Raw genomic sequence first — 57,671 nt, 5'->3', positions numbered from 1 at the left:
GGATCTCCCAACTGTTCGTCTATCCATAGTCCTAAAGCTTCTAACAGTGCATCTCGATTGGGGAAATAACGATAAATTGTCCGGGGAGATACTCCTGCACGTTGAGCTGCATCAGCAATCGCAAAATCTTGAATACCTTTAGTAGCTAGTTGTTCTGCTAATGCTTTTAAAATTAGTTGGCGCGTTTGGGAGGCTTGCTTTTTGCGGAGTTGGCTGTTGTAAGTGCGTGTCGAACGAGGCGATCGTTCTTGACGGTTCGTGTCAGCATTCATGAAATCAATTCTAAAATGAATTTCATCTCATTGTCGCATTTGTCTTTTCTTAAAATCAAAATGCCCTCACTCTAGAAGAGTGGGGCTAAACAAACAAAGGCTGCCTCCGCAGCCTATAAGACTTTTAGCCCACGTAGGTGGTGAGACAGCGCTGCGGGAGGGTTTCCCTCCGCAGGCGACTGCGTAGACGCCTGAAAGGCGGCTTCTCGTAGAGTACCCGAAGGGGCTTTGTATGTATAGCCCCAGACTTCTAGTCTGCGGAGCTTTTTATACGGATGTTGCTGCCAGTACAAGCTTTTCCCAGTTCTCAGGTGTGGAGAAAGCAACATACCGTGCTGCCATTTCTGGGGTTAACAGTTCAAGCAGGATGCTGTTTTCTACCCACAGTTCAACCACTTGGAAAAATGGCCCGCGATCGCCTAGTTGGGCTTGCCAACCTTCACGTTGGGCAATTTGCTCAATTTGTTGTTGATTCAAAGGTACGGAAATAGCGGCATGAGTAGCGCTAAACTTGGAGCCAGACTGATTTAATTGCAAATCTGGTAAGTCTGGTCTACCAGGCATAAGTTCGCTACCAATGGGATAGACTTCAATTGCAGTACCATGAGCATCCCCTGCAAAAGCAATGTAGCTGTTGGGGTAAATGGGAAAGGGATAGGCACAACCACCCCACAATTCTGCTAATACTTCGGCTACGTGTTGCGGATTTTCAACGGCAATGGAAATGTGGTGAAGCATAAGACTTTACCTATTGGTATTTATATTCATGTCAATATACATGACATGAATATGGAGAGATTGCCAATAAATGTTATGAAATTGATACAGTGAACTACTACTCCACCACATTGATTTTGACAAGTCGCAGGTGTTCAGATCCCCGACTTCTTTAAAGAAGTCGGAGATCTATAATCGGCGAACCACTACAAGCCTGTGTCGAAATACAGGCTTGTTAGTGTATGTTAGACAAAGAAGCGGTGCGTTACGCCACTACAAAAATAGAGATATCAACTGATAAAACTCCTTAAAAACAAAAGCTTCAAGCACTCACCAACTGAGTCAGACGCTTGAGAATGCGAAGCACATCGTACAATTCATTTCCAGGGTTCCGGATCAAAAACCCCTTTGATAAGGCATAACGCGGTGGATTTTCTTTAACTAATTTAACGAAGATAAACTCGCTACCTGTAGCAATCATGCCAAAACTGGGTTTCTCAGGATACGGATTTCCTAACATATAGGCAAGAATTTGTGCGAGTCCTGCTTCTATCGAGAACGAAGGTTTTTTAGACTCAATAATCATTACCCAAAATTGGTCTTTCAAAACTAATGTGCCTATTCTTCCTTTGATGATTGTATCGTCATCTGGTTCAGCAATATCTATAGGTTCTTCTGATTTTACATAAAACGGAGCCAGATAAAAATCTCCAATAAAAAGTATTGGATCGACAATTGCCATTCTGACAACATCTTCTAGTAAAGGTGGATAATTAATCAGATTAAAATAGCCTGCTTTTACCTTATCTAAAAGTAATTTATCTAAATCAGTAATTTCTGGTAAATTTTCTTGCCATTCGTGGAAAAATTGGCTATCCAAAACTAAATTAAGACCAAAGTTATCGATTAAGTAGCGTAAGTCAATATCTTTTGCTTGGATAGTTTGTGTCATAGTTTGGAGGAATGGGGAATAGGGAATGTCCGACACCCTATAAGGGTGCGGCTATGAGAACAAAGCCTGCCGCCCCAATCTTGATTATGGGCATATTTATAGAGAAATAGTATCCTAAATTTTTTTATATATCTCCCTCCAATATCTCTAATAATTGAGCTTCACTCAACTGCTTAATTCCCAAAGCTTGAGCTTTTTCTAACTTAGATCCTGCTTCTTCTCCCACAACTAAATAATCTGTTTTTTTGCTGACAGAATCAGTAACTTTGCCACCAGCTTTTTGAATCAATGCTTTTGCTTCATCTCTTTTCAAAGTTGGCAAAGTACCTGTAATGACAAAAGTTTTGCCAGCTAATTTTTGATTGCCATTCTTCACTTTTGCATCGTCTTCTTTAGTGGCAAATTGCAATCCAGCTACTTGCAAGCGTTCTATCAAAGTTAGATTTGCATCAATGTGGAACCATTGATAGACAGACTCGGCTATTTCGGCACCAATACCGTAAATACCTTCAATATCAGAAATTCGTGCTACCTTTAATTGTTCGACACTTTTAAACTTTTCTGTCAATGTTTGAGCAGTGACACTACCAACATGACGAATGCCTAAACCATACAATACCCTTGCCCAAGATTGACTTTTTGATTGAGCGATCGCATCCACCAATTTTTCTGCCAACTTTTTGCCCATTCGTTCCAAATCACACAATTGTTCGGCGCTCAAGTCATACAAATCGGCAACGGAATGCACTAAACCTTTATCCACAAGCTGATGCACTAATTTTTCGCCAATACCGCGAATATCCAAAGCATCACGGCTCACCCAATGTTCAATTGCTCCCTTGAGAATAGCAGCACAGGAAGCATTAACACAGCGAGTTACCGCTTCACCCATTTCCCGCACTACAGGTTGCCCGCACACGGGGCAATGGCTGGGCATGACAAAGGGTTTGGTGTCTGGGGGGCGCAATTCTGTAAGTACGCGCACGACTTCTGGGATAATTTCCCCAGCTTTGCGAACAATAACTGTATCACCAATGCGGATATCTAACTGAGCAATGCGATCGGCATTGTGTAAAGTAGCGCGGGAAACGGTTGTTCCTGCCAGTTGCACGGGGCGCATTTCTGCTAGAGGGGTAAGCGCTCCTGTTCTTCCCACATTCACTGCAATATTTTCTACGCGGGTGGGTGCTTCTTCCGCAGCATATTTTAGCGCCACTGCCCAACGGGGAAACTTCTGTGTAAATCCCAACTGTTCTTGGAGCTTAAAGGAATTTATCTTCACTACAACCCCATCAGTCATGTAGGGTAAATTCAGCCGCTCTGTATCCCAGTATTGGTAATATTGGGCAACTTCTTCTACAGAAGAACACAAACGCTGGTTAGGATTAACCTTAAAACCCATCTTTTGTAACAACTCTAGAGCTTCCCACTGGGTATTGGCGATACTTGCATCATCCATACCGGGAATGTGCAGCGTGTAGGCAAAAAAATCTAGTCTTCTTTGTGCCACAATCCGAGAGTCTAACTGTCTGAGTGTGCCAGCAGCAGCATTGCGAGGATTGGCAAAGGGAGATTCTCCCGCTTTTTGTCTTTCTTCGTTAATTTGTTTAAACACATCTAGGGGTAAAAATGCTTCGCCGCGCACTTCTACCCGTTCAAAATTTTCTAGCCCTTCTAAATTTAACCGTAAAGGAATGGAACGAATTGTCCGCACATTCTGAGTGATATCTTCACCCATCACCCCGTCACCCCTGGTTGCACCTCTGGTTAAAACGCCATTTTCGTAAGTTAAAGCCAGGGCATTGCCATCAATTTTCAGTTCGCAGACATATTCTGCCTCTGTTTGAGCAGGTAGCTGTCGCCGCCAGCGTTGATCCCAAGTCCTTAATTCATCAACACTAAAGGCATTTTCTAAACTGTAGAGTGGGATATTGTGACGCACCGAAGTAAACTGTGTTGCTGGTTTTTCGCCCACTCGTTGAGTAGGGCTATCCGGTGTCACCAATTCTGGATACTTGGTTTCTAGATCCTGCAATTCTCGATACAGGCGATCGTAAACAGTGTCCTCCATAATTGGAGAATCAAGGACATAGTAGGCGTAGCTTGCCTTCTGCAATAGTTGTCTGAGTTCCTGGATTCGCTGTTTGACTTCCAATGCGATCAGTTCCACCAAAATCTATCTCCTCCATCAACAATCAATATCAGCAAACAGGTGCGTTACACCACGTTAACGCACCCTAATGCATAGTGACTTCCAGCTAATAGCTTAATCAAATTTACCGATGCCAGTCCTCTACTTCATAGAGGAAACGTGTTTTGCCCATCAATTTACGATTAGCAGAGGTGCTTTGGACAAAAACAGCATATTTTTCCAAGTTGCTGGGTTTGATCCGAACTGTTCCTCCAACAGGTAGCCCTAACATTTCTCGCGCTGCTTCCCCTTCAAATAAATCACCCGTCGTCCTCTCCATTAAAATTATTTCTTTATAACCTTGGATAGTTTCAGTTTTCGTGAATTCATAGAAACCGCGCCCGACTTTAAAATTTAAACCATTTTCTAAAACAAAAACTTTAATTGAAATATCTTTGTCAACTTCTAAAATCTGGAAACGCCCTGGAGAAACTGCCCGTAAATCTGCCGCTTCGTAATAAGATGTTCCTTCTCGCTTCATCATGGAATTAAATATCTGATTTAATCCACGACTCATACGTCCTTGATTAATTACTTCTTGTTCGTAGGCTTGTAGTTGTTCATCAGAAGATTGTTGATAACAAACTGCTAAAAATAAGTCAGTAATGTAAGAAAATTGGTCAAGATTAACATGAAAACCACCTGATTTTTCAGCTAGTTCTTTATAAAAAGGAGTGGCGTGGGAACGATTAAGAGCTTGTACTCCATAAACCATAATTCCTTGCTTGGCTAACTTATCAATCTCCTCCCGCCAATTCAATTTTTTGGGATTATGCGCTGGCGGATGAGGAATATCATCCCCAATTAAAACTAGGGATTTTGAGGATGTATCTGACCAATTTAAATCTTGTGCTTCATGTAATACTAGTTCGTAACATTCTGGTGCATCACCACCACCAGTTGGTTCTACATTTTGGACAAAATCGCAAATAGCATCTACATCACTAGAAAGGTCAAAATTTTTAATTACATAAGTAGAGCCTTGATCGCAATAATCTCCGTGGGCGATGATCCCAATTTTTATATGGGGAATTTCGCCTATCAGTCGTGTAACTGTTTCTTTAATTTTTCTTCTTACCTGAGTTAGGCAAGGATACATACTGCCAGTGGTATCAAAGCTGAAAACTACTTCAATTTTGGTGTTCATAAAATTTAATTCAAGTTAGAAATGTTTAGAGCTTATAAACTAGAGACAAAAAATTCCCGAAATAAACTTGCAAAATCTCTTGATGTTGCAATCAAAAACAGTATTTACAATCAAAGATGCATACAGATGATTCAGCATTACCGAATGTAGAGACGCGATATATCGCGTCTCTACAAAAGTTTTAGCATTACGCAAAACTTTTTCATAGATGAAATCAGCAAAATCGATGATTCAAAATTGATGATTCAAAAAGTTTCTGTTCATAACACCCGCTAAAATAGATGTCAATTCAATAGCTTAATCAGTGCATCCTTGATTATTGTAAAAAAATCAGATTAAGTGAAAATAATATAAATTTTACACAGCTAAAAAATATACTGTCTCAGCATATTTAGTTAATTCATTCTGTATTAATTATTTAGCAAAAATTCAGAAAAAATACCCTTATTATCTTCTGCCTTCTTGTACTAACCCCCAAAAATACTTAATCCCAAACCGCTAGATAAAGCCTTAACAAAAGCGATCGCTCCTGGAGAATTTCCGGCATTATCCAAGGGAGGGCTGTAGCAAGCGACTCCCCCTTGATGAGGTACTATAGCCAGAAGTGTCCCACTAATACCAGATTTCATCGGTAATCCAATCTCTAGGGCGTATTGAAAAGAAGCTTCATACATCCCGCAGGTAAACATGAGTGCATTGACGATGCGGCGGTGCTGTGGTGCAATTAATTTACTTTCACACGCCAAAAGCTTTCCTAGCAGCGCTAAATCTGCAACATTTCCAGATAAACAGCATATTTGCTCGTAAGTATCAAGTGCTATTTCTGGATTCTTCACATACCCAGCTTGGGCAAGATTTTCGGTAATTGCTTGATTAATTTGAGAAGGTGCTGAACGTACAGAAGCAAGCATCACCTCATCTAACTTGAATTGACAACCTGCAAGTTGATTTAGCCAATCGCATAAACGCTGAGTGCGATCGCAGGCATTATCTCCAGGTAATTTATCAGCAAGAGTAATTGCACCACTATTAATCATCGGATTGCGAGGGCGTCTGTCATCAGCAAGTAGCTGTTCAAGAGAATTAAATCTTAAAAGCGATGGCTCAACTCCAACCCACTCAAAAACCGTCTTTGCCCCCAAATGCTCTAACAAGTACAGTAGCGAAAACGGCTTAATTGCACTCATCAGTGGAAATAAGCAAGCCGTATCCCCTGCCGAGAAATCTTCCCCCGATGCAGAGCAAATGGAAACAGCAAACCAATCAGAATTAGCTACAGCCAACTGGGGGATGCGTTCAGTCACTTGTCCTTGATATGCTTGCAATTTGGCTTGTTGTATCCAAGCTGATAACTCGATGGTGGTGAGTGTTTCTATTTTTCTCAAAGCTGCTATAGCGATCGGAGTATTTATAGTTAATGTAAAAGATGTACCGTAAAGAGTAAGCGATCGCCTACCCCAAAATTTTTTAATTTTTAATCTTTAATTTTTAATTGTTATGCCTCCCCGTGTCAGAGCGCCAGAATTACCACAAAATTACCCTTGGCTCAACACAGAAAAACCCTTATCTGTGAAACAACTCCGGGGCAGAATCGTTATTTTAGACTTTTGGACATACTGTTGTATCAACTGTTTGCACATCCTACCAGAACTGAAATATTTAGAACAGAAATACAAAGACAGCCTCACAGTTATCGGTGTACACAGCGCCAAATTTGATCACGAAAAGGAAACCGAGAACATCCGCCAAGCTATCTTACGCTACGACATCGAACACCCAGTATTAATAGACAGTGGTTTTAAAGTCTGGCAAGATTATACTGTGCGTGCTTGGCCTACCTTGATAGTCATCGATCCAGAAGGATACGTAGTAGGCTCGTTATCTGGGGAAGGAAATCTTGATATTTTAGATGAACTGGTAGAAAAGTTAATTCACCAACACCAAGAAAAAGGCACTATCAATTTTCAAGAACTCCAACTTACTCTAGAAAAACAGCAAAAACCCCTAATTACACCGTTAGCTTTTCCCGGTAAAGTCTTAGCAACAACAGCAGGATTATTTATTGCCGATTCTGGGCATCACCGTTTGGTTCTGAGTACCTTAGACGGAGAAATTCTGCATATAATCGGCACTGGAAAACCTGGTTTAGTCGATGGTTCCTTTCATGAAGCACAATTTTTTGCACCCCAGGGAATGACATTTGATGTAGAAAATCAAATTTTGTATGTTGCCGATACAGAAAATCATGCCTTACGTCGCGTAGATTTGCAGCGCCAGAGAGTAGAAACAATTGCTGGAACAGGTAAACAAAGCCGTAATATTTATCCTCACGGTGGTGCTGCTTTGGAAATAGCGCTAAATTCTCCTTGGGATTTACAAAAGGTGGAAAATAGCCTATTTATAGCTATGGCAGGGCCGCATCAAATTTGGGAAATGAACTTAGAAAGCGGCACTGTGAAAACCTATGCTGGTACAGGTGCAGAAGCTTGTGTAGATGGTTTGCTTCACGAATCTGCCTTTGCTCAACCTAGTGGCATCACTGCTGATGGAAAAGAATTATATATTGCTGACAGTGAAGTTAGTTCGATTCGAGGTGTAAAACTTGTAGAACCAAAAATAGTACGAACTATTTGTGGTAGCGGGGCGTTATTTGGCTTTGGTGATGTAGATGGGCAAGGTTTTGAAGCTCGGTTGCAACACTGCTTAGGAGTAGAATATGCTCAGAATTTCCTATGGGTTGCCGATACCTACAATCACAAAATTAAATTAGTTAGTCCCAATACAGGTAATTGTCAAACTATATTGGGAGATGGTGTGGCTGGTTTGCAAGATGGGCAAGGTAAAAATAGCCACTTTTATGAACCTTCAGGATTGAGTGTAATTGATTCTTCACTATATATTGCTGATACAAATAATCATGTTATTCGACGTGTAGATTTAAATACGCTGATGGTGACAACTTTAGAATTTACGGGATTGTGCGCTCCAGATGTATGTATTCCCTAGTAGCAAAAAGGAGCTGATGGATATTTATAGTGAACTGGCAGAGGGCAGCCTAGTCTTGCAATAATGTCGCGCAATGTCCTAAATGGAAATTAACCCACCTAGTGAACCAATAATACTATCCGTGCCAAAGTTGGAACTTCAATAAGGCGATCGCTACGATCATCTCAAAGGGATGTGCCATTTTTAGTTGGGCACACCCTCATATAGAAATAGTAAAACCTTTACTTTCTACCTATATGTACAACCATCATACTGAGTTCTGTTGAGAGAATTTGTATAAAAATAATAATGAACTTGTTTAATTATGAGGTTCTTTTATAAATATTTTAACTAAGTTGATGTCAACTAAATGGCAGATTATGCTAGTAAATTAGTTTAAATTATGATGAATATTGTTCATCATCAATTTTCTGTGCTTGAAACTATTATGACTGATAAATTTATACCACTAGATTGTGATGATGTTGTACTTTTGGGAAAAGATACATTTCAAGTTAGTAGATTCAAAGATTTAATCGAGCAACACATTAGACAAAGATTACAGCGATGCGTTTATGAACCTAGCAGCCTGGAGCCTGGTGTTTCTATAAGTGAGTTATTTAGCCTAATATCTTTAGGTGAACATAAAATTCAGCTAAATGACATTCAATACAACTATAGTATTAATAGCTATGTACTAAGAATTGGTAGCCAAGGTTGGCAGAAAGGAAAACTAAAAATTGAGGTATGTATATCAAGTATTGATCCAAATCTAAATCAAGTTTATTTAGAGTTTCATCCTGAGGAAATAATAGAACAAGATCCACTGTTAGATGATATTTATAAAATATTATCTGAAAACTAGTAGTAATCTTGCAAAATATTGAATTTTTCATATATTATCAAAAGCTAGGGAGTCTACTGAACTTATAAATGCTTATCATAGATACCATTCTCCACATTACGAAACGAAAACAGTGGGAGCAAGCAAAATTTGCTGGCATCTACCAAAGCGAAAGCTTTGAATCTGAAGGCTTTATTCATTGTTCTACACCACAGCAAATTACTAGAGTTGCTAACTACCTTTTCGCGAATCAAACAGGATTGGTACTTCTTGTTATTGATGCTGAAAAGGTGACAGCAGAAATTCGTTATGAAACTGCTGAAGTAGACGGTGAACTATTTCCTCATATTTATGGTGCTTTGAATATTGATGCTGTGTTCAAAGTCATCGATTTTGAGCCAAATCAAGATGGATTGTTTCAACTACCAAAAGAAGTATAAAAATAAATTTAATACAATCAGTTATGGGCGAATATAATTCGCTGCTATACAAGCAAAGTTCGCCTACGCGGACTAAAGAATGAAAGAGGGTAATTTAACCGCATTTGGTATTGATGTATGCTCAAGAAATTCCCATTGACTGCAAGATTCGCTCTCTCTTCTTACGTGCAATCTCTCGTAAATCAATATTTTTATCAGTTTCATCAACGATTTCACCAGTTATCACCTCAAGCACATCTTCCAAGGTAACTACACCAGCAACATTTCCGTATTCATCTACTACTACGGCTAAATGTTCATGGGCTTCAATAAAATCTTTTAGTAGTAAATCTGCTCGAATTAATTCCGGAACGAAGCGGACTTTCCGAGTTAGAGTCACAATTTGCTGGTCATTTTTACCTTCAACAATTGCTGCTAGCAATTCTTGTTTTAAAGCAAATCCAATCACTTCATCGATGGAGTTATCAATTACAATAATTCGCGTATGTTGTGAATTGATAATATCTTTTTTTGCTTCATCCAAAGTCAAATTTCCGCATAAATGTGTCAGAATAATGCGGGGTGTCATCAAATCAGATGCAGTTAAATCGTTTAAGCGAAACACCCTTTGGATCATTTCTGCTTCATCCCTTTCAATTATCCCTTCCTGTTGACCGATATTTGCTAAAAGTTTGATTTCAGCCTCATTCGTGGTTGGCGGCTTTTTACCTTTCGTAAAAGGTGCAGTCACAGTTTCTAGAATCCAAACAAGAGGTGTAAAAGCAATAGATAGTGCAGTTACAGGCAATGCGACAAGTAAGGCGATTCTTTCTGCGTAACGTTCACCAACTGTCTTGGGGATGATTTCACCAAAGACGATAATTAGGAAAGTCAAAACTCCAGAAAATACACCTAGCCAAACATCTCCCAATACTTTAGTTGCAATATTACCTGTAAGAATACTGCCAATGATATTAAAAGTATTATTTAAGATGACAATAGTAGCGATCGGACGATTCATATTTTCACGAATCGCCAATAGTGCGATCGCCGAAGGATGATTTGATTGAGCTAATTGTCTGACTCTGAGTATAGAAACAGAAAACAGCGCCGTTTCTGAACTAGAACAAAGCGCTGAACCGAAAAGAACACAAAATATAACAAAAACCAGCTGTAGCATAATTTTTCCCAGAAATGGGAAGAGAAAATTGAGGTAAACAGACAGTAACGATCCGATTTGTATATTGAACGCTATAAGCGTTATGTAGAGTAGAAGTTTAGCTCAAATCTTGCACCTCGCCCTAAATATGCCTAGAACTGAAGTCTCACATTAGTAGCTTAAGTCCATTTTAATGGACTAAAAACCTTCGTGATTGAGTATTTAGTCCTCTTGAGAGGATTTACGCTGTGAGCCAGGAAATAAATTTCCTGGCATTTATTTCGGGTAGCAAAAAGAACTCAGCTGCAGAATTCTGTACGACTGATGATGAAACGACATACTAAAGTAGTTGTTTTCAGGCGATATCTTTAGTTTGATAAAAATTTTTATTAAGAATTTACTGCAATACTATTTACAAATATTTTCAATAGCATCAAGCTAAAATAAGGTTTTTACAGTAATTAAATGATTATTATAACTGAGTGAGAAAGAAAGCCATCTCCTGATAAAATAAATTTTTGGCAATAAAAGCCTCGTGTTTGATAAGAATAATATTCGATTATTTTTTTAGCAGCTTTTTCAAAGCTAAGTTTGAACTGGAGGTTACATTTGATGAAGCGGCGGCAGTTTGTCTATTTAACTGGATTAGCCACTGTTAGTGGTGGATTAGCGATCGCTTGTGATGGGAATCAGACTCCTACGGCTGGTGACGAGACAGCATCCCCACAAGCTACCCCGGCAGGAAACACAGGTGGTGCATTAGAAAAAGAGTTAGTAATTTACTCAGGGCGCAACGAAAAACTCATTGGCGAACTAGTTAAACAGTTTGAACAGCAAACCAACGCTAAGTTGCAAGTTCGTTACGGCGATACAGCTGAGTTAGCAGCAGCAATTTTAGAAGAAGGAGCAAATAGCCCAGCAGATGTGTTTTTTGCTCAAGACGCTGGTGCATTGGGAGCTATTCAAAAAGCTGGTAAAGCTATAGAGTTACCATCCTCAATTCTGAATCAAGTCGCCCAATCTTACCGTTCACCACAAGGTAGATGGGTAGGTGTCAGCGGCAGAGTACGTGTTGTAGACTATAACACTAATTTAGTGAAGCCCGCAGAATTGCCAACATCTATCTTTGGCTTTAGCGAACCGAAGTGGAAAAATCGAATTGGCTGGGCACCCACAAATGGCTCGTTTCAATCTTTCGTTACTGCCTTACGGATTTCTGAAGGAGAGGAACGAGCTAGGAAATGGTTAGAAGGTATTAAAGCGAATAATGCCAAAGTATATCCCAACAATCTTGCGATCGTAGAAGCTCTCAGTCGTGGTGAAGTTGCTGTCGGTTTTGTCAATCATTACTATTTAGAGCAATTCAAACAAAAAAATGCTCAAGTTCCTGTACAGCATCATTTTACGAATGATGTAGGTTCCTTAGTGAATGTGGCAGGAGTAGCAATTTTAAACACAGCCAAACATCCTAACATTGCCCAAAGATTTGTCGAATTTCTGCTCAGTAAAAATGGGCAAGACTACTTTGCAAATAAAACTTTTGAATACCCACTCGCTTCAGGAGTTGCTCCCAAAGGAAACTTAAAATCGCTCGATCAACTTCCCAAGCAAGCTAAAGCAATTGATTTGAGTAACCTCAGCGATCTAGATGCCACACTTAAACTCTTGCAGCAAGTACAAGTCATTTAAATGGTTTAAAAAATTATCTGATTTAGAAACAACTCTGAAATTAATACAGCAGGCAGGAGTTTTGTAGGAGTTGAAAGCGGTTCGCCCTCCATTATTTCTCACATTAGCGGCAGCGGTAGTGGCAGTTGCCATTGCCTTGCCATTAGTTTACCTGGTCATTCGCACCGCAGGTATTGGTGGAGAAGAATTGTGGCAATTGATTTCTCGCCCTCGCAATCTGATGATTTTTGTCAACAGTGCAGCGATGGCAGCAGTTGTAACATTTTTTTCTGCCCTAATTTCCGTACCACTGGCATTTTTAACTGTGCGGACAGATTTACCAGGACGGCGCTTGTGGTTAGTATTGACTACGTTGCCCCTAGCAGTACCTAGCTATGTGGGAAGTTTTACATTAATTGCAACTTTAGCGCCACGCGGCAGTTTTTTGCAGATATTACTCGAACCTTTAGGCGTCAAAGAATTGCCTTCTATTTATGGTTGGCCGGGAGTAATATTAGCAATTACATTGTTTACCTATCCTTATATGCTGCTGAGTGTGCGTTCTGGTTTACAAGGTTTAGATCCCTCCTTGGAAGAAGCTGCTCGCAGCATGGGTTACAACGGCAGAGAAACCTTTTTTCGGGTGATTTTACCGCAGTTGAATCCATCGGCGATCGCCGGCGGATTATTGGTAGCATTGTATGCCTTGCGAGACTTTGGCACACCTTCTCTGATGCGGTTTGATGCCTTTACGAGGGCGATTTTTGTGCAATACAAAGCCAGTTTTAACCGTAACTCAGCAGCTGCTTTGTCTTTGATGTTGGTAGCACTGGTACTGTTAATTTTATGGTTAGAGTATCGAGTGCGATCGCGTGCTGCTTACTACAGTCGTGGCTCTGCATCTGGGCGTCTGCCAAAAATTGTCAAACTGGGAATCTGGAAATGGCCTGCTTTTGCTTTTTGTCTTTTAATATGTGGTTTGGGTGTAGCGCTACCAGTCGGTATCACCATATTTTGGCTGATGCGGGGATTAAATAGTGGCTATACTTTTCCCAATTTGTTACCAGCAGTTCTCAATTCAGTTTTGGCAGCAGGACTCGCAGCCGCAGCTACAATTATATTTGCCTTACCAATCGCCATTCTCTCAGTTCGCTTTCCCAGTCGCATCACTGCGATAATTGAACGCTGTTCCTATATTGGGTTTGGCGTACCGGGAATCGTAGTTGCCTTATCGCTGGTATTTTTTGGTGCCAATTACTTACCAGTGCTGTACCAAACTTTACCAATGTTGATATTTGCATATTTAGTATTATTTTTACCGCAGTCAGTAGGTACTGTTCGCAGTTCGCTATTACAAGTCAATCCCCAAATTGAAGAATCAGCACGCAGCTTAGGCAGATCGGCTTGGCAAACACTAACAGAAGTTACTCTACCTTTAGTCCGCCCAGGAGTTTTAAGTGGAGCAGTACTGGTGTTTATAACGGCAATTAAAGAGCTACCCGCAACTATGCTATTGGCACCAATTGGCTTTAATACCTTAGCAGTACAAATTTGGCAAGCAACAGAAAACGTTGATTTTGCCGATGCTGCTGCTGCCTCACTAGCAATGCTTTTAGTTTCATTCGGTTCTACTCTATTAGTGTTATCGCAAGAAAAACTCAGTAGTAAAACTTAAATTTTAAGATACAGAAAAAAATCAGGCAGAAGTCGCTGCGCGCAAGAGCGCAGGTAGGCAGACAGCAGGTGGCAGAAGGAAAGAAATATTGACTTGTTTACTTCATTCGTAGCGGATGGTATGTCGCCAGTGCAGCTGCTTTTAAGAAAATTTCTTATCTTTAATCATAGTGTGTTTGCTTTTTTGACATTAATTTAACTATGCAAAAAGTAATTCTACGTTTACAGGACGCAACCAAGCAATTTTCAGAAAATACAACTCCTGCTGTCAAGAACGTATCTTTGACATTACAAACAGGAAACATCTTGGGATTGCTCGGCCCATCTGGTTGTGGTAAAACTACACTACTGCGAATCATTGGTGGTTTTGAACGTCCACAAACGGGAATAGTAGAAATAGACGGGCAAATAGTTGGCGATCGCACTACTTGGATACCGCCAGAAAAACGTGACATTGGCATTGTTTTTCAAGATTATGCCTTGTTTCCCCATTTGACAGTTACAGAAAATGTTGCCTTTGGGTTGAAAGGCTATGGTAAACAACAAATACAAAAACGTGTAGCACAAGCCCTTACCCTTGTCAGACTTGAAGGCTTTGAAAAACGCTACCCTTACGAACTTTCTGGCGGACAGCAACAACGCGTTGCCCTCGCCCGCGCTTTAGCACCCCAACCAAAACTCATGCTCTTGGATGAACCCTTGAGCAATCTTGATATCCAAGTTAGGTTACAGCTGCGAGAAGAAATACGAGATATTCTCAAAGCTGCGGGAACTTCGGCTATTTTTGTTACCCACGATCAAGAAGAAGCACTGGCTGTGTCTGATATTGTGGGTGTGATGCGGCAGGGGCATTTAGAACAAATTGGTACACCAGAAGAAATTTATACTCATCCCGCCTCCCGATTTGTTGCTGAATTTGTCACTCAAGCTAATTTTTTGCCTGCCCGCCGTCAAGGTAATTTATGGGAAACAGAAATTGGTTGTTTCGCCGTTAAAGCTAGTCATAGCCATGAAATTGGCGAAATGATGATTCGCCAAGAAGACTTTATCTTAAAGCCAGCTACAGATGCTCCCGTAGTAATCCGCACGCGGCGATTTTTAGGACGTGAGTATCGCTATTGTTTGCAAACTCCTTCAGGGAAAGAACTACACGCTCGAACAATGATTAATACAGCCATACCCGAAGGAACACGGGTACAATTATCGATTGCAGATGATGCGGTGCGAATTTTTCCAAGTAAATAATGGAACAAATGAAATATACCAGTCCGCGATCGCTTGAGCAGTACTAAATAAATCGAGTCATGAATTTGGACAAACTCCAGCAAATGATTGGATTGGGATACGTTCGAGTAGCAAATTTGAGTACAATCCGTAGTGCTAGTAATGAACCACAAATAACCTAAAGGACGCAAAGATGGAAAAGAAAGAGTTTAATGTAGGTGAATATGTTGATCAGATAGTATGCTTATTGGATTTGGATCTTAGGGATGAATATAGAGATGGGGTGGTAGCGAATTTTGAGAGAATTAGTGCGATCGCTCAACTTGTAAATTCCTTTCCCTTACCCGAAGAAATTGAAGCAGCAACTGTATTTGAACCATGAATCTCAACTCAGCCGATGCAATCACAATCGCCAATGCTGTGCATGAAGGCAAAGTGAGCGCCACAGAAGTTACGCAAGCTGCCCTCAAACGTATTGCAGCGCGAGATAATGAATTGAACTGTTTTACGGCTGTAACTGCTGAGACTGCTTTAACAGATGCACAAAAGATAGACAGGGAAATTGCCCAAGGAAAAAACCCCGGTTTACTTGCTGGTGTTCCCTTTGCGGTGAAAAATCTTTTTGATATTGCTGGTTTGACAACGCTAGCAGGTGCAAAAATAAATGCTGAAAATCCTCCAGCTACCCAAGACGCAACGGCGGTGGCGCGGTTGAAACAAGCGGGAGCAGTACTCGTAGGTGCGTTGAATATGGATGAGTACGCCTACGGGTTCGTCACGGAAAATGCCCATTACGGTGCAACTCACAACCCCCACGATTTAAAACGAGTCGCTGGTGGTTCATCGGGTGGTTCGGCAGCGGCGGTGGCAGCTGGATTGGTTCCCTTGACGCTGGGTTCTGATACTAATGGTTCAATTCGCGTACCCGCTGCTTTGTGTGGCGTTTTTGGTTTTAAACCCACTTATGGAAGGTTATCCCGTGCTGGTGTAGCTTTATTTTCCAGCAGTTTTGACCACATTGGCCCCTTTGCGCGTTCTGTACGAGACATCGCCACAGCTTTTGATGTACTTCAAGGAGAAGATGAACGCGATCCAGTTTGTACTCAACGCCCTCCCGAATATTGTTTGTTACAAATAAATCAAGGTATTGATGGCTTGCGAATTGCCATTGCAGGTGATTATTTCTGCAAAGGGGCAAATCCAGAAGCACTAGAAACAGTGCAAAAAGTAGCTGATGCTTTAAATATTACTGAATACGTCACTATACCCGAAGCTCATCGCGCTCGTGCCGCAGCTTTTGTAATTACAGCCTGCGAAGGAGCAAATCTGCATTTAGAAAAATTGCGTCAACGTCCTCAAGATTTCGATCCAGCCACACGCGATCGCTTTCTTGCAGGTGCCTTAATTCCTAGTAATTGGTACATTCAAGCCCAACGATTTAGAAGGTGGTATCGAGATCGAGTCCGTGAAGTTTTTCAAACAGTAGATGTAATTCTTGCCCCCACAACCCCCATTTCTGCACCGTTAATAGGGCAACAAACCATGATTTTAGATGGAGAAGAAATTCTTGTCCGCCCTCATTTAGGATTATTCACTCAACCGTTATCATTCATTGGCTTACCCGTTTTATCAGTGCCAATTCAACGTCCAAATGCTTTACCTTTAGGAGTGCAATTAATAGCTGCACCATACAACGAAGCGCTGATTTTACGGGTTGCAGCGGTACTAGAGGCGGAGGGTGTGATAAGTACCTAAACTGGCGATTTTAGCGATTCTGATTATCTCTAATGAAAAGATTTTTTCATCGTTTTTTTCTACTATTTTTGTCGGAAATTTTGATATTTTTGGCTTTATCTTGTGGTATTGATAACGGGAAAGAATTTACAAATTCCCATTCTCAAGGAGCAAATCAAGATTGCAGAATAGTGCAACACGTCAAAGGTGAAACTTGTATTCCTCTTAATCCCCAACGAATAGTTACTTTGGATTTTAACAGTCTTGCTGTCAGTTCGGCTTTGGACATAAAACCGATCGCCACTTGGATAGTTACTGAGGTAGAAGACAATTTTCGTTATTTTCAAGGTAAGATGAACGGAATCTATGTATTGCGTGATTCGGTAGGTCAAATTAATTTAGAAAAGCTGTTATCTCTAAAACCTGATTTAATTCTTTGTATTTCTATTCCAGAATTTCAAAGAGTCTATAAACAGTTGTCTATGATTGCTCCTACAGTTATTTTGCCTTGGAGGGAAACTAGAGGTAATTGGAGACAACATCTTCAGGATGCTGGAAGGGTTTTTGACAAAACGGAAATGGCTAATCAACTAATGGATGAATATGATCACCGTATTCAAGAATTGAAAACCTTAATGGGCGATCGTCCACCCCCGAAAATCTCATTTATTTTCGTAGCCGATGGACGCATTGTTATTACTAGGGGTAAAAAATCCTTTGCTGGTGGTATTTTAGAAGAGTTAGGATTTTTGAATCCTCTATTTACCGAATCAGGTGATGATGAATTGCCCATTTCTGAGGAAATATTACCAACGATTGATAGTGATATTCTCTTTGTCGCACCATTGAAAAAAGATGATCAATCGGTGATTCAAAAACTACAACAAAAGCCTTTATGGTCAAAACTCAAGGCAGTACAAAATAATCAAGTATATCTTGTAGATTTTTCCGTTTGGCGTGGGCTTAACATTTTCGCCGCCCATGAAATACTCAATGATATCGAAAAATATTTAATAAATACTCCCTAAACCTATGCCCAAACACACATTATTCGTCTGCAAATCCTGCCACCGCTCATCTGAAACACGACCAGACAATCCCCCTTTTGATGGCAAGATTTTACTCGACCAACTCAACACTTTATGCACTGAACAATTCCCAGATAATGAAGTGGAAATCCAGCCTATTGGCTGTTTATGGGCGTGTAATCATGGCTGTGTTGTATCTGTTGTCAGTCCAGATCAACCCACCTATCTCTTCGTCAATCTCATCCCAGAAGAAAGCGCCGCAGCTTTACTAGAATTTATGCAACTGTATATCAAAAGTGAAAAAGGAAATGTAGTGTGGAAACAGCTTCCTGAACTGTTAAAATCTGCTATTTTCGCCCAAATCCCACCACAAAATAATTCGTAATTACCCACTACCTACTAATTGCTAAATTTGATTACAAAACATCTCGCAATTCTTCAATTGTATTTGCGACAACAATACTACGTAAAATTTCCTGCAACCGCTCTAAATCAGAAATCTGGGCTATTTGGGGCATTAATTCTAAGCCCTCACTCCCAAATCTCACCTCTAAAATCGTTGCAATATTGGCTAAAAAATTTTCTCTCCTTCCGCGTTCTTCACCAATACGTATACCACGCTGCTCAATTTCTTGATACCAAGGCGACTCCCGTAAAACAGCCATATCCCACCTCATAATCTCTTGAACTAATGTACTCTCCAGCACAAAGGTCGCAAAAAATGCCAGTACTGTTTCCAGTTGATCTAACTGTTCATCAGCACGCAAAATCTGTAGTGCTTCTCTAATTGTAGACTCGTTCTCACCTCCTTGAAGAATCGGCACAAAGGGCAGTAACGAGGGTAACGGTTGATTAAAGACAATATTGACATCAACCTCCCACAAATTAATCACTCGATAATCTTGCCTTGCTTGCAACCCGGCAATATTTGAGGCGAATCTATCCGGTATTTGCTCATCATTGATTTTCAAGATATTAATTAATACTGGATAAGTCGGTAAATTATATTTTTCTTCTGCTAAGGCTGCATAGGCACGCATCCGACGTGCCATTTGGGATGAAGGACGCAGTTGTAATTCATTGAGAACTAGAAACTCACCATACTGTTGACTTTCAACACGGATTAAAACATCACTTTCTCTACTAATCCATTGAAATTCAGAATCAAGAATTTCCCCAACTTTGATATCAGGTATTTGTGTTACCCATTTCACCCAGTTATCGGGTGCGAGGCTAATTAACTTTTTGGTACTGACATCTGCGCGTTTTACCATCATTTAACTAAGTCGAGTAAAATACCCAACTCTCAACAAATTCAAATATTTTCAATCATCCTAAATCTGTTTTGGCTGAATCACAATGGCAGCTTCTTCTCTTTCTAAAAATCATCTACTACTCTGTCAGAGTAATTTTGCTGGGTTAAAATTCTCCGCGTCTGGGTTTCACCATGTCCCCGTGTCAGCCTCAACCCGTCATTTTTTGGTTGACAGACCACTACTCCTAGTCATTGCATATATGTGATGGATGATGGGCAAATTGTCGGGTAGGTTAAGCACGAGGAGTTACTAGCACTTGATGGTATCTATGCCAGTCTGTAGCGCGTACAGTCTAGGATTCATTAACAAGAAAGATAGAAGTCACCAAAACCCTTATAGAGACGCGTACGCCGCAGGCGTTCCCGTAGGGTAATTTCGCGTCTCTACATCTAGATTCATACTAAAAAGTAGAGACGTGCCATGGCACATCTCTACAAAAATCTAAAACTAAAATAAATCCAAATCCGTTACCGCACCCAAACTGCTAGAAGACACCAACTTGGCATACTTCGCCAACACACCCTTAGTGTAACGAGGTGGGCGGGGTTGCCAACTTTGACGGCGACGAGCTAATTCTTGATCAGATACGTGCAACTGCAACGAGCGGGTATGGGCATCAATGGTGATGGTGTCACCTTCTTCTACTAAAGCGATCGCACCTCCAACTGCTGCTTCTGGTGCAACGTGCCCTACTACCATGCCGTAAGTACCGCCAGAGAAGCGCCCATCGGTAATTAATCCGACAGAATCACCCAAGCCAGCCCCGATGATTGCCGAGGTGGGAGCTAGCATTTCCCGCATACCGGGGCCTCCTTTTGGCCCTTCGTAGCGGATAATGATTACATCACCAGCGTTGATTTTCTTAGCCAAAATCGCATCTAAGCAAGATTCTTCGGATTCAAATACTCTTGCCGGGCCAGTAATTTTTGGTACTTTTACGCCAGTAATTTTTGCTACTGCCCCTTCCGTTGCCAAATTACCTTTGAGGATGGCTAGGTGTCCTTGAGGATACATTGGGTTCTGCCAAGGACGGATGACATCTTGGTGTGGTGATGGTTCCTCTGGCACATTTGCTAGAACTTCGGCAATTGTTTGACCGGAAATTGTTAAACAATCTCCGTGTAATAAATCGTGCACTAGTAGCATTTTCATCACTTGAGGAATACCACCAGCCTTGTGTAAATCCGTAGCTACATACCTACCACTAGGTTTTAAATCGCACAAAACTGGAACACGGGCGCGAATCGCTTCAAAGTCATCAAGGCAAAGTTCGACACCAGCAGCGCGAGCGATCGCCAAAAAATGCAATACGGCATTTGTGGAACCACCTACTGCCATAATTACCGAAATCGCATTTTCGATTGATTTGCGAGTGATAATTTGACGAGGTAAAATTTGCTTGCGAATTGCTTCCACTAATACGAATGCCGATTTTTCCGTACTATCGGCTTTTTCTTCATCTTCAGCTGCCATTGTTGAGGAGTAGGGCAAACTCATCCCCATCGCCTCAAACGCAGAAGACATAGTGTTAGCTGTGTACATTCCCCCACAGGAGCCAGCACCGGGGCAAGCGCTACGCTCAACTTCCAAAAGTTCATTTTCGTCTATTTTCCCGGCGCTATATTCTCCCACAGCTTCAAAAGAACTGACAACGGTTAAATCGCGTCCTTTGTAATGTCCAGGTTTAATCGTACCACCGTAAACAAAAATCGCGGGGATGTTCATGCGGGCGATCGCTAGCATTGCGCCTGGCATATTTTTATCACAGCCACCAATGGCTAGCACTCCATCCATGCTTTGCCCGTTGCAGGCGGTTTCTATCGAATCGGCAATTACTTCGCGCGACACCAAGGAGTATTTCATCCCCTCAGTTCCCATTGAAATGCCATCGCTGATTGTAATTGTGCCAAATAGCTGCGGCATTGCTCCAGCATCCCTAACACCAATTTCAGCCCTTTGCGCTAGTTTGTTAATACCCATATTGCAAGGGGTGATGGTGCTGTAACCGTTGGCAATACCAACAATTGGTTTAATGAAATCCTCATCTTTAAAACCAACAGCACGGAGCATAGCGCGATTAGGCGATCGCTGCACTCCTTGGGTGACAACTTTACTTCTAAAATTTTCTGACATTTTGATTTCCTCAGTGCCACGATCTTGGTTGTGGCAAATCTCCTCTCTGAATTAAATGCGGCAGGAAGAAGGCAGTATTAGATTCGGCTGTGGGCTGTGCCATAAAGTTTGTGGCATTAGCAGTTGCGAGCCAGGTGTTTAATTTTCTGCCATTCTTTGGACTCCTAAAATACTCTTGTATGAGCATCATAAAGTAGAGATTTTACAGATGTCCAATATATATTTATTGATAATTGAAACTTTTAAAATATCAAATTTATGTAACTGTGACATCTGCGTTACTTTATTGCCGTAACGGAGAAATGAAGTGGGTTTTTCATTATGGTAGACCAATGGTAGAGTCTCAAATCTTGACTCTACCATTTTTTTGTTCTGAATTTATATCTCGGATAGGTATATTGATTGTTTCAAAATATCAGAAACGTTACATCAGTTAAATCAGTTACCAGTAAACAGTGAACAGTAAACAACAGAAGTCAGGAGCCAGAAGCCAGAATCCAGAAGAAAGAATAATTTCACTGACTTTTAAATTCTAAATTTTAAATTCTGACTACTGTAGACGCCCAGAGGGCGGCTTCCCGTAGGGTATTGTGGATTCTGTTTTGATAACTGATAACTGATAACTGTTTACTCGTGAATTGTGCCATCTGGCATGATTGCACCTTGCAGCAGGGTTCCGTTGAGATATGCTCCGTACAAATTTGCTCCCTGTAAGTTAGCAGCGGTGAAATCAGCATCTATTAAGTCTGCCATCTTCAGATGTGCACCGTCGAGAATCGCTCCTGTAAGCTTTGCCTCGTAAAGATTTGCTCCACTTAGGTTAGCACCTGTAAGATTAGCACCTGTAAGATTAGCACCATTTAGAGAAGCTTCTTTGAGATTAACTCCCTCTAAGTTGGCTTGACTCAAATCAACTTCGCTTAGAGATGCTCCTTGTAAATTCGCTCCACTCAGATCTACTCCATACAAATAACCACCAATAAGGTTAGCGCCTTTAAAATTTCTCTCTCCTGCTTTGTAGCGTATGAGAAGTTCATCTACATCCATTGCGATCGCTTCAAAACTCCTTTATTTAGTGTGGCTCACATCACAAAATGTATCAGTTATTTGCGTTACTTAATAATTTTGCTAGACACACTATGATGTTTGATTAGTAATTTATCAATTAGGGAAAAGGATTGGGGATTGGTCATTAGTCATTAGTCATTTGTCATTAGTCATTAGTAGGGGAGGCAGCGCGTTGCCGGGGTTCCCCCGGTTGTAGCGACTGCCGTGCGGGTTTATTTATATATTTCGTCATCCCAGAGATATTTTTGTTAAAACCCGCCCGTACAGGGGTTAGTAGTTAGTGGTTATTTGTTTACTACTCCTCTGCTCCTCTCCCCCTCCCCTTGTCCCCTCCCTCCTCTTCCCCTATCCCCTAACTTCCCATGCCGCTTGAAAAAAATCTCGCTCACACAACATCGCATAACGGTAAGTTGAGTCAGTTAAGGCAGAAGTAGTTGCATAGCGTTCCACTAAGCTTTCTAATTCTTGTGCCAGCGACTGAAAATCACCGTTACTGTAAGTGCGAATCCAGTCTGCATACTGATGATTGGGAATGCCATCTTGAGCTAACTGTTCTCCTAAAAAGGCATAAAGACGCATACAAGGAGACATAGCCGCAGCAGTTAAACCCACATCTTGCCCCCAGGCAGTAGCTAACAAAAAATCTGTATAGCGACGAGTCGCGGCTCCTATTTCTGTAGAGCGCAAATTCACATTCCACTTAGCTGCGTAGCTTTCATGCAGCCATAGTTCTTGCAGCACACCTCCAGCTAAATAGTGAAACGTATTAAATCCTTCCCAGTCTGGGGCTTTAGCAGCAGCGATACTGTAGGCACGGGCAAAGGCTTCTAGAAAAAATGCATCTTGTCCTACATAGTAGGCAAATTTATATGGTGCCAGAGTACCACTAGCAATACCTTGGACGAAGGGATGCACTAGACAAGCTTGTGCTAGTTCTTGATTTGCTTCCCACAATTGGTTAGAAATAGTCATTGGTTAGCGGTTAGTTGTTTACTATTCTCCTTGTCTCCCCACGCCAGTCGTCTCAATGGGGGGAAACCCCCGCACGCCGCTGGCTCCTCTCCTTGTCCCCCTGTCTTTCCATCTCCCCTGCCCCTCTTCCCTTTCTCCTCCTAAAAGGGCGTGAGCTGAAGAAACAGTGAAGTAATACCTCCCAAAAAGTCCATAAAATTTGGTTTACCACGATCTACCTGGGCTGTCTGGGGTGTTTGCAGTTCTTTAATAAAAGCTTGTGCTGTTTGTATGCCCTCGTTGTTTTTTTGGTTTGTAAATAATTTTTCGGCAGTCTGGGCGTCTTGAAAAGCGCCTTGTCTGTCAAATAGTTGGTAGCGAGCGACACCACGAGCTAGGTAAACGAGAGCATAGTCTGGCTTGAGGGCGATCGCTTGATTAAAATAGTCTATGGCTTGATGGTAGTTACCTTTTTGTGCTTCTGCGACGCCCCAGGCATAAAATTCTTCTGGTTTGGCAATTTGCGATGGTATCCCCAAGGCACCTTGTAAGTTAGCGCCATTGAGGTTTACACCTGTCATTTCTGCATTTACTAAATAAGTACTTCTCAAATCTGCACCCGCCAGAGTTGCCCCATTCAACTTTGCCCCACTTAGGTTGGCACCAAATAATCCTGCACCCTTTAAATTGGCGTTACTTAAGTCAGCACCACTGAGGTTTGCACGACTGAGGTTTGCACCTGTAAGATTAGCTCCATTCAAATTCGCATTACTTAAGTCAGCCATCACCAAGCCAGCACCACTGAGGTCACAATCGTGACATTGTTTGTTTGCTAGCAATTGTCTAATATGTTCCGAGTTAGCAGCTACAGCAGTTTGAATGATGTTGATTGTAGTTAGAAACGCGGCTATTGCTATAATTTTGTTTCTCATAATCGGTGTAGTAATATCTGCGGTATGTACTGAATAGTTAATCTAGCTGTAGACACATTTATACCTCAGCTTCATTTTTCTGGCATTAACTGTAAACTTCATACCTCAATTCAGCAACACCAGAATTTTTTTCGGTGCTGCTGTTCTACAAGTTCAGGAGCTATTAATCTAGATTTGGTAGTCTTGAGTGTTACTTACACAAATTTAAAGAATGGATAACGACCTTGTTTTTTTTCTGATTGGCATTGTTGTTCTTGTACTGTATCTGGTTTTCTCAGCTTTAACTGAGATGGGTACTAAACTACCTTGGAAAAAGTAGCTGCTGTAGGGGCAAAAATTAAGCGATCGCTCATCCTAGAGGTAATTTTCAGGGCAGTAATCTGCCCGCTTTCAGCCTAATCCCCAGTACCCAATCACTAGTCCCCAGCCCCTTTTACTTTTGCACTTTGCACAATAGTGGTATGATTTGGTTTATTAAATAACGATATTTATAATTTACAGCTAATATTTCATCCTCAAAATTAGCAAGAGTAAATTATTTTCTTTTCCATAAAAATGTGAATAATTTTCTCCCTTCACAAAAAGATTTTTATCTTTAAATAAATAATATAGCGCAGAGCAGAATAGATTGAAAGTTTGTAAACAAATTGTGTAAAATCATATCTTTTTTTTCATAAAAAATAGCAAAACAATCAGTATAATTACTGTTATTTATGCTTTGATAATAGTTATTAGACATTCAAAAATACATCAAGTAATCAGAGTGGCAACAGAGCTATAGCAGTAATCTAGTTTGTCTAAAATTATTTTGTTGCCAATTTCTCCACTCCTTAAAAAGTAGATCTACGAATATTTTTCTAACATCAGGGTTTTGGGTAAATAGCAGATAAAGCATCAAATATACCCAGGTAGTATTGGCTTTGCAAATTATATATTCAATGCACAATTTGGAGGTGCTTCAATGAGTTATTTAACTACCCTAAATAACTTCAAGAAAGTCATGGCGTTAAGCACATTTTTCTCTATTGTTACTTGTTTAGCTCCAGAATCTGTTCTAGCGACACCCTACTTAAATTACACTTTTGTTACCAATGAAGGAAAAAGTAACTTAACTTTTGTTCTAAATACTTCTGTGAAAGATTCACACTCCTCATCTGAAAGAGGCTTTTATCCGAGAGCTATTATTAAAGCTCAACATATATGTGTGGAAGAAGTAAATGATTTATGTTCTGGTACTAGTAAGTTTAAACCAGGTAATATTAAAGCTACTCGCATATCTGAATCTGATATAACTAGACAAGGAAATGAATCACTTGATTCTAGCTGGGTTGGAGGTACTAAATATCATGTTAGTTTACAAGAAATAAGTACTGCGACTAAGCTGCAATTTATAGTTTATAGCAAATATAAAGATGAAATAGGTGATTTACCCAGTGGTGGATTTAATGGACTTGTATCAATAGCGGTAAACGATGAAAGCTTTACTTTTCCTACAGAGGGCTTGATAGTAAATGCTGTTCCAGAAAGTACTCCAGAAGATAATATATCTAATCTATTGGGCATTGGAGCTATAGGTTCAGTGCTATTCCTCAAACGCAGAAATGCTTCTAAAAAGCACCAATAAATTCTAACTAACTTTTTGGGAGAGGGAACATTCATAGGGTGTAGGGGAACCACCACAGTGGCTCCCTTATACTCTGCTTTTTGTAAATAGGAAATAGAAATAAGCTGATTATTCTAACCTTACCCTATTTACTTATTGGGATAGCTCAAAATTAGCCGTTTTTGATGATAGATTTATATTATAGTATGGGTCTGTTTTTAAATATTCAAAGTAATTATTCCACTTATTATTTAATAAATGCCATTCTCCTGGTTTTAAACCTTTTTGTCTACTAGCTGATTCATAGTGAATTAATTGAGCATAGGGTGTTACTACATTACGATATCCCGCTTGATGTGCTTTTAAACATAAATCAACATCGTTATAGTTCAAAGGAAAATGCTCATCCATCCCTTCCAACTGTTGAAATAATTCTTTTCGCATCATCAAACAAGCAGCAGTTACAGCTAAGTAGTTTCGGTTAACTATATTTGAGCAATAATAACCAGAAGCTTCGTTATCAAAACCGTAAAATGCATGACAAGGATTTCCTTCCAGAATTAGCACTCCTGTATGCTGTATTTTCCCATCAGGAAACAAAAGCTTTGCACCAACTACACCAATTTCTATTTGTTGTACAAGTTCCAACATTGATTCTAGCCAATCAGGAGTAATTACTTCTGTATCATCATTTAGCAATAACAGAAATTCTCCTTTGGCTTGCACTGCACCTTTATTAATTCGCATCGAAAAATTAAATGGTTCAGCACAGCGCACTAATTCCACATTACCAGCAGCGATTGTTTCTAAAGTTTCTTTGGGAATGTCATAACCATCTACCACAATAATTTCAAAGTTGCGGTAGGTACTCACCTGTTGAATGCTGCGGAGGCAATTTTCCAACAGACACAGTGAACCTGAAGGAGTTTTTATCGTTGTACCAGCACTGGGAATGATAATACTAACTAGGGGATTTCCAATGATGTCGCGCCGAACTCTATAAATACCAGGATTGATTGTTTCCTCTACACGCCCTGAATATAGACTGCGTTCTAACATAGATTCTAGAGCTTTTCTACCAGCAGTGTAAGCCCAAGGCTTTGCTTGTGAGCCAGAAGCGGCTGAGACAGATATACTGCGCCAGTGGTAAAGAATTTTGGGAATGTGGTAAATGTTCTTGGTTTTTTCTACAACTCTTAATACCAAGTCATAATCTTGCGAGCCGTCATACTCACTGCGGAAACCACCAATTTCACGAATAATGCTAGTTCTATAAACACCTAAATGACAGGTGTACATACAAGAATAAAAATATTCTGGCGACCAATCTGGTTTAAAGTAAGGTGAAAATCGGCTGCCATTCTCATCTATTTTGTCTTCATCGCTATAAATAAAATCTGCTTCTGGATACTGATTAATTAATTTGGCATTTTCAAATAAAGCATCAATTGATAATTCATCATCATGATCTAAAAGTGCAATATATTCTCCTGTAACCACTTCTAACGCAGAGTTACTAGCAGTTGAAATATGCCCGTTTTCTGTACGAAATATAACTTTGATGCGTGGATCGAGTTTACTGTAATCAGTCAATATAGAACGAATATGAGGATAAGTAGAAGCATCATCAGCAATGCAAAGCTCCCAGTTTGGATAGATTTGATTGCGAACTGATTCAATGGCTTTTGTCAACCATTTTGCCTCTACATTATAAACAGGCATAATAATTGAAAATTTTGGGCGGAGTTGCCATTGCTCAATTTGATGACAAGTAGATGTGATATCTTGTTCTGTTAAAGTATTTTTTTTAATCCATTTTTGATACGCAATTTTATTTTTTAATCGAGATTTAGTTATTTGGTATAGAAAATTTAATAAACCTAGCGCTCCTCGTCTTCTGTAAATCCTTAGTAACTTCTGGATTTTATTATTTGTATGAAGTTGCATACTTTTTTATTTTTTATTGTTAAAAATAAGTTTTTCTTTGATTTTTAACCATTGATTTCTCAAGTGCCAAAACTTACTACTTTCCATCGAGTTAACCAAAGTTTGTAATCGATAATTTTCTGCGTTCTTATATTGTAATTCTGTTTGTAGTTGATAAATTTCTGAATTATCCTTCTTGATTTGCATTATATATTCCAGTCTTTTTTTAATTTTTTCTCCAATTACTTTTGGGCTTAATAAAGACTGGATATCTTGGGCTGCTTTAGCACCAACCTGTTTTGCTTCTTCATAATTATTAAATACATATTGCATTAAATCTGCCGCATGAGCAATATCTGGCTCTGCCCAGACATTCCCTTTTTTGTAAGAGCCGTAATCTTCTGTTAATCTCACTAAAGAGTATTTGACAAGGAAACTATTACCGATATTCATAAATTCAGTATTAGCTGAATAGGCAGTTGCTATTACTGGTTTGCCATAAAACATTGCTTCTGCCATCGTCAGCCCAAATCCTTCAGAACGATGCAAAGAAACATAACAATCACAGTGGTAGATGAGCGCATTCAGTTCATCTTTTAGTAAATAATCATCTATTAATTTGATATTTTTAAAGTTTGCTACGAAAGCTTTAAATTTCTGGAGGTGCTCAGGGAAATATTTAGCGTTAGAAAATTTAATTACTAGCAATACATCTTGATTTTCTTTCCCAAATGCTATTTGAAATGCTTCAACAATTGCTATGGGATTCTTACGTTCAAAAATGCTGCAAAAATCAAATATAAAAAGAAAAATAAATTTGTTATCAGACAAACCTAGTGCTTGTTTTGTGGCTGAAGGTTGCGGAAGGGAGATGCTATGCATAACCTTCAGTACCGGAATTGGAGATACAGGCGCGATCGCTTCTGTGCAGTAACTACTTGGAGTCCATATTTCATGGAAAAGATTAAGAGCAGGTAGCCACTCTTTTGGGAATTCTGGAAGCTCCCATGCCCAAAATCCAATGTTATATTTTTTTTGAAAATATGCAGGGCTAGTGGAATTGATAAAAGTATGTATCATATCCACATTGACTTGCACAATGTTAATTGGATAAGGATTTTCGTCAGAGAAATCTGTGTAAGTAGAGTCTAATTTCCTATGCATGGTATTGAAATTGCAATTGTTAATTACAAAAGGAATACCAGCAGCTTCTAAAGCTCTAATGGTTCCTCTGACTCCTTCACCAAGTCCAAATTCACTGTTTACATAACCTGAAATATTAACACCAAGGGGAAAATTCGCAACCTTGGTTTGAATTTCAGGTGTTGATTGCATAATTGTCCTCCTTAAGTATTTGATCTCATTTTGGATTCAGAATCGCTAACTGTCTCTTTCTATTCCTTAACGCGTATCGCTTTGATTCCGCCTGCTTAATCTTAATTACGGATTGTCACTCAATTCCTTCAAGTCGCGATCAACCATTAACTCTACTAACTGTTGAAAGGAATACTGGGGTTTCCAACCTAATTGTGCTTTGATTTTGTAAATACAACCAACTAATTGTACAGGTTCATCTGGGCGGTAAAAAGCAGGATCGACAGATACATAATCCTGCCAATCCAATCCCAAACAATTAAAAGCACACTCAACTAACTCCCGTACTGAGTGAGTTTCGCCACTAGCAATAATATAGTCATCTGGTTTTTCTTGCTGGAGCATCATCCACATCGCGCACACCGCATCTTTGGCGTAGCACCAGTCACGTCGAGCATCTAAGTTACCAAGCTTCAATTCATTGGCTAAACCTAGTTTAATCATCGCGGCAGTACGCGTGATTTTGCGAAATACAAACTCTGTACCGCGACGTGGAGATTCGTGAGTGTAGGTAATACCGCAACAGCCAAAGAGTTTATATTGTTGGCGATAATTAACTGTCATCCAGTGGGCGTAAGCTTTGGCAACACCGTAAGGGTTACGCGGGCGAAAAGCAGTACGTTCAGTTTGAGGAGATTCATCAGGTTGACCAAACACTTCACTACTAGAAGCTTGGTAAAATTTAGCATCTGGCTTGCAGCGTCGAATCGATTCTAGAAGACGGGAAACACCAAGGGCTGTGTATTCTGCAGTCAGAGCGGGTTGTTTCCAAGAAAGAGGAACATAGCTTTGGGAAGCAAGGTTATAAATTTCATCCGGTTGACAGTCATTCACAACATCCATGAGTGAAGACTGATCCAATAGATCGCCAGATACAATTTGGATCTGGTTGAAAAGATGACTGATCCGTTCTAGGTTGCTGGTGCTAGAACGACGGACTAAACCATATATTTGGTAGCCTTTTTCTAAAAGAAGTTCGGCGAGGTAGGAGCCGTCTTGCCCAGTTAATCCGGTAATCAGAGCTTTTTTAGTCATACTTGGTAGAAATAGACTTTATAGTAATTTATACAGCACTGTCGTTTTTACTATTAAACCAAGCTACACCTTCTTTTGCTATTGTCAAAACCAAATGTATTTTTCAGACGGATCAAAAATTTCTGAAGTTTCCTACTTCTGTGCTCCTCCCAATTTCTGAACTTCGCAAAGCGTCTTGTGACTTCTGTTGTGCAAGTAAAGGGAAAGGTAAAAGAAAAACCTTTCCTCTTTACTCCCACAAAACTTTACATACTACTCGTCTACGGTTTAATCGTGCTACTTACTTGGGCAAAACTGCGCTTTGACGCGCAGTACGCTTGCGACAGACAAAACCCGCCTGATTTCAAATCTCAAATTTTGCACCAGTTACAACAGTAAAGGAGGCAGCAGAGCAGCCCACCACGCTCGTTACCAGGTTTAACCTGGTAACGAGAATTAAGAGCCTCTGGCTCTTCTTGAACACGAAGGCGGAAGCTGCTACAGACTGCGCAAAACACCCAAACGTGAAGGCGGAATTTGCTACAGGGAAGGCAGAAGTTGCTACTGGCGTGACACAGCTAATTTAGTGCATGATATTTTGTCGCTACATTATTGGGTAATTTATTTTTTGGTAATCCCCATAATTTGTATAACTTTATTTTTGTTATACGACTTTTTTATTGTTACAGGACTTGCGCACGAGTGATGGAATAATAAACCACTCCAGGCGTGGAGGATACGAAGGAAAAAAGATTTAAGAGGAATTTTGCATAAGTCCTATGTTATACAGCCGGGATTTAAGAGTGGGGTTCTCCTAGCAATACAATTGAACAATTGAGTTCCTTAATTACCTCGGTTGTGACTTCACTGACAGCTAATCCACCAGCAGTACGATAACGAGTAGAACGCATCACAACTAAATCAAATGCCTCGGCTTCGCGGATAATTACTCTGGCAATATCATCATTAACAATGGTTTTGATGCTAGTATTTACATGCAACTTGCTTTGAGAAGCAATCTCAGAAAGCTGCGACTCAAATTTGCTCACTTGTGCTTGAGGTGTTCGGCGATCGCACACGTGTAATAAAACTACTTGCGCTTGATTAACATCAGCCAAAATTTGGGCAAACCTGACAGCGCCTATAGTTTGCGGTGTAAAATTCCCCACTGGTACAAGAATGCGCTGAATCTTTGTTGGACTGTTTAAAAGCCTTGTAACTGCTACCGGACAGTGAGAAGACCAAAACACACTATCAATTACATTACCAAATAAGCGAGCACGCAAACCTGTATTACGCGACCAACCCATCACTACTAAATTGGCGTTTTCTTCTCGACTGGTGCGGCTAATTCCTAAAGCCACATCGTCATCAATCCGAACTGCTGGTGATGCCTCCACCCCAAATTCTTGACTAATTTCTAAAGCACCTTCCAATCTTTGCCGACATTGGCTGAGTGCTGCATTTAATTGCGGATCATCCATATGAACTCGACCGACTGCGATCACAAGTGGTACAATCCTTCCAGATTCGTGACGTGCTAACAGCGCTGCCATTTCAATCAGATAACGCTGGGTTTTGGGATTGTAAATTGGAACTACGACAGTAAATGGACTGGGTGTGGGTGTTTGCTCCTCCACTTCACCCATACTGTTTTGCCACCAACTGGAGAGTTTATTTGTTGCTAAGTTTGCTTGCGGGACTGTGAGTGTAGTTGCAAATCGTGATGTAATGATGGGGCCAATAATTGCAGTCACTAGCATCAGCACAATTACACTGTTGAGAACACCCTCATTAATCAACCGCTCTCCAGCAGAGTTGAAGGTTTTATAAGCAACTAAAGTTGCTGCCAATGTAGCTGCTACCTGCGGTAGTGATAATGACCACATCGTCAGCAATTCTGCGTTATTGTAGCGGTACAGTAATTTAGCTAAGAATGCTGCAACAAATTTGCTACCTATTAACCCCACTACAATTGCCAAAGTCAGCCAAACTGAACTCAGAGTTTTAACAAAAGCAGGAATATCAATCAGCAGCCCCATATCTACAAAGAAACAAGGGATAAATAGAACACTGCCGACAAACTCAACCTTTTCTCGAACTGGGCTACGCCCTAAAACATCATTGACAGCTAAACCTGCTAAAAACGCACCAACAATTTTTTCAACTCCAATTACCTGCGCTCCTACCGAGGCTATAAATAATGCCAACAATATAAATAAAAATTGATTACCTTGCTCATCTCCTGAGCGACGGAAAAATTCTTTTCCTAGCCAGTCAAAGCCAAATAAAACTACAATAGAGTAAATTGCTAATCCAGCTAAAAGCGTAACTAAACTTAAAGCTGTGAATTCTCCAGCATGAATTCCTACACAAATTGCCAAAACGAGCAAAGCACCCGTATCGGTGAAAATTGTAGCGCCAATTGTGACTGTTACAGCTTCGTTTGTTACCACACCCAAGCGACTAACAATCGGATAAGCTAAGAGAGTATGAGAGGCAAGCAAAGAACCAATCAAAACCGAAGCATTCCAACTAAAATTAAATAAACGCCCGATAAAAATGCCAGTGATTAGTGGTACTAAAAAAGTCAGTGTTCCAAATCCAATTGAACGATTTCTAGTTTTGCGAAATTGCTCTAAATCAATTTCTAAGCCTGCCACAAACATCAAGTAAACTTTGCCGATTTCCGATAGCAGCTTGATAGTTTCAGATTCAGAATTGAGCAGATTTAGCCCATTTTGACCCAGTACTACACCAGCTACCAACAAACCTACCAACCCAGGTAGGCGAAATCGCTCAAAAATTGGTGGTACTGTAAAGATGACGAGTATAAGAATAGTAAAGGCAATGATCGGACTTTGTGCCAGCAATTTTTTACCCTCTTAATCAAGAAATGGGTAGAAGAATTATATCCTACTATAGTGTAATAGCTAGATAAGTATATTTCTATTAACTCAATCTATAGGATAATTAATATTCTCTATTCATCCTAACTCTTTTTATTTTTAATTGTTGTTTAATTGACAAATTACTATTTTTAAATCATTCTATTTTAAGAAATCGGTATAAAAATTAAACTTAAAAATTCAAAAATTACTTTACAAGTATTCTATTAATTCTGGCGTGGTAAGGCTAAAATGATGCAACAGAAAAAGCTTGTAGTAACTCTGTCTTCACAATACTTGACTACTCATATAATAGACTTATTGCAACAATCACGATCTAGGTTAATTACAACCACAGATGGGCACCGATAGACACCGATAAAATCTGTGTTTATCTGTGTTCATCTGTGGTCGATTTATTTGAAAATAAAAGCACAAGGCTGATTGCACAAATTTAGCTTTGCCACGCCCATACATCTTTATTTTTAAAATTTTAACCTTTTATAATAATATAAAAAATAATTAATTTCATATCTCTCTCAAGATTTAATAACAAAACTAACTTTGGATAGATTTATTTTTTTTAAATTAAATAGATACTGTCGATTGACAGAAGTATGTAATGAAGCGATAGTCTTCAGCAAAATTACAGTTCTGCGATCGTTCCTTAATATATTGCTTGGTTATCACTTCACTATGGTAGCAAATCCTCCATCTCAAACATCAGACGCTCAATATAAAGTAGAAAATCCAGCAGCAGAAGTAGAAGCAATTATTCAATCACCAAAACCAGATTCAGATATTGATTTAGAATTTCTTTACACCAGAGATATTGAGTTTCGCCAAGAAACAATCTATTTTCTTGTAGTAGATCGCTTTTTTGATGGCGATCCAAATAACAGTGAAGGCCCCAATCCAGAACTTTACGATCCAAATGCCCAAGATTGGGGCAAGTACTGGGGTGGAGACTTGCAAGGAGTAATTGACAAACTAGATTATCTCAAAAATATGGGAGTGACTGCAATTTGGCTAACCCCCTTATTTGAGCAAGTTGAGCAATTATTTATTCAAAGTGCTGCGATTCATGGTTACTGGACAAAAGATTTTAAACGCTTAAATCCTCGCTTTATTGCTGCTGATGACGATCCTTCTCTCAATAACACTCAAGAAACCAGAAACACTGTTTTCGATCGCCTAATTGAAGAATTGCACAAGCGTAAAATGAAGCTCGTGCTAGATATTGTCTGCAACCACAGCAGCCCAGACACAGGCGGTTGTAAGGGTGAATTGTACGATGATGGAGTCAAAATTGCTGACTTCAATGATGATAAAGACTATTGGTATCATCACTACGGCGAAGTTAGCAATTGGGAAGATGAGTGGCAAGTTCAAAACTGTGAACTTTCAGGATTAGCCACTTTTAACGAAAACAATGTTCAGTACCGCAACTATATTAAATCTGCAATTAAGCAGTGGTTGGATCGGGGTGTGGATGCACTGCGGGTGGATACAGTCAAGCATATGCCGATTTGGTTTTGGCAAGAGTTTACAGGCGAGATGTACAACCACAAGCCAGATGTCTTCATTTTTGGGGAATGGATTTACAGCAACCCCGGAGACGATCGCGCGGTTGAATTCACCAACAATTCTGGGATGACAATTCTTGACTTTGGGTTGTGCATGGCAATTCGGCAAGCTTTAGCAGCCTATGATGATAAAGGATTTTATTTAGTTCAGAATGTACTGGATGAAGACTATCGCTACAACGGTGCGACAGAACTAATCACCTTTATCGATAACCACGATATGCACCGCTTTTTAACTGTCAATCCCGACCATGATATTTTACGCTTGGCAGTGATTTTGTTGATGACGACTCGTGGAATTCCCTGCCTGTTTTATGGGACGGAACAATATCTGCATAATGATACCAATGGCGATCGCAATATTTACGGCAATAACGATCCCTACAATCGTCCGATGATGGAAAGTTGGGATACTGATACTCCTATCTATCGAGATATACGCAAGCTTTCGGGATTGCGCCGTCTCAACCCAGCCATCTCAATGGGCAGTCAGTGGCAAAAATATATTACCCCAGATGTTTATTGCTACGTGCGCCGCTACCGCGATTCTCGCTGTTTTGTGGCTTTAAACAGAGGTGATGCTGTGACGCTAGACGTAGTAGATACAGAATTGCCAGATCGAGAACATACTTGCTTGTTGACAGGGCGCAAATTTGAAGTCCAAGATGGAAAAATTTATAACCTAGAACTTGCTCCCAAAGAAGCGATCGCAATTAGCCATGTTGGGGAACGCGTCAAAGGACAAACAATTGTCAGAGTACAATTAAATGGCGTCTGCACCCAACCTGGAGAAACAATTGTTGTGATTGGAGATTGTCCCGAACTCGGTAATTGGGATATTGGCAAAGCACATCCCCTAGAATACATCAACTCTAACACCTGGTTTGGCGAAATTCCCTTCAACGAAAGTGCTGGTAAGTTGATCAATTATAAATACGCTATGTTACGAGAAGGGCGTTCTCCCCTGCGGGAAAACCTTGTTTCTCGTCGCTGGGTGATTGCTAGCGAAGGTACTGTTAAATGGCGTGACACTTGGGCATCTGGAAGAGAATCTTAATGTGATGGGTGTGGAGAATATTTTCTAGCAGTTTGTGTAGGGTGGGCTGTGCCCACCTTACGGTTTGCTGACAAAATCTGCATATTGACATCCATAATCATAATGAGTACGCTTTAGAAAGAATTTAAATCAAGGAGCTAAACTTAATGTTGCCAAACCACGAAGGACAAAAAGTACCCAACGTTACCTTCCGTGTGCGCCAGAACGATCAGTGGGTGAATGTGACAACTGACGAGCTATTTAAAGGTAAAACCGTAATAGTTTTTGCTTTGCCAGGAGCATTTACCCCTACCTGCTCTTCAACTCATGTTCCAGGCTATAACCAATTGGCAAAGACTTTTAGAGAAAACGGTGTAGATGATATTATCTGCATCTCTGTCAATGATCCTTTTGTGATGAGTGAATGGGCAAAGGATCAAGAAGCAGATAATTTGTGTTTTATACCAGACGGTAACGGTGAATTTACCGAAGAAATGGGAATGCTCGTGGATAAGTCAGACTTAGGTTTTGGCAAAAGATCCTGGCGCTATTCCATGTTAGTAAAGGATGGCACCATTGAGAAAATGTTTATTGAGCCAGAAGAACCGGGCGATCCATTTAAGGTATCTGATGCAGAAACAATGCTTAGATACATCAACCCAAATGCGGCGAAACCAAATTTGATTTCTCTATTTACAAAACCCGGTTGCCCCTACTGCGCTCGTGCCAAACAGATGCTAAAAGAAAACAGTTTTGATTACGAAGAAATTGTTTTGGGTAAAGATGCAACAACTCGTTCTTTGCAAGCAATAACAGGTGCAACGACGGTTCCACAAGTTTTTATTGATGGCAAACGTATTGGTGGTTCTGAAGCTTTGGCAGATTATTTGAATGCAAGATAAAGCAGGGAAAGGGAAACGGGTTGGGGGAACAGTTTTAAAACTCTTTTATTGCTAAAAAACATAGATCCCCGACTCCTTAAAAGTCCTGTCTATTGATGATAACGAACACAGATAAACACAGATGCACACAGATGATTTATCTGTGTTTATCTGTGTCCATCTGCGGAAAGTTTGAGCGGAGGTTTCCTCCGATCAAAGCTTTCCAAGACAGTGTTCGATTTCTAAAACATAATTTTTAATTCACATCATAATGTGAATTAACTTTCAGAATACTCTGTTGGAGTTTCTTGAAAAAACTTCACGCGAATGGATTTAGTTTTTTCGCTATCAGCAGCAGTGGCATTCATCACGTATTCGATTAAGCTGTCTGTGAAAGGTATGCGCAAGTGGAAGGTACCATCTGGTTTAAGTTTAATCGGATGACCGCCAATATTCACGTTTGAACCAGGTTCCGTGGCTCCGTGGATAATCAGTTCTGCATCTGCTATGAACCAAAAATCTTTCTCTGGACGGTTGAATACACGAGCAACACCTGAACGGGCAAGTAACAACCAGCGACTATCATCAGTTACATAGCCAAGTTCTGCCATATAATCGCGATCGCTCGCAGGAATAGCTACATAGCGATCGCAAATTGTTTCCTCACATTCATATTGCTGTACAAGAACGGGAGTTTGATAACTCAAATCGATGCCAGTAACATCATAGAGTCTCAATGCAAATTGAGAACCACCGCGCTGCCGCAGCATTTCCTTGGTAGTATCGGCAACCTGCCAACATACATAAGCCCACTTGGGAGTACGAGGTACAAGAACAATTCTGTTCTCAACATCTAAATATTGAGCTTGAGCATTTACTTTATCCACTAATGCAGTTTCATCAGTACTGGGAATCTCCAAATGGGCATTTAAATTTTCATTATCGTGGATGCCGTAAATTGTAGCCCATGGCCCGATAGTTGAATCAGTTTCCGAGTTGCTATCTTGTTGAGTTATGTCTTCTAAAACATTAGAACTGGGGGTAGATAATTCCTGATATACTGTATCTTCCTGAATTACTGTATCTTCTCCGGCTTGCGCTTGCATACCCAATTCATCTTCGCCCAGATCGGGTAGTTCCGGAGCGGAAGTATTCATTGCAACTGATGTTTCTAAATCCGAACCAAGGTTGGAAACATCAGGCAGTTCCTCGATTGCAGCTGTTGGATGTGCAGATTGTACATCTTGTTGAGTAATTTCTTCCCAAACATCGGGTAAGGGAGGATATGCAGTACTGTCAATTATGTTTGGTGTTTCTAAATCCGGCAATGAAACTTCAGCAGCGTTTGGTGGTTCGGGCACAAAAGCTATGTCTTGTGTTTCCGGAATCTCATCCACTGTGGGAGGTGTAGGATCTTCTTGTGGCGATTTTACCTCTGCATCTAATGAAATCTGCGGAACATCTGGTGGTTCTGAATAAGTAGTTATTACTTGTGTTGACAAGATTTTCTCTTCAGATATATCTTCCCAAACATCTGGAAGTGAGGGATATCCATCTTTTACTACTTCAACATCACTATTATTAACTGAAGTTCTCTGCAAATCGGTGTCTGCTCCTTGAGCAAATAGTTGCTCCCCAGATGTAGTTTCTGTTGGTGTTGTTGGCGGAATCTCCTGAGCAGGAGCGTGAAGTGAATCTGGTAATGGTGTGTAGGAATTCCTAACAACTGTCACCGGCGCTTCTAAATCAAATCCAGTTGTCTCAGCAAAAGAGGGTGTGACTGGAGGTGTTGATTTAATCGTTGTTTCATCAACCTCAGTAAATGTGCGATCGCGGTCTACTATTTGTGAATCTTTGCTCGATAATAAGGTTGCTCCTGCTGCTACAGAATTTCCATTATTATGCGTAAGATTTTCTGCTTGATTTTGGTGAGATGAAATTTTAGATATTTTTTGTAGCAGGTTGGATTCACCGATTTGAGTTGCACCATTGCTAGCAGCACCAACACCTGCCATCTGGGGCGATCGCGTTTCTTCTAGAGCGGGAGTTGGCTCGGATGTTGCGACAACTTCTTGTGTCTTATTTTTGGGTTTTCTTCGCAACAACCACAGTAATATTCCGCCTAAGCCTAAAACGGGTAACACCAACCACCAAAGTGCTGTTTGGTTTTGCTCTGTTTGATTGTTATCAGTGGGAATATTTGCATCAGTTACAGTCGCTGGAGATTCAGTAACTGTTGTCGGTGAAGCGCTTGTAGCTGGAATTTCTTCTGGAGTGGGTGTTGCAGTCGCAGTAAAGGGAACCGTTGCTGTAGCTGGTGTCTGAGTTTCTCCTTGAGATAAGCTGGCGGCGATCGCTTCTGCTTCAGCAGTCATCGCAGCCTGCACAGCTTGCTTTCCGGGCGAGTTGGTGGCAAAGCCCAAAAAACTACTCACGTTTGGGCTGGAATTTTTCTTGTAAACGTAGACAAACGGTTGTGAAAAAGGATACCTAGAATCTTCTGGCAAAGTGTTATGTATCCTGAGAACTCGCACACCTTCGAGTTTAGATATCTGACTGGCTAAAACGTAGCTAATGCCGTCTTTACCTAATTGCTTGATCACTTCGGCGGTGTTGTCATCAGTTAGTTGGGTAGCAGTAGCACCTGTAGCAAATTTAGCTCGTCGGAAAGCTGGATAACTGCGAAAAGCTTGTCTAGATTCATTTGTAGCTGGACGATCTATAACCCGAATTTTTCCTGGGCGTCTCCCTAATTGTGACCAATTTGTAATTTGTCCTCGAAAGATCCTGGCAAATTGCCGATTCGTCAAACTGCCTTTGAAGGGGTTGTCTGCACCTACTACGATCGCTATTTTTTCTCGCCGTAACCTAACTTGTTCCAAACCTTGCGCTTTCTCTTCTGGTGTCAAACCACGGCCAATTGCTGCTATATCTATCGTCCCTTCTTGTAAAGCTTTCAGTGCCGCCTCAGTACCATTAGCTGCTACTTCTACCCTGGCACCAGCAAACTGTTGCTCAAACCTTTCTTTCATGGTTTGGTTAATTGTAGCCATGCTACTCGAACCATCGATCCGTACTACTGTATCACTTGGTACTGTTGACGGCAGTGAGAAAGACGGAACATCAGCAGCAGATTGGGCTAGTGCTGGTTCTGACAGCACCAGATTTGCTGTCATCGGGGTTGTTGCTAATGTCAGCAGTAATGCCAGATTGACTATGGAACTATCTTTTTTGTCTTTTTGCCACATATGCTTTTTAATTGAAGATAGAGTAAACAGAAAACTAGCCTGTCCTAATAGCTGTTTTTTCTAAGGCAGATCGCGCTAATTATACAACCGAGTTATTTCTTTTGTTACAAAGATAATCGTGTCTTTTTATACTTAACCTCAACTCTACCTTGCTTGGCGATCGCATCTGTCTCACGTTTATATTTTTTTAAAGGATTTTTAATTAAACTTTTTTAAGAGAAGATGAGCAATTTTGATTTATTTTTCTGGGATTGGCAAGCAGATTGATGTTACTGAGAGGTATTTTCGATTTCATGTCAGAAAATACCCATAGTTGCTTACTCAGGTAGATTGTACTTGCTGAGTAATTATTTACTGCCTGAGATGTCATTAATCACAGCTTTTTGATTACTCATTAAAATCTCATAAGATTAACACTAAATAGATAATTGAAATTACTGAAAATATAAATTTATACAAAAATTTATTTATTGTAAGAAAGATTGATTCAATAGACATCTTCTGTTACAACAGCCCACCACCCTAGTTACCAGGTTGAACCTAGTAAGCAATTTTTGTAGGGTGGGCACTGTTCCCAACCTAAAAATAAGGGTTTGAGGAAAATTAGGTAGTGCCCACCTTATGGTTGGCTGTTGTTGAGCTTGGTGCAGTAAGCAATTTTTGTAGGGTGGGCACTGTTCCCAACCTAAAAATAAGGGTTTGAGGAAAATTAGGTAGTGCCTACCTTATGGTTGGCTGTTGTTGAGCTTGGTGCAGCTTGGAAAACTCACGATTAATTAGAAACTAAAGGTTGAGTTGCCAAATCATTTAAGCCGATCGCTGTTAACAAATTTGTCCACTCTGTCTGGAGGTAGCGATTGTGAGGATGTTGTTGGCGTAGTTCTGCTAATTTTGTCAAAGCATCATGCCAGAAGCCATTGTTAGCATAAATTACGACTTGCTGTAGCGGTTTTGCTTTTTGCAGTTGTTTCGCCAAAGCTTGATTAATTCCTGTGCGTATAATCACTCCTTCAACATAAACAGGAGCTGATTGTTTTTCGCGATCGCAGTAAATATTCAAGAACCAGCGGTATCGTTTGCCTACTTTTAGCGCAGCAATGCTAGCAGGTAAAGGAACATCAATTACGCCTGCTTGTTTCGGTAAAGCGATCGCACTTGTGTAGAGTGGATCTTTGGACTCATCATCTAGCACCGTAAACTCAGCTGGGTAGGCAAAACTAGTGGTGTAGGGTAGGTAAAACCACAATTTTGGATATTCTTGCGTCGTCAATCCCCAGACATTGACTATCGATGGTGGTTGCTTTGTTAAAGGAACTAAAGCAGTTAAGGGCATTTTGACAGCCGGACATTCTCCCCTTGTGGCTCCACCAAATCTGCGTCCCCCAGGAGCAGGGCCTAGTCCTGGAGGCAGTTCTGGCAAAACAACACGCACTCTTCCCTTACCATGAGAAGGAGTAGCTGGTGGTGATGGATTTAAGATTGGTTTTGGAGTTGCTGTTGGAATTGGCACAGAAGACTGTGCTGAAAATAACGTAATATTACTTAGAAAGCCAGTGCTGCTGAGGGCAACTGCTACAACCAGTTTGACCGATGGTAAACTAATCTTCATACGCCCTCCCTCATTTCAATAATTGTCCAATATTAAGTAACTATACCTATTAACTCTTAAAAATTAATCAGCCGATCAATTTTGACTTCTTAATTTTGAATACTGAATTGATGTAACGCTAACAGTACCGAGTAGTGTCAGTACTGAGGGTACAAAAGGCACCCAATACCCCCGGATCAACAAACTCAAGCAGATAATGTAAACAATTCCAGAGGAAACAATCACAATCGCTACCAAGCGTGGCAGTGAATGTCGTATTTGCCAAGCGAGCAATCCTCCTGCTACAGCCCAAATCCAGATCCACACTACCTCAGCTAGTGGGTGCCATGTTACAAGTAAAGAACGTCCATCGAGAACAGCACTCAGAATTTGGCTAATCATATGGGCTTGTAGTAATACTCCTGGTTGTTGTTTATCTAACTCAGTCCCATAGGATGTAGCCCAATAATCTGGGAAATCACCTTTGGCAGCAACGCCAATAAGCACAATTCGGTTTTTGATGGCATTAGGGTTGATTGGAGCTGATAAAAGTTGTGTCAGCGTGATTTGTTCGGCAACTTGCTTGCCAGAACGATAATTTAGCAGTATTTGACCGCCATTAGTGTCGATGTTTTGATAACCGCCCCTTCGCGATCGCAAGCGTTGTAAAATAATTTGACCAAGCTGTAAATCTCCCTGGGATGTAAACTGCGGTTGAATGCCGAGAGAGTGCAAATAATGGATTGCCAGCTGCGTACTGAAGGCATAGTTTGCAGGGCATGGTGATGCTGCTTCTTGTTTCATAGCTAGTAGATGCCGACGCACCACTCCATCTTCATCATTGACGAAGTCGCTAAAACCTAAACGGGGAGGGGGAATTTCTGGTGGCGGTGCAATGCCAGTGGTATTGGCTCTGGCGTAACTACCTTTACAAACCCCGATTAAATTGTCGGTTTCTTTGAGGCGCTTGATTAAATCTGGAGATTCAGCAGGGAAATCGCGGTAGATATCTAAACCGATCGCTTGAGGTTGGTACTGTTGAAGTTTCTCCAATAGAAGATTGAGATATTTGTCAGAAATAGATGTGCCTTTTAAAGGTTCGCCTTCATGGCGTTGGGCGGCAATGTCAGCATCATTAATTGTTACCAACAAAAGGCGCGGATCTGGCCCTTCATCGATAACAACAGAGCGCGATCGCATCATGCCATCAAAAGCTTGTAATTCCCAACGTTGTAAAAGCCCAAAAAATCTTACTCCCACCACTGTTGTACTTATCACCGCGCTGGCAAGTAATATTTGAGTGAAATTACGCACAAAAGACGAAATAGCAATTGGTTTAACTGCTTTTTTGACAGCAATCCTGCCAGTAATGTCTTGCCAGGCGGATGGAGCTTCCGCAAGATTCTGGCAAATTACTGGTAACCAACTAGCACAGGGAAATTTATCTTCCAATCCTTGCAGTTGTTCTCTTGCTTCCCGCACTGCTAAATAAAAACGCTCACCAGCAGCAAATCCTTCTAGAAAATACTTTAAAAACTCCTGCGCTACCAAATCAGGAACAGGTTCGCGCATGACAATTATTTGAGGAATATGTAAGTCAGCTAACTGTTCTGCCAGTCCCAAACCATCACAAGAGTTGAAAATTGCCAGTTGTAAGCCCCGCTCTACAGCTTTTCTTAAGGCGTATTTTAATTCACTAATAGTCAGGCTATCAGTTTGATTGAGAAATATTCGCCCAGCACCATTATTGCCTTGGCTAGAACTGTGTCCAGCAAAAAAAAGAATATCCCAGTTTTTCTGCCAGAGAAAGTCATTTAATTCTTTTCGTTGTGGTTCTACCAAAAAACTTACATCAGCCCCAGGCAAAGCCTCCAACAATGCTTTGTCTCTTTGAGTATTAATTCCCTGACTGTTGCCGAGAATCGCTAAGATATTTACCTTATGATTAAGTGTTTTTTTGGAAGCTATTCGTTCGTATCTCAGAGGTGCTATAGCAATTTCAGCCTTACGGTAACGTTCCATGACATCCCAAAGATGCCAGGGCAACCGCTGCAGATCGCGATTATCTGTTTGCAATATGACTCGCACTTCATCCGCAGGCAACAATTGTTCTAGCCATTTTTCCCGAACAGGACGAAATTCTGGAGCCAGTAGCCAACTGTTGAGATGCGATCGCAAAATATAAGCAGTTTGGTCACAGTCTTGAACTATTGATACATTTGTTACCTGTACCTTGTCGGCAGATAGGCGATAACGGTTGCCCATCTTCAGGTAACTAGACTGCCACTCTCTATACATTTGTAACAATTCGATTGCCGGAGGTAGCCTGCCTGCAATTTCCGATGAAGGTAGCTCACCTTCTGCGCCAATTTGCAGCGTGACAGCAAACCCTTTGTCAAAACTACCGTCTGAGAATTTCAGAACTACTAACTTACCCATAAATAAAAAAGTATGAAGTCTGAAAACAAACCTTCATCTGACTAAATCACAAAGCGTTCTGTAACTTGGGCATCATTCAGTGCTACTTGAACGCTAAACTGCTCTGTTGGTTCTCCTCGAAACTGCAATTGAATATAGTTGTCTGCACTTCTGGCTTGGGCTTCTAAAAACACCGCTCCTGACTGATCTAAAACTGTAAGTTTTACATCCGGTGGAAGGTAATTTTGACTACCTGTGGGATGCAATTGTAGGCGAACGCTAACTTGTTGATCTATTTGGGGGCTAATTTCCACAATTAACATGACGAATTGGCTAGCAATTTGGATTCCCAAATCAATCAGTTTTCCCCGGCGGACAAATGGTTCTTGCTGATTAGCGGGAATTTTTTCCATCACATCTCTACTTCTAAACGCAAAAGCTGGTGCAAATTCTGGTTGATTCCACAGGGATTCTAGCGTTTGCCATCCTGCGTCAAAGATTCCTACAAACCACTGACTCAAGTTCACTGCTTCTGGAATTAGTGACTGTGGTGCAGGTGATAGGTGTTCAATGAGAGCTTCTAGAGGTTGCAGTTGGCTTAAAGGCAATTCTTCAGAAGCAACACTGCGAACAAAACCCAACACTTTTGCTTCCAATTGGGATTCATCTACTTGCACAACTACATAACCAATCCGTTCTTCCCAAGTTTCTGGGGGAATGTAACAAAATTGCTCGTGTAGACGGATGGGGCGACACTCTAAACTTCCAATTCCCGGTAACTCTAAATCAGCTACATCAGCGCACATACGTATAACAGGGTTCCAACTGTTGCTACTCCTTAAATCAGTAGGAATATTCATCATTTGCAAATAGTTATTGACTATCAGCACACAAAGCGTATTCAGACGAACTCGTTCAGCACTTTCAGGAGTGGGTTGCTGATTGGCAAACTGCTGGGCAATTGTGCGAGCTGCTTGGGTAATAGGCAAAGTTAAAGCCTTATCATCTAGCTCAAATGTAGTCATAAATTCATTTCCCAGAAATGGATGCTGCTGTATACATATCGCTCTTAATCACGCAAATTACGCAAAAAAATAGTTAGAAAAGAGCCACTGCAACGGTGGCTAGTAACGATTTGTAGCACCTGGTGTAGGAGTTTATGTAGATATTTCTTTTATTAAAGAAAGATTGCGAAAAAAACACCCTTATTCACATCAAGCAATTTTTGTAGGGTGGGCACTGCTCATAACGTAACAATAAGGTTTTGAGTTTTGTAGAGTTTTGTAGGGTGGGCACTGCTCAGAACGTAACAATAAGGTTTTGAAGAAAGTTAAGCAGTGCCCACCTTATGATTATTGAGAAAAATCGACCACCAATTATAACCAATTTCCAATTAGCACATAAGCAGACCAAAAACTCGGTGCGTTGTAGTTAGGATGTTGAAGTAATTGAAGTTGAGCGCGGCGCAGAGCTTCTACTTTGGTGATGCCAGGATTTTTTAATTCTCGATAGAAAGCACCAATCAACTGGGCTGTCGATTCGTCATCAATCTGCCACAGAGAAGCTACTGTACTGCGTGCACCTGCGCGTACAGCAACTCCAGCAAGCCCTAGTGCCGCACGCTTGTCTCCTGCTGCTGTCTGACAAGCACTTAATACTAATAGTTGTACTGGTGTTGAGCTGGTTTCATCCCGACGACGCAGGATACTGTCGAATTGCGTCACGTTAATTGGGCCATCAGCAGCTAAAATAAAGGTATGCTCGGCACGGGAACTAAATTGACCGTGGGTTGCTAAATGCACTACGTTAAAAGAAGCAGCATTAACTTTGTCCTCTAGTGCTTGACTGGTGAACTGCCGATCTAAAAGGTCGGTAGTTGATATCCCAGTTTCAGCAATCATTTCTATTTCACTTTTGATCGCAGGCAAGGGTGAAAAGTTATAATAACCTGGTGGTGGCTGAGTTAAACCTGCAGTAAGAGCTTTTAGCTGCTGTGGTTGTAGTGGTTTGGGATCGAAAAGTTGCAAACCGGCGCTTAAAGCAACAGCATATTTCTCTATTAAATATTGGTTGCCATCGTAGAGGACAGACATTGGCAGATTACGTAACACCCCATCTGGTATGAATACTAAGGTGTTCACTCCACTTGCTGATAATTTTGATTCAATCGGTTTAACCAGCCAGTTATACACTTTTTGTGTCTGTAGTCTCACTGCTTTGATTGCCGCAGGGTTAATCAGGTTGCGTCGCAGTTCTATTACTGTTTTTTCTACTTCTGCTTGAGAAATCTTGGTACGATAATATTGCAAGGGTTGTTTGGGAATTTTGACGATTACCTGGAGTTCTTCAGGCAGAATAATTGGGTATAAAATAGCAGCAGTGGGATTTTCTTTGTCTACTATTTGGTCTATTAGTACTCGCTGACCTTGCAAACAAGCCTGCCGAAAGAAGTTATCTAATTCTGCTAGTTGTAGTGCTTCTATGCGCTGGCGTGCTTTCTCTAAAGCTTTTTCATCTGGTTGTTTTTGTTGTTCTTGCAGCAGTAATTGCACTGATTGCCGATAGACTGGTTCGACACTATCTCGAAAGTTAAATCTCAAATCCTGGTTAACTGCCACTAAATCGCTACGAAGAGACTGGAGAGTGTCTACCGCTACATCATATGCTGTGATCGCTCCCTTTAAATCTCCTTGTGCTTTCAAGAGTCTTCCTAGCTGCCATTGCCAGCGATAAGCAATTTCTGGGGCATTGCTCGCTTGTGCTAACACTAATGCCTGCTGTGTGAGGCTTTGTGCTGCTTGCCACTGCCCGGTTTGTTCGTATAAACTACCCAAACTTCCTAGAGCATAAGCTTGCGATCGCTTGTCATCCAAACTGCGAGCTTGTTGCACAGCCTCAGCTAAGAGTTGGGCAGGTGACGACGCGGAGAAAGAGGAGGGGAAGGATCGCGACTCACGTCTTCTCCCAGTGTCTCCACCTCCCCGTGTCTCCGTGTCCTCTTGTTTCCCATTGTCCTTTTGATTTCCTAACTTGGCGAGACTTTCTGCAAAATTAATTCGAGCGTAGATACTGGCACGGCTGGGGGGAAGTTGCTCAAGTTGGGATTGTAGTTCTGGTAATAAAGTCAAGGCTGCTTCTGATTGTCTCTCCTCAATCAAGAGGCTGAGGTGATTTAGTTGTGCCTGGACTTTTACTATTGAAGAGGGAGATTCTCTAACTGTTTGTTGATAAAAGTTGATCGCTTTTTGTATTTGGTCTTGAGCGCGGGCATTATTACCTAAACTAAAAAGACTGGCAGCAATATGAGCAGAAGATTTTAAGCGCTTGGCGATTTCTAAACTTTGCGAAAGGTTAATTTGGGCTTGTGGCAAGTTACCAACCAACTGAAAGACATCACCCAGTGATCGCAATGTTATTACTTTTTCTAAAGAATCTGGTTGTGATTGCAATGTCTGGTTTAATTGCAACAGTGTCGCTTCTGCACGACGATAAAATCCACTTGACAGCAATGCTTGGGCTTGATTGATTTGCGATCGCACCACACCATTTCGATCCCTGAGTTGAGTGTAAATATCTGCTGATTGCTGCCAAGTTTTCAATGCTTCTTCTGGCTGTCCTATTGATAGTTGCAAACGGCCTTTAATATCCAGTGTTTGAGCCAAAATTTTCGGATTTTGGGTATTTATCTGTCCTGCTGCACTTGTGCTACTGTACTTTTGAGTTCCGTTGCTTGGTTGTTGATAGCCAAGGATATTTAAACTCTGTGCGATCGCAGATTCAGCTTCTTTCCAGGCACCAAGTTGTTGGTAAGCAAGGGAAAGATTGCTCAAGGTTACTGCAAGCCTGTTGGGATCTTTTTGCTTTTGGTATGCTTGCATTGCTTGTTGCAGTACTTGTACTGCTTCTGCAAATCGCCCGGCATCGTAGAGGGCTTTTCCTTGTTGTAAAGGCGAAGCAGAGAGCTTTGTAGAGGTGGAAATAGGAGAAAGGTTACTTTGAGTGAGTTTTGCTAAAGCTGGTGCAGTAGTAATGCATAGCAGAACCGTCATCAATACCAGAGTCAAAAAGCGGAGAGTGGAGGAGAATTGTTGCCATTGTCTCCTTCTCCCCTCCCTCTTGAAACAGGATTGGCAGTAATTTAAAAGTAGAAACCGCTTTCCTGCCATAAACTTTTTGTAGGTTATAGGTTATAGGTTATAGGTTACAGATTACGGGTTATGGGTTACAAGTTATAGGTTACAGGTTACAGGTTACAGGTTAAAGGTTACAGATTAAGGGTTATGGGTTACAAGTTATAGGTTACAGGTTACAGGTTAAAGGTTACAGATTACAGATTAAGGGGTTATGGGTTACAAGTTATAGGTTACAGGTTACAGGTTAAAGGTTACAGATTACAGATTAAGGGTTATGGGTTACAAGTTATAAATTGAATTTACTCTATCCCCTGTCCCCTGTCCCCTATCCCCTGTCCCCTATCCCCTGTCCCCTGTCCCCTATCCCCTGTCCCCTGTCCCCTGTCCCCTATTCCCTGTCCCTTAATCAATTAAACCTGCTTCTCTAGCCCGGATTTGAGTAACGACGCGGACATTTTTACCTTGATTTTTTAATTCCTGACAATCAATGCCCAATAAGTTTTGAAGCCGATCCCAATAGTGGCGTACCATCCGTTCCGATACACTAATTTCTTGGGCGATCGCTTTATCTTGCAGCCCTTCTTGAAAAGCTAAAGTTAGGAGTTTCACCAACTCTGGTTTGAGTTCTGATTGGAAATAAGTTGTTTGAATATCCTTAAGATGAGTCAATCCCTGTAATGCCCAACTAACTCTGGTAAGCATTTCTCGACTAGAAAGACTTTTATCAGCAATAGTAAAGCCTCCTTTGTGGGAGTCTATCTCAGTTTTCAGTTGCACTAATTTTTTAATATATTCGCTTTGAATGACAATATTCAGCTTGGAATAGGTATTTAGCAAATGCCTGAGTAGTTGAATACCTGTAGTAGTCCGTGCCATCATCCCTGATTTTTCTGGAAGACAGATATCCATAACAACTAAATCAGGCTGAAATATAGAAATTTGATTTAAAGCATTTTCGGCAATTTTGCAAGTAATAATTTTTGCGTCTGGGTACTGTGATTGTACTAGTTTGAGTGTTCCACTCAGACAAATTTCATGACCATCAATTAAAACAATTTTAAGTTTTGGTTGAAGTAAATCTTTGTTCATGCTTGGTTCTCACATCTTAATACTTATCGAAATTTGCTTGATTTTCCCTGTTTTTACTACACCTTAGGAAAGCGGTATTTCATCAGTTGAGGGAAAAATTACAAAGCCACTTCACAGCTAAGAGGTATAAACCGAGTAGCTTTCACTAAATTTTCAGAGCGAACACAAGTATGTATAATTAGACACTTTAATTCTCCTTACACCTTAATTAATTGCAGTTAAAACCAATTTGGTATTCCAAGGGAATATTCTGTTTAGGAGGAAACAATTACGCAAATGTTTACGAAAATTTACATTTCCTTCAGGGCTTAAAAAAGTATTGTGCTTTCAGGTAGAATTCATAATTTAAAAGGCTATTGAAAACTAGTTTTTGTAGTTTTGTCTGTTAATAATTAATATCTATGCTTTTGTACAGCATAGTACAAAAGCTATAAACTGTTTTTAAATTTCGACTTCTTGTCAGTTTGTTAATTAATTGCGATCGCCTATGTTAGTAGAACTCAGGAATAGGTATCTTTAGCTTAACTAAATTAAGTGTTGCTATTGCAGAAATTCGAGATAAATCAAGCACAATAGTGAGCATATTTTACAACATCTCCGTTTTTGTGCGGTTCTATATTCTACTTAATAATACTACATATTAAGTCTTGACTTGCGAATCTGCTATTGATTTTTAGTTTTACTACATTTGTTTTTACCTTTTATAAAATCATGGATATTGTAATTAATCTGTGGTTACTATAAAACCTATTATTGATAAATCCTAAGATTGCAATAATATTAATTATTAGCTTACTTTTTGTAATTCCTAAATAACTCATTTGTTTCTAGTAATTAAAATAATTGGATAAAAATCATCTATCTTGAGAAATATATTTAACAAATGCCTTAGGTAGACAAAATATAAATAATAGCCAAATTAATATTAAATCACATCAAACAGTCAATAGGAGCAATTTTAATGATTAGCTTACCTCGATGGGTATTAGCAAGTACATCTTTGTCAACTTTATGTTTGACGGTAATTGCGTTTGCACCATTCAGCACTCATGCTCAAAATTCAGCACAGACTGTTTTTCCTGATGTTGAGCCTAGTTATTGGGCGCAACCATTTATTCGTGGTTTGGCTTTAAGAAATGTTATTACCGGATATCCAGATGGTACATATCGACCAGAACAAACTATAGAGCGTGATGAATTTGCTGCAATCATTCGCCAAGCTTTCGATCAACAGCCAGTACGGCAAATAGCAAGTGGATCTGTCTATAAAGATGTTCCTGCAGATTATTGGGCGGCTAATGCAATTGAGCAAGCTTATCAACAAGGATTTATGACAGGTTATCCTGGTGGTTATTTCCGCCCGCGTCAAGAAGTTACCAAAGTTGAAGCTATTGTAGCTTTAACAAAAGGTTTGGATTTAACGCCTGCTGCCTCAACAGCACCAGCCACAATTCCACCAACAGCTACCGCACCCAGGAGACAACAAACAGCAAAAAGGCCACTTTTATTCTTCCCAATAGCAATTACTTCCTTAATGCAGCCTTTGATGGTTCCGCCAGCCCAAGCTGTTCCGCCAACGGGAACAGCACCGACGGCAACTACTCCAACTACTCAGCGCCCGGCATCAGTTTTAATTAGTGAAACTTACAAAGATGCCAATCAGATTCCTCAATATGCTGTTGGCTCGGTAGCAACAGCAACCAGAAAAAATATAGTGGTTAACTACCCTAATTCCAATGTTCTCAATCCTAACAAGCCTGCCACTCGTGCTGAGGTTGCTGCTTTGATTTATCAAACCTTAGTTGCTCAAGGGAAAGTAGAACCTATTGCGATTAATACGCCAACTTATCAGTACATTGTTCGTACTAGCAATAACAATCAGAATGCTCAATAGTATTCTTCTGATTCGTAATTACTAATTCATATGTGTATTTTTAGTCAAAATTTACACGTAGAAGTTACGAATTTTCAAACAGAGGTAACTATGCAAAGCTTTCGACTAGGTTCCATTTTTGGATTTGAAATTCGCGTTGACTTATCTTGGTTTTTGATTTTTTTTCTGATTCTGTGGACGCTAACAACAGGAGTATTTCCAGGGAATTATCCAGGATTAACAAACGCGACATACATCGCTATGGGTGTAGTAGGAACGCTGCTATTTTTCGTATCGCTACTAGCCCATGAGCTTTCTCATTCTCTGTTGGCAAGAGCAAAAGGAATTCCTGTAGAAGGAATTACTTTATTTATTTTTGGTGGTGTCTCTCGTACTCGTATGGAAGCTGAAACTCCTGGTGATGAGTTTCAAATTGCGGGGATAGGGCCTTTAACTAGTTTAGCGATCGCACTGTTGTGTGGGTTTCTCTGGTGGGTTGGCAGAAATGTTGGTTGGGCTGTAGCAGTCAACGGTGTAACTGCTTATTTGGCAACAATCAATTTAATGTTGGCTATTTTTAATATTTTGCCTGGTTTTCCCTTAGATGGCGGTCGGGTATTTCGAGCGATCGCTTGGAAAATAACAGGTAACTACAAGAAAGCTACACGCATTGCTACCATTGGTGGCAAACTCTTGGGTTACGCCATTATTGCTTTGGGCTTGCTTCAGTTGTTTGGCGGTTTTGTTATCAATGGATTGTGGTTAATCTTCATTGGTTGGTTTCTCGCAAGTGCCGCAGAAGCAAGTTACCAGGATCTATTAATTCGCAGCACTTTAGAAGGAGTACCAGCACGGGAATTGATGACTCCCTATCCAGAAACCGTAACTCCTAACTTAAGCTTGCAACAACTGGTAGATGAATATTTTATGCATCGACGCTACCACGGTTTCCCCGTTGCTGAAGGCGATCGTGTTGTCGGGATTATTACCTTAAATCGAGTCAAAGATATTCCCCGCGAGCAATGGGCTTACCAAACCGTAAGAGAGACAATGAGACCAATAGAGGATGGAGTTAGTGTTCGCCCTGAAGAAAAAATGTCAAATGTACTGCAAAAAATGGAAGAGTCGCAATTACGTAGAGTGTTAGTTACCAAAAATGGCTCTTTACAAGGCATTATTACCGCTGGCGACATAGCTAGATGGTTGCAGCGCAGGCGAGATATCGGCGAAGAAATGGCGTAATCATGACAACATTGACGAGTAAAGAACCAACATATATTTTCCGCATCACGCCTGAGTTGGCTCTGCGTTGGACAAGTTTGAGTATCCTATTGTTTTTCGTAACTTTGGCAGGTGTGAGTAGATTGTATCAAGTAATTCACGGGCAACCGTGGTCATTCTCTTGGCAAACATCTTCCCAATCTTGGGCTGGAGTTCTGACATTTCTAGCTTTTGTTGTGATTTTCGTTGGTACACTCGTCATTCACGAATTAATACATGGGTTGGCTTTTCGTGCTTTTGGCGGCTCGCCCCGTTATGGGATCAAAGTTAAATATTTCTTTCCCTATGCTTACGCCACATCACCAGGAGATATATTTTCTCGCAACGCCTTTGTCACAATTGGGCTTGCTCCCTTGGTAGTGATTGACTTGGTTTGTTTGGTATTGCTGGCAGTCTTTCCCCAAGCTACTTGGCTGGTTTGGGTATTAGTAATTAATACTTCTGGTGCAAGTGGTGATATCTGGATGGCTACACTGCTTTTGCGTTGCCCTAAATCAATTCAAGTAGAAGATCGCCGTGCAGGCATGGCAATTTATACTCCTCCCGCTCTCGATCCTCGTTCCCTACCTTTTAAAACTTCTTTTGACAAAACTCGTTCGGTTTTGGGGGTTTGGGGTAACACTACCTTAATAGTCTTAATGGTGTTTTTGGTAGGTAGTTTTTTGCTGCCCCTCATTTTTAATATTTTGCAGGTACCTTCGTTTGTGCTAGGTACAGATGCTTTTTGGCTGATTCGCTGGCAAAATGACGCAACAGGATTTGGGCTGACTTTCAACTTAGTATCTCTACTACTGATAGCTGCTGGAATTGGAATTTTGGGTGTTTTAGTACAGGTATTTTCTCGAAGTAAATCAACAAATTAAAGTTTTGAGAAGTTCACCAGTTAAATAATTTCACAATTTGATTGAGCAATTAATATCTGCCACTAGGCAAGAAAAATAAATCTATTGTTTCGCCTGTTCCCAAACCAAATGCAGCAATCAAACTTAATAACAACAGTGCATCACGTTTACTAAAGCCAGCGAAGCGTAATTCAATTTCAGCTAAAACTGTAGTTGCTAATGGTGTCAGAACAAACGTAAAAAATAGCGACCAAGTTGCTACTAAAGCAACTGATGCACTTAAACATAACACTATTATCAAGATTTGAGAACCATATCTAATTAAACGGTCTAACCAAGATAAGCTCTGTCCAACGACTGTAAGGACTAAACCTACTACCAATATTCCCACAACCCAAATAATGTGGTGAACAGATAGATACCATCCTAAGAAAGCGTAAGAAAGCCACAGTAAAACGACAGGCGTCCAAGGAAACTGATTGAAAATTTCAACATTCATAACCTAACTGTTAACCCTGCTGAATAGAGTTTGACAATGGTTGTATGAAGTATAAATAATAATTAAATTTTATACGTAAAGCTTTTCTCATGTATGCCTCATAAGAGAGAAGATTGCCAATTTTTCACAATTTAATAACTTTTAATGGATTGTATATTTTATAACTTCTAATTTATTTATATAGGGATAGTTCGTGATTATTATCTACTTGTCTATTTCTTTAGATTTAGAAATTACGTAAAGATTTTCTAAGCAATTCAGCTAATTCGTGCCATTAGTAGAGAGAATGAAAGTTTCACAATTTTTTGTGAAAGTTAGAAATTCGGTCAAGATGCAATTTTGCTACAAGTATCAAGGTTCACACCTCAACAAAAGTAAGCTAACACTGAAATTTGCATTACCTATACTTCATAATCACCCCTTAGCATCTACAAGCTTCAATTAATTTGCTCTGTCTAGAATTACTTCAAGAAAATATGTCATCAGTCATTCAACCGAGAACAAATACTTCGGAAATTGCTGCCAATACTTCTACTCAGGAAAAGCTACATTACCAAGTTGTTATTGTTGGTGGCGGTGCCGCAGGAATTACAGTAGCATCCCAATTGCATCATAAAAACGGCAAGCTCAATATAGCCATTGTGGAACCAAACGATAAACATTACTACCAACCCGCTTGGACTTTGGTAGGGGGAGGGCAGTACAGCATTGATGCTACGGTTAAGTCAGAAGCAAGCTGCATTCCCAAAGGCGTAACTTGGATTCAGGATTATGCTGCCGAACTTGATCCCGATCATAATAACGTACTTACCCGGTCTGGCAAACAGATTCACTACGATTACCTAGTGTTGTGCCCTGGTATCCAAATCGACTGGCATCTGATTGAAGGCTTGCAGGATGCATTGGGTAAGGGAGGAGTGTGCAGTAATTACGCGTTTGAATATGCTCCCTATACCTGGGAAGCAATTCGGAATTTTCAAGGAGGGAATGCTTTATTTACCTTCCCAGCAACTCCGATTAAATGCGGTGGCGCTCCACAAAAAATTATGTATATGGCTGATGATGCCTTCCGCCAGCAGGGTATTCGTAACAAAACTAACATGATGTTTTGCTCTGCTGTAGGTGCAATTTTTCCCGTTCCCGCCTATGCAGAAAGGTTACTTAAAGTAGTTGATCGCCGAAATATTCAATTAAAATTCAAACACAATCTCAAGGCAATTCGGGCAGAAGCTAAAGAAGCTGTTTTCGATGTCACCACAGATGAGGGTGTACAACAGGTAGTTATCCCCTATGACATGATTCACGTCACCCCGCCAATGAGCGCTCCTGATTTCATTAAAACTAGCAAGCTAGCTGTGGCTGAAGGGGCTGGTAAAGGTTGGGTAGATGTCAATAAAGAGACTTTGCAGCACAATTTATATCCAAATGTCTTTAGTTTGGGGGATGCTTCTTCATTGCCAACTTCCAAAACAGCTGCTGCCATTCGCCGACAAGCTCCCGTGCTGGTAGAGAATTTGCTGGCTCTCATCAACTCTAGCTCTTTGACAGGAAGCTATAACGGCTACACTTGCTGTCCGCTAATTACGGGATACGGCAAAGTCATCATGGCAGAGTTTGACTACACCAACCAACCTATGTCTACTTTCCCAATTGATCCCAGGGAGGAGCGTTACAGTATGTGGTTGGTGAAGCGCCATATTTTACCCTGGGTTTACTGGAACCGGATGTTAAAAGGGAAACGGTTTGAGGGTGATACTTTGAAGTTGAAGGGGTGGAAGCAAGCGCAGAGTTGATGCTGTTGCTTAACAAAGATGAAAATGTTCAGATCCCCGACTTGTTTAAACAAGTCGGGGATCTATAAACATCTCCTCTCATAAGTGGCGAACTAATAGTGTCTATTGATGTATCTTAATTTTGCGAACTATTTCAGAGATGAATCTCCTGATTGACTTCGTTATAGCATTTAGCTAGGAGTTCTTGACATAGGAGAATTACTATGTTCTTGATGCACAAGCCTACAGGAGATTTAATCGAAATTTTAACCTTGGATCAACTCTTCAACCCCTGTGCCAAAGAAGTGACAGGAGTCGATCACTTTGGTGAAGAACTGCAAGATCCGGCTTCTTATCAAAAGATAGAGTTGGCGTTTCCTTCTGGTGAACGTTTGCCGCGTTGTTGGCTCGATGCTCACTATCGCGATACAGAACGTTCTACTAATCAAAAGGAGCTAAGTCTAAAGAACGGCTGATTATTTTATAAGAGATAAAAACAGCAATTTTGCTGTGTCGTCTAACATAAAATTACTCAAAGTAACGACGTTTTCTGGAGTGGTAATAGAAGTTTGAGATTGTTTGATATTGGAAGGGCGATCGCTACTAATCATTTTACTGATTTACCCAGGCGATCGCCCGTTGCTATTGCTGACAAAAATAATTAATGTATTAATTTAATTAAATTTTAAATTATGTCTTTTACTTGCAATCAAATTCTACAAAAACATACAGACATTTGGCATGAAGCGACTGTGCATCCTTTTCTCGAAAATTGTAAATCAGGTACAATTCAACCTCACCAATTTAATACATGGTTGGTGCAAGATTATCTATTTGTAATCGATTTTACGAGGATGCTGGCAAGAGTATTAGCCAGTGCACCTCCACAACATTTTGATGTCATACTTTCAGGATTAGCAGCACTTAAAGACGAGCTTAATTGGTTTAAAGAAAAAGTGGCTGAACGACAACTTAATCTTGCTACAGAAAAACAGCCAACGTGTGAGCAATACTGTAAATATATGCATAGCCTAGCTGATATGCCTTATCCAGTACAAGCAACTGCACTGTGGGCTATTGAATTTGCCTATAATCAAGGTTGGCAATTACCTGGCGCAATGCCCGCACCTTACAAAGAATTTGCTGATAGGTGGGGTAATTCTGACTTCACAGCATATGTAAAACTCTTAGAACAGCAAGCCGATCAAGTCTTGCAAACTGCTTCTGATTCTATTCAAAACCAAGCTGAAGAAACGTTTGTAAAAGTGGCAAAATTTGAAAAGGATTTTTGGCAGATGGCTTTTAATGCGGTACAGTAGCAATATCAACAATTAATTTTAAGGCTCGTATTTAACGATTGCTTGTCGCATTAAAAGTGAGTTCATACAATCAACACTACCTGTCATTAATTTACAAGTTTCTCTGACTTCTGAAAGTCCGATAACAATCCGAACATATAAACCATCATCTAAATCAGTGGTAGACACTTCATATAAAAATCTTTTTTGAGAGTTTGCAGCTAATGCACCAGCTAATATAGGTGTGGTACAAATAATTGCTTTTTTGCCAGAGGGTAGATAATAATCAATAAAAAAATCATGGTCTTTGCTAACATCGCTCCAACCATTGTATAACTGTTTTGAAGACCAAGTTAAACATCTCAAGTCTAGCCCTTTATTATTTGAACCCTGTTGAAATGCAACTTTAGAAATACCAAAATAATTATTCTCTTTTTGCTTTTGCTCTGCTAATATTCTCCTGGTATTATCAACATTTATGACTCTGACTCTAAGAATATCAAATATAAATAAACTAAGTAAAATGATAAAAAGCGCTCCTAAACCTATTGCTGTTGCTAAGAAACGAGGTTTTATTTGATGTGGTATGATTATTTTTTTCATACGTACTTATGCAATTGAGATAGTAACTTAATTGATTTACCAATTGTGCTTATCAATAACCGGATGCATTTGGACAGTGTTATAATTAATATTGTATTTCTAGAATGTCAAACTTGTGATTGAATTATATTAACAAAAATGCTTTTTAAGATGTAAGCAAATTTTGTGAAAATCTTAAATATAAAAAATAATGCTTATATAGCACTTAATATGCTAAACAGTCTATATTATAATTATCACTACAATGCGAGCCAATTTTTAAAGCAAACTCCCGAACAACGTTTACAGATTCTCAAGCAACTTGG

At 40.4% G+C, this 57,671-nt stretch carries 45 protein-coding genes (2 of these 45 cut by a window edge); 21 read left to right on the top strand and 24 right to left on the bottom strand.

Translation table 11 applies throughout. From position 1 onward, the window contains the following. The 6 genes from UYC_RS0115220 to UYC_RS0115195 all read right to left on the bottom strand — a co-directional run. Positions 1 to 272, bottom strand: the beginning of a protein-coding gene (locus tag UYC_RS0115220) for a TetR/AcrR family transcriptional regulator (protein WP_016872748.1). The gene continues 373 nt to the left of window position 1, outside the view; the window shows 272 of its 645 coding nt (coding positions 1-272); the start codon lies at positions 270 to 272; its stop codon lies beyond the left edge, outside the window. Positions 273 to 539: 267 nt separating this feature from the next. Beyond that, positions 540 to 1,010 (bottom strand): hypothetical protein, encoded by a 471-nt coding sequence (locus UYC_RS0115215; RefSeq protein WP_016872749.1) that lies wholly within the window; start codon positions 1,008 to 1,010, stop codon positions 540 to 542. Between the two features lie 301 nt (positions 1,011 to 1,311). Then, entirely contained in the window at positions 1,312 to 1,941 is a 630-nt protein-coding gene (locus UYC_RS0115210) for a hypothetical protein (protein ID WP_016872750.1), read from the bottom strand. Positions 1,942 to 2,065: 124 nt separating this feature from the next. Continuing rightward, entirely contained in the window at positions 2,066 to 4,111 is a 2,046-nt protein-coding gene (ligA, locus tag UYC_RS0115205; RefSeq protein ID WP_016872751.1) for an NAD-dependent DNA ligase LigA, read from the bottom strand. Positions 4,112 to 4,217: 106 nt separating this feature from the next. Then, on the bottom strand, positions 4,218 to 5,279 hold the full coding sequence (locus UYC_RS0115200; protein ID WP_016872752.1) for a vWA domain-containing protein: 1,062 nt from the start codon (positions 5,277 to 5,279) through the stop codon (positions 4,218 to 4,220). Between the two features lie 467 nt (positions 5,280 to 5,746). Then, positions 5,747 to 6,664, bottom strand: coding sequence for a glutaminase (locus UYC_RS0115195; RefSeq protein WP_016872753.1), 918 nt, complete (start codon positions 6,662 to 6,664; stop codon positions 5,747 to 5,749). A 112-nt stretch (positions 6,665 to 6,776) separates the two neighbouring features. Here UYC_RS0115195 and UYC_RS0115190 point away from each other — a divergent pair, with 112 nt between their 5' ends. From UYC_RS0115190 to UYC_RS0115180, 3 genes are all read left to right on the top strand, one after another. Next, positions 6,777 to 8,285 (top strand): thioredoxin-like domain-containing protein, encoded by a 1,509-nt coding sequence (locus UYC_RS0115190; RefSeq protein ID WP_016872754.1) that lies wholly within the window; start codon positions 6,777 to 6,779, stop codon positions 8,283 to 8,285. Positions 8,286 to 8,667: 382 nt separating this feature from the next. Continuing rightward, on the top strand, positions 8,668 to 9,129 hold the full coding sequence (locus tag UYC_RS0115185) for a KGK domain-containing protein (protein WP_016872755.1): 462 nt from the start codon (positions 8,668 to 8,670) through the stop codon (positions 9,127 to 9,129). Positions 9,130 to 9,197: 68 nt separating this feature from the next. Further along, positions 9,198 to 9,548: a DUF952 domain-containing protein gene (locus tag UYC_RS0115180; RefSeq protein ID WP_016872756.1), complete on the top strand. Its 351-nt coding sequence runs from the start codon at positions 9,198 to 9,200 to the stop codon at positions 9,546 to 9,548. Between the two features lie 121 nt (positions 9,549 to 9,669). Here UYC_RS0115180 and UYC_RS0115175 read toward each other — a convergent pair whose 3' ends face one another. Continuing rightward, on the bottom strand, positions 9,670 to 10,707 hold the full coding sequence (locus UYC_RS0115175; protein WP_016872757.1) for a hemolysin family protein: 1,038 nt from the start codon (positions 10,705 to 10,707) through the stop codon (positions 9,670 to 9,672). A gap of 591 nt (positions 10,708 to 11,298) precedes the next feature. Between UYC_RS0115175 and UYC_RS0115170 the strand changes: the two genes are divergently transcribed. From UYC_RS0115170 to UYC_RS0115140, 7 genes are all read left to right on the top strand, one after another. Beyond that, positions 11,299 to 12,375 (top strand): iron ABC transporter substrate-binding protein, encoded by a 1,077-nt coding sequence (locus tag UYC_RS0115170; protein ID WP_016872758.1) that lies wholly within the window; start codon positions 11,299 to 11,301, stop codon positions 12,373 to 12,375. 70 nt (positions 12,376 to 12,445) lie between these two features. Continuing rightward, positions 12,446 to 14,029 (top strand): ABC transporter permease, encoded by a 1,584-nt coding sequence (locus UYC_RS0115165; protein WP_016872759.1) that lies wholly within the window; start codon positions 12,446 to 12,448, stop codon positions 14,027 to 14,029. 200 nt (positions 14,030 to 14,229) lie between these two features. Beyond that, positions 14,230 to 15,273, top strand: a complete 1,044-nt coding sequence (locus tag UYC_RS0115160; RefSeq protein WP_016872760.1) for an ABC transporter ATP-binding protein — start codon at positions 14,230 to 14,232, stop codon at positions 15,271 to 15,273. A gap of 172 nt (positions 15,274 to 15,445) precedes the next feature. Further along, positions 15,446 to 15,634 carry a DUF4089 domain-containing protein gene (locus tag UYC_RS0115155; protein WP_016872761.1) on the top strand — a complete coding sequence of 63 codons (189 nt, stop codon included), beginning with the start codon at positions 15,446 to 15,448 and terminating at the stop codon, positions 15,632 to 15,634. Next, complete coding sequence (locus UYC_RS0115150; RefSeq protein ID WP_016872762.1) at positions 15,631 to 17,007, top strand: AtzE family amidohydrolase; 1,377 nt, start codon at positions 15,631 to 15,633, stop codon at positions 17,005 to 17,007. Before UYC_RS0115155 ends, UYC_RS0115150 begins: the two co-directional genes overlap by 4 nt. A 32-nt stretch (positions 17,008 to 17,039) precedes the next feature. After that, the gene (locus tag UYC_RS0115145; protein ID WP_016872763.1) at positions 17,040 to 18,014 is read left to right on the top strand and encodes an iron-siderophore ABC transporter substrate-binding protein; all 975 of its coding nucleotides are present in this window, start codon (positions 17,040 to 17,042) and stop codon (positions 18,012 to 18,014) included. 4 nt (positions 18,015 to 18,018) lie between these two features. Further along, positions 18,019 to 18,399 carry a DUF1636 family protein gene (locus tag UYC_RS0115140; protein ID WP_016872764.1) on the top strand — a complete coding sequence of 127 codons (381 nt, stop codon included), beginning with the start codon at positions 18,019 to 18,021 and terminating at the stop codon, positions 18,397 to 18,399. A 31-nt stretch (positions 18,400 to 18,430) separates the two neighbouring features. On the opposite strand, the gene UYC_RS0115135 is transcribed toward UYC_RS0115140, so the two are convergent. The 5 genes from UYC_RS0115135 to UYC_RS0115115 all read right to left on the bottom strand — a co-directional run bounded on the left by UYC_RS0115135 (position 18,431) and on the right by UYC_RS0115115 (position 24,414). Beyond that, positions 18,431 to 19,288, bottom strand: a complete 858-nt coding sequence (locus UYC_RS0115135) for an RpnC/YadD family protein (protein ID WP_016872765.1) — start codon at positions 19,286 to 19,288, stop codon at positions 18,431 to 18,433. 489 nt (positions 19,289 to 19,777) lie between these two features. Then, positions 19,778 to 21,463 (bottom strand): dihydroxy-acid dehydratase, encoded by a 1,686-nt coding sequence (gene ilvD, locus UYC_RS0115130; protein WP_016872766.1) that lies wholly within the window; start codon positions 21,461 to 21,463, stop codon positions 19,778 to 19,780. A 627-nt stretch (positions 21,464 to 22,090) separates the two neighbouring features. After that, positions 22,091 to 22,510, bottom strand: a complete 420-nt coding sequence (locus UYC_RS0115125; RefSeq protein ID WP_016872767.1) for a pentapeptide repeat-containing protein — start codon at positions 22,508 to 22,510, stop codon at positions 22,091 to 22,093. Positions 22,511 to 22,876: 366 nt separating this feature from the next. Then, entirely contained in the window at positions 22,877 to 23,503 is a 627-nt protein-coding gene (locus UYC_RS0115120; RefSeq protein ID WP_016872768.1) for a TenA family protein, read from the bottom strand. A 140-nt stretch (positions 23,504 to 23,643) separates the two neighbouring features. Beyond that, a complete protein-coding gene (locus UYC_RS0115115) occupies positions 23,644 to 24,414 on the bottom strand; it encodes a pentapeptide repeat-containing protein (RefSeq protein WP_016872769.1) in 771 nt (256 codons plus the stop codon). A gap of 961 nt (positions 24,415 to 25,375) precedes the next feature. On the opposite strand from UYC_RS0115115, the gene UYC_RS0115110 reads away from it, so the two are divergent. Next, positions 25,376 to 26,038 (top strand): hypothetical protein, encoded by a 663-nt coding sequence (locus UYC_RS0115110; RefSeq protein WP_016872770.1) that lies wholly within the window; start codon positions 25,376 to 25,378, stop codon positions 26,036 to 26,038. Positions 26,039 to 26,170: 132 nt separating this feature from the next. Here UYC_RS0115110 and UYC_RS0115105 read toward each other — a convergent pair whose 3' ends face one another. The 3 genes from UYC_RS0115105 to UYC_RS0115095 form a co-directional block, all read right to left on the bottom strand. Further along, positions 26,171 to 27,964 carry a glycosyltransferase family 2 protein gene (locus UYC_RS0115105; RefSeq protein WP_016872771.1) on the bottom strand — a complete coding sequence of 598 codons (1,794 nt, stop codon included), beginning with the start codon at positions 27,962 to 27,964 and terminating at the stop codon, positions 26,171 to 26,173. A gap of 6 nt (positions 27,965 to 27,970) precedes the next feature. Continuing rightward, positions 27,971 to 29,278, bottom strand: a complete 1,308-nt coding sequence (locus UYC_RS0115100) for a glycosyltransferase (protein ID WP_016872772.1) — start codon at positions 29,276 to 29,278, stop codon at positions 27,971 to 27,973. A 105-nt stretch (positions 29,279 to 29,383) separates the two neighbouring features. After that, positions 29,384 to 30,352, bottom strand: a complete 969-nt coding sequence (locus UYC_RS0115095; protein WP_016872773.1) for a GDP-mannose 4,6-dehydratase — start codon at positions 30,350 to 30,352, stop codon at positions 29,384 to 29,386. Positions 30,353 to 30,529: 177 nt separating this feature from the next. Between UYC_RS0115095 and UYC_RS0115090 the strand changes: the two genes are divergently transcribed. Then, entirely contained in the window at positions 30,530 to 30,730 is a 201-nt protein-coding gene (locus tag UYC_RS0115090; RefSeq protein ID WP_016872774.1) for a hypothetical protein, read from the top strand. A gap of 398 nt (positions 30,731 to 31,128) precedes the next feature. Here the strand turns inward: UYC_RS0115090 and UYC_RS0115085 are convergent, their stop codons facing one another. Further along, positions 31,129 to 33,204: a cation:proton antiporter domain-containing protein gene (locus tag UYC_RS0115085; protein ID WP_016872775.1), complete on the bottom strand. Its 2,076-nt coding sequence runs from the start codon at positions 33,202 to 33,204 to the stop codon at positions 31,129 to 31,131. A 711-nt stretch (positions 33,205 to 33,915) separates the two neighbouring features. Here UYC_RS0115085 and UYC_RS0115080 point away from each other — a divergent pair. Both UYC_RS0115080 and UYC_RS0115075 read left to right on the top strand, forming a co-directional pair. Then, a complete protein-coding gene (locus UYC_RS0115080; protein ID WP_016872776.1) occupies positions 33,916 to 35,862 on the top strand; it encodes an alpha-amylase family glycosyl hydrolase in 1,947 nt (648 codons plus the stop codon). A gap of 146 nt (positions 35,863 to 36,008) precedes the next feature. Continuing rightward, positions 36,009 to 36,743 (top strand): glutathione peroxidase, encoded by a 735-nt coding sequence (locus tag UYC_RS0115075; RefSeq protein ID WP_016872777.1) that lies wholly within the window; start codon positions 36,009 to 36,011, stop codon positions 36,741 to 36,743. Positions 36,744 to 37,000: 257 nt separating this feature from the next. Here UYC_RS0115075 and UYC_RS0115070 read toward each other — a convergent pair whose 3' ends face one another. From UYC_RS0115070 to UYC_RS0115040, 6 genes are all read right to left on the bottom strand, one after another. Next, positions 37,001 to 39,970, bottom strand: coding sequence for a substrate-binding domain-containing protein (locus UYC_RS0115070; RefSeq protein ID WP_016872778.1), 2,970 nt, complete (start codon positions 39,968 to 39,970; stop codon positions 37,001 to 37,003). Between the two features lie 772 nt (positions 39,971 to 40,742). Further along, a complete protein-coding gene (locus UYC_RS0115065; protein ID WP_016872779.1) occupies positions 40,743 to 41,579 on the bottom strand; it encodes a DUF928 domain-containing protein in 837 nt (278 codons plus the stop codon). A 75-nt stretch (positions 41,580 to 41,654) separates the two neighbouring features. Further along, positions 41,655 to 43,997 carry a CHASE2 domain-containing protein gene (locus UYC_RS0115060; protein WP_016872780.1) on the bottom strand — a complete coding sequence of 781 codons (2,343 nt, stop codon included), beginning with the start codon at positions 43,995 to 43,997 and terminating at the stop codon, positions 41,655 to 41,657. 41 nt (positions 43,998 to 44,038) lie between these two features. Continuing rightward, positions 44,039 to 45,001 carry a DUF1822 family protein gene (locus UYC_RS0115055; protein WP_016872781.1) on the bottom strand — a complete coding sequence of 321 codons (963 nt, stop codon included), beginning with the start codon at positions 44,999 to 45,001 and terminating at the stop codon, positions 44,039 to 44,041. 351 nt (positions 45,002 to 45,352) lie between these two features. Continuing rightward, a complete protein-coding gene (locus tag UYC_RS0115050) occupies positions 45,353 to 48,025 on the bottom strand; it encodes a CHAT domain-containing protein (protein WP_016872782.1) in 2,673 nt (890 codons plus the stop codon). A gap of 486 nt (positions 48,026 to 48,511) precedes the next feature. Beyond that, positions 48,512 to 49,198, bottom strand: a complete 687-nt coding sequence (locus tag UYC_RS0115040) for a response regulator (protein ID WP_016872784.1) — start codon at positions 49,196 to 49,198, stop codon at positions 48,512 to 48,514. Between the two features lie 961 nt (positions 49,199 to 50,159). Between UYC_RS0115040 and UYC_RS0115035 the strand changes: the two genes are divergently transcribed. The 3 genes from UYC_RS0115035 to UYC_RS0115025 all read left to right on the top strand — a co-directional run bounded on the left by UYC_RS0115035 (position 50,160) and on the right by UYC_RS0115025 (position 53,215). Continuing rightward, positions 50,160 to 51,092, top strand: a complete 933-nt coding sequence (locus tag UYC_RS0115035) for an S-layer homology domain-containing protein (RefSeq protein ID WP_016872785.1) — start codon at positions 50,160 to 50,162, stop codon at positions 51,090 to 51,092. A gap of 90 nt (positions 51,093 to 51,182) precedes the next feature. After that, positions 51,183 to 52,313 carry a site-2 protease family protein gene (locus UYC_RS0115030; protein WP_026087317.1) on the top strand — a complete coding sequence of 377 codons (1,131 nt, stop codon included), beginning with the start codon at positions 51,183 to 51,185 and terminating at the stop codon, positions 52,311 to 52,313. A 2-nt stretch (positions 52,314 to 52,315) separates the two neighbouring features. Next, entirely contained in the window at positions 52,316 to 53,215 is a 900-nt protein-coding gene (locus UYC_RS0115025) for a DUF3267 domain-containing protein (RefSeq protein ID WP_016872787.1), read from the top strand. 49 nt (positions 53,216 to 53,264) lie between these two features. On the opposite strand, the gene UYC_RS0115020 is transcribed toward UYC_RS0115025, so the two are convergent. Next, positions 53,265 to 53,693, bottom strand: a complete 429-nt coding sequence (locus UYC_RS0115020) for a hypothetical protein (RefSeq protein ID WP_016872788.1) — start codon at positions 53,691 to 53,693, stop codon at positions 53,265 to 53,267. Between the two features lie 476 nt (positions 53,694 to 54,169). Here UYC_RS0115020 and UYC_RS0115015 point away from each other — a divergent pair, with 476 nt between their 5' ends. The 3 genes from UYC_RS0115015 to UYC_RS0115000 all read left to right on the top strand — a co-directional run bounded on the left by UYC_RS0115015 (position 54,170) and on the right by UYC_RS0115000 (position 56,784). Beyond that, positions 54,170 to 55,486 carry an NAD(P)/FAD-dependent oxidoreductase gene (locus tag UYC_RS0115015; protein ID WP_016872789.1) on the top strand — a complete coding sequence of 439 codons (1,317 nt, stop codon included), beginning with the start codon at positions 54,170 to 54,172 and terminating at the stop codon, positions 55,484 to 55,486. Positions 55,487 to 55,689: 203 nt separating this feature from the next. After that, entirely contained in the window at positions 55,690 to 55,941 is a 252-nt protein-coding gene (locus UYC_RS0115010) for a hypothetical protein (RefSeq protein WP_016872790.1), read from the top strand. Positions 55,942 to 56,157: 216 nt separating this feature from the next. Beyond that, on the top strand, positions 56,158 to 56,784 hold the full coding sequence (locus tag UYC_RS0115000; RefSeq protein ID WP_016872792.1) for a TenA family protein: 627 nt from the start codon (positions 56,158 to 56,160) through the stop codon (positions 56,782 to 56,784). 18 nt (positions 56,785 to 56,802) lie between these two features. Here UYC_RS0115000 and UYC_RS0114995 read toward each other — a convergent pair whose 3' ends face one another. Next, entirely contained in the window at positions 56,803 to 57,366 is a 564-nt protein-coding gene (locus UYC_RS0114995; RefSeq protein WP_016872793.1) for a hypothetical protein, read from the bottom strand. A 210-nt stretch (positions 57,367 to 57,576) separates the two neighbouring features. On the opposite strand from UYC_RS0114995, the gene UYC_RS0114990 reads away from it, so the two are divergent. Next, positions 57,577 to 57,671, top strand: the 5' end (the start) of a protein-coding gene (locus UYC_RS0114990; RefSeq protein WP_026087318.1) for a pentapeptide repeat-containing protein. Its footprint extends 391 nt past the window's final position; the window shows 95 of its 486 coding nt (coding positions 1-95); its start codon is at positions 57,577 to 57,579; its stop codon lies off the right edge, out of view.

This window comes from Chlorogloeopsis fritschii PCC 6912, assembly GCF_000317285.1.
Classification (GTDB): Bacteria; Cyanobacteriota; Cyanobacteriia; order Cyanobacteriales; family Nostocaceae; genus Chlorogloeopsis; species Chlorogloeopsis fritschii.
Note: the sequence above shows the minus strand (reverse complement) of the source record. Positions and strands in the feature narration are given on the sequence as shown.

Coding starts and splice junctions, on each gene's coding strand:
- UYC_RS0115215 (WP_016872749.1), bottom strand. CDS start 1,010: ATGCTTCACCACATTTCCATTGCCGTTGAAAATCCGCAACACGTAGCC.
- UYC_RS0115210 (WP_016872750.1), bottom strand. CDS start 1,941: ATGACACAAACTATCCAAGCAAAAGATATTGACTTACGCTACTTAATC.
- UYC_RS0115200 (WP_016872752.1), bottom strand. CDS start 5,279: ATGAACACCAAAATTGAAGTAGTTTTCAGCTTTGATACCACTGGCAGT.
- UYC_RS0115190 (WP_016872754.1), top strand. CDS start 6,777: ATGCCTCCCCGTGTCAGAGCGCCAGAATTACCACAAAATTACCCTTGG.
- UYC_RS0115185 (WP_016872755.1), top strand. CDS start 8,668: ATGATGAATATTGTTCATCATCAATTTTCTGTGCTTGAAACTATTATG.
- UYC_RS0115180 (WP_016872756.1), top strand. CDS start 9,198: ATGCTTATCATAGATACCATTCTCCACATTACGAAACGAAAACAGTGG.
- UYC_RS0115175 (WP_016872757.1), bottom strand. CDS start 10,707: ATGCTACAGCTGGTTTTTGTTATATTTTGTGTTCTTTTCGGTTCAGCG.
- UYC_RS0115170 (WP_016872758.1), top strand. CDS start 11,299: ATGAAGCGGCGGCAGTTTGTCTATTTAACTGGATTAGCCACTGTTAGT.
- UYC_RS0115160 (WP_016872760.1), top strand. CDS start 14,230: ATGCAAAAAGTAATTCTACGTTTACAGGACGCAACCAAGCAATTTTCA.
- UYC_RS0115155 (WP_016872761.1), top strand. CDS start 15,446: ATGGAAAAGAAAGAGTTTAATGTAGGTGAATATGTTGATCAGATAGTA.
- UYC_RS0115150 (WP_016872762.1), top strand. CDS start 15,631: ATGAATCTCAACTCAGCCGATGCAATCACAATCGCCAATGCTGTGCAT.
- UYC_RS0115145 (WP_016872763.1), top strand. CDS start 17,040: ATGAAAAGATTTTTTCATCGTTTTTTTCTACTATTTTTGTCGGAAATT.
- UYC_RS0115140 (WP_016872764.1), top strand. CDS start 18,019: ATGCCCAAACACACATTATTCGTCTGCAAATCCTGCCACCGCTCATCT.
- UYC_RS0115135 (WP_016872765.1), bottom strand. CDS start 19,288: ATGGTAAAACGCGCAGATGTCAGTACCAAAAAGTTAATTAGCCTCGCA.
- ilvD (WP_016872766.1), bottom strand. CDS start 21,463: ATGTCAGAAAATTTTAGAAGTAAAGTTGTCACCCAAGGAGTGCAGCGA.
- UYC_RS0115125 (WP_016872767.1), bottom strand. CDS start 22,510: ATGGATGTAGATGAACTTCTCATACGCTACAAAGCAGGAGAGAGAAAT.
- UYC_RS0115120 (WP_016872768.1), bottom strand. CDS start 23,503: ATGACTATTTCTAACCAATTGTGGGAAGCAAATCAAGAACTAGCACAA.
- UYC_RS0115115 (WP_016872769.1), bottom strand. CDS start 24,414: ATGAGAAACAAAATTATAGCAATAGCCGCGTTTCTAACTACAATCAAC.
- UYC_RS0115110 (WP_016872770.1), top strand. CDS start 25,376: ATGAGTTATTTAACTACCCTAAATAACTTCAAGAAAGTCATGGCGTTA.
- UYC_RS0115105 (WP_016872771.1), bottom strand. CDS start 27,964: ATGCAACTTCATACAAATAATAAAATCCAGAAGTTACTAAGGATTTAC.
- UYC_RS0115100 (WP_016872772.1), bottom strand. CDS start 29,278: ATGCAATCAACACCTGAAATTCAAACCAAGGTTGCGAATTTTCCCCTT.
- UYC_RS0115095 (WP_016872773.1), bottom strand. CDS start 30,352: ATGACTAAAAAAGCTCTGATTACCGGATTAACTGGGCAAGACGGCTCC.
- UYC_RS0115080 (WP_016872776.1), top strand. CDS start 33,916: ATGGTAGCAAATCCTCCATCTCAAACATCAGACGCTCAATATAAAGTA.
- UYC_RS0115075 (WP_016872777.1), top strand. CDS start 36,009: ATGTTGCCAAACCACGAAGGACAAAAAGTACCCAACGTTACCTTCCGT.
- UYC_RS0115070 (WP_016872778.1), bottom strand. CDS start 39,970: ATGTGGCAAAAAGACAAAAAAGATAGTTCCATAGTCAATCTGGCATTA.
- UYC_RS0115065 (WP_016872779.1), bottom strand. CDS start 41,579: ATGAAGATTAGTTTACCATCGGTCAAACTGGTTGTAGCAGTTGCCCTC.
- UYC_RS0115060 (WP_016872780.1), bottom strand. CDS start 43,997: ATGGGTAAGTTAGTAGTTCTGAAATTCTCAGACGGTAGTTTTGACAAA.
- UYC_RS0115055 (WP_016872781.1), bottom strand. CDS start 45,001: ATGACTACATTTGAGCTAGATGATAAGGCTTTAACTTTGCCTATTACC.
- UYC_RS0115050 (WP_016872782.1), bottom strand. CDS start 48,025: ATGACGGTTCTGCTATGCATTACTACTGCACCAGCTTTAGCAAAACTC.
- UYC_RS0115040 (WP_016872784.1), bottom strand. CDS start 49,198: ATGAACAAAGATTTACTTCAACCAAAACTTAAAATTGTTTTAATTGAT.
- UYC_RS0115035 (WP_016872785.1), top strand. CDS start 50,160: ATGATTAGCTTACCTCGATGGGTATTAGCAAGTACATCTTTGTCAACT.
- UYC_RS0115030 (WP_026087317.1), top strand. CDS start 51,183: ATGCAAAGCTTTCGACTAGGTTCCATTTTTGGATTTGAAATTCGCGTT.
- UYC_RS0115025 (WP_016872787.1), top strand. CDS start 52,316: ATGACAACATTGACGAGTAAAGAACCAACATATATTTTCCGCATCACG.
- UYC_RS0115020 (WP_016872788.1), bottom strand. CDS start 53,693: ATGAATGTTGAAATTTTCAATCAGTTTCCTTGGACGCCTGTCGTTTTA.
- UYC_RS0115015 (WP_016872789.1), top strand. CDS start 54,170: ATGTCATCAGTCATTCAACCGAGAACAAATACTTCGGAAATTGCTGCC.
- UYC_RS0115010 (WP_016872790.1), top strand. CDS start 55,690: ATGTTCTTGATGCACAAGCCTACAGGAGATTTAATCGAAATTTTAACC.
- UYC_RS0115000 (WP_016872792.1), top strand. CDS start 56,158: ATGTCTTTTACTTGCAATCAAATTCTACAAAAACATACAGACATTTGG.
- UYC_RS0114995 (WP_016872793.1), bottom strand. CDS start 57,366: ATGAAAAAAATAATCATACCACATCAAATAAAACCTCGTTTCTTAGCA.